At 63.2% G+C, this 55,910-nt stretch carries 54 protein-coding genes (2 of these 54 only partly in view); 21 read left to right on the plus strand and 33 right to left on the minus strand.

Translation table 11 applies throughout. The features are described from left to right. The 6 genes from lpxK to JOH52_RS01910 form a co-directional block, all read right to left on the minus strand. Window positions 1-99: the 5' portion of a tetraacyldisaccharide 4'-kinase gene (gene lpxK, locus JOH52_RS01885; protein WP_010968838.1), read on the minus strand. It extends 942 nt beyond the left edge of the window; the window shows 99 of its 1,041 coding nt (coding positions 1-99); it begins with the start codon at window positions 97-99; its stop codon lies off the left edge, out of view. Between the two features lie 142 nt (window positions 100-241). Further along, window positions 242-952: an HAD family hydrolase gene (locus JOH52_RS01890; protein WP_010968837.1), complete on the minus strand. Its 711-nt coding sequence runs from the start codon at window positions 950-952 to the stop codon at window positions 242-244. Between the two features lie 36 nt (window positions 953-988). Further along, window positions 989-2,302: a lipid IV(A) 3-deoxy-D-manno-octulosonic acid transferase gene (gene waaA / locus JOH52_RS01895; RefSeq protein ID WP_013844084.1), complete on the minus strand. Its 1,314-nt coding sequence runs from the start codon at window positions 2,300-2,302 to the stop codon at window positions 989-991. 37 nt (window positions 2,303-2,339) lie between these two features. Next, entirely contained in the window at window positions 2,340-2,576 is a 237-nt protein-coding gene (locus JOH52_RS01900) for a DUF4170 domain-containing protein (protein ID WP_003533684.1), read from the minus strand. Window positions 2,577-2,636: 60 nt separating this feature from the next. Continuing rightward, the gene (locus JOH52_RS01905) at window positions 2,637-3,455 is read right to left on the minus strand and encodes a 3'(2'),5'-bisphosphate nucleotidase CysQ (RefSeq protein WP_010968835.1); all 819 of its coding nucleotides are present in this window, start codon (window positions 3,453-3,455) and stop codon (window positions 2,637-2,639) included. Between the two features lie 108 nt (window positions 3,456-3,563). After that, window positions 3,564-4,910, minus strand: coding sequence for a TldD/PmbA family protein (locus tag JOH52_RS01910; protein ID WP_014529073.1), 1,347 nt, complete (start codon window positions 4,908-4,910; stop codon window positions 3,564-3,566). Between the two features lie 151 nt (window positions 4,911-5,061). Between JOH52_RS01910 and JOH52_RS01915 the strand changes: the two genes are divergently transcribed. From JOH52_RS01915 to JOH52_RS01925, 3 genes are all read left to right on the plus strand, one after another. Then, window positions 5,062-6,894: a monovalent cation:proton antiporter-2 (CPA2) family protein gene (locus JOH52_RS01915; protein ID WP_010968833.1), complete on the plus strand. Its 1,833-nt coding sequence runs from the start codon at window positions 5,062-5,064 to the stop codon at window positions 6,892-6,894. A 138-nt stretch (window positions 6,895-7,032) separates the two neighbouring features. Beyond that, complete coding sequence (locus tag JOH52_RS01920) at window positions 7,033-7,287, plus strand: type II toxin-antitoxin system VapB family antitoxin (RefSeq protein WP_003533689.1); 255 nt, start codon at window positions 7,033-7,035, stop codon at window positions 7,285-7,287. Then, the gene (locus tag JOH52_RS01925) at window positions 7,287-7,673 is read left to right on the plus strand and encodes a type II toxin-antitoxin system VapC family toxin (protein ID WP_003533691.1); all 387 of its coding nucleotides are present in this window, start codon (window positions 7,287-7,289) and stop codon (window positions 7,671-7,673) included. Before JOH52_RS01920 ends, JOH52_RS01925 begins: the two co-directional genes overlap by 1 nt. A 228-nt stretch (window positions 7,674-7,901) precedes the next feature. On the opposite strand, the gene JOH52_RS01930 is transcribed toward JOH52_RS01925, so the two are convergent. From JOH52_RS01930 to JOH52_RS01940, 3 genes are all read right to left on the minus strand, one after another. Further along, window positions 7,902-8,801 carry a patatin-like phospholipase family protein gene (locus JOH52_RS01930; protein ID WP_010968832.1) on the minus strand — a complete coding sequence of 300 codons (900 nt, stop codon included), beginning with the start codon at window positions 8,799-8,801 and terminating at the stop codon, window positions 7,902-7,904. Window positions 8,802-8,873: 72 nt separating this feature from the next. Beyond that, the gene (rsmD, locus tag JOH52_RS01935; protein ID WP_010968831.1) at window positions 8,874-9,434 is read right to left on the minus strand and encodes a 16S rRNA (guanine(966)-N(2))-methyltransferase RsmD; all 561 of its coding nucleotides are present in this window, start codon (window positions 9,432-9,434) and stop codon (window positions 8,874-8,876) included. Window positions 9,435-9,440: 6 nt separating this feature from the next. After that, window positions 9,441-11,162: a pseudouridine synthase gene (locus JOH52_RS01940; protein ID WP_010968830.1), complete on the minus strand. Its 1,722-nt coding sequence runs from the start codon at window positions 11,160-11,162 to the stop codon at window positions 9,441-9,443. A 74-nt stretch (window positions 11,163-11,236) separates the two neighbouring features. Between JOH52_RS01940 and JOH52_RS01945 the strand changes: the two genes are divergently transcribed. Further along, on the plus strand, window positions 11,237-11,686 hold the full coding sequence (locus JOH52_RS01945; RefSeq protein ID WP_003537305.1) for a nucleoside deaminase: 450 nt from the start codon (window positions 11,237-11,239) through the stop codon (window positions 11,684-11,686). A gap of 43 nt (window positions 11,687-11,729) precedes the next feature. Here JOH52_RS01945 and JOH52_RS01950 read toward each other — a convergent pair whose 3' ends face one another. The 6 genes from JOH52_RS01950 to JOH52_RS01975 form a co-directional block, all read right to left on the minus strand. Then, window positions 11,730-12,209: a GNAT family N-acetyltransferase gene (locus tag JOH52_RS01950; RefSeq protein ID WP_003537307.1), complete on the minus strand. Its 480-nt coding sequence runs from the start codon at window positions 12,207-12,209 to the stop codon at window positions 11,730-11,732. Between the two features lie 62 nt (window positions 12,210-12,271). Further along, window positions 12,272-12,892, minus strand: a complete 621-nt coding sequence (locus tag JOH52_RS01955) for a hypothetical protein (RefSeq protein ID WP_013844080.1) — start codon at window positions 12,890-12,892, stop codon at window positions 12,272-12,274. A 133-nt stretch (window positions 12,893-13,025) separates the two neighbouring features. Then, on the minus strand, window positions 13,026-15,935 hold the full coding sequence (gene ileS / locus JOH52_RS01960; RefSeq protein ID WP_010968828.1) for an isoleucine--tRNA ligase: 2,910 nt from the start codon (window positions 15,933-15,935) through the stop codon (window positions 13,026-13,028). A gap of 282 nt (window positions 15,936-16,217) precedes the next feature. Further along, the gene (locus JOH52_RS01965) at window positions 16,218-17,201 is read right to left on the minus strand and encodes a bifunctional riboflavin kinase/FAD synthetase (RefSeq protein WP_010968827.1); all 984 of its coding nucleotides are present in this window, start codon (window positions 17,199-17,201) and stop codon (window positions 16,218-16,220) included. Window positions 17,202-17,214: 13 nt separating this feature from the next. Then, complete coding sequence (locus JOH52_RS01970) at window positions 17,215-18,063, minus strand: TIGR01459 family HAD-type hydrolase (RefSeq protein ID WP_010968826.1); 849 nt, start codon at window positions 18,061-18,063, stop codon at window positions 17,215-17,217. Window positions 18,064-18,376: 313 nt separating this feature from the next. Continuing rightward, window positions 18,377-19,204, minus strand: a complete 828-nt coding sequence (locus tag JOH52_RS01975) for a chromate resistance protein ChrB domain-containing protein (RefSeq protein WP_010968825.1) — start codon at window positions 19,202-19,204, stop codon at window positions 18,377-18,379. Window positions 19,205-19,472: 268 nt separating this feature from the next. Here JOH52_RS01975 and groES point away from each other — a divergent pair, with 268 nt between their 5' ends. Then, a complete protein-coding gene (gene groES, locus JOH52_RS01980) occupies window positions 19,473-19,769 on the plus strand; it encodes a co-chaperone GroES (RefSeq protein ID WP_010968824.1) in 297 nt (98 codons plus the stop codon). 75 nt (window positions 19,770-19,844) lie between these two features. Continuing rightward, the gene (gene groL / locus JOH52_RS01985) at window positions 19,845-21,482 is read left to right on the plus strand and encodes a chaperonin GroEL (RefSeq protein WP_010968823.1); all 1,638 of its coding nucleotides are present in this window, start codon (window positions 19,845-19,847) and stop codon (window positions 21,480-21,482) included. A 500-nt stretch (window positions 21,483-21,982) separates the two neighbouring features. Here the strand turns inward: groL and JOH52_RS01990 are convergent, their stop codons facing one another. From JOH52_RS01990 to hisS, 5 genes are all read right to left on the minus strand, one after another. Continuing rightward, on the minus strand, window positions 21,983-23,200 hold the full coding sequence (locus JOH52_RS01990; RefSeq protein WP_010968822.1) for an NAD(P)/FAD-dependent oxidoreductase: 1,218 nt from the start codon (window positions 23,198-23,200) through the stop codon (window positions 21,983-21,985). Window positions 23,201-23,287: 87 nt separating this feature from the next. After that, window positions 23,288-23,995, minus strand: a complete 708-nt coding sequence (locus JOH52_RS01995; RefSeq protein ID WP_026029796.1) for a glutathione binding-like protein — start codon at window positions 23,993-23,995, stop codon at window positions 23,288-23,290. Between the two features lie 119 nt (window positions 23,996-24,114). Further along, window positions 24,115-24,810: an ATP phosphoribosyltransferase gene (hisG, locus tag JOH52_RS02000; protein WP_010968819.1), complete on the minus strand. Its 696-nt coding sequence runs from the start codon at window positions 24,808-24,810 to the stop codon at window positions 24,115-24,117. Further along, window positions 24,807-25,946 (minus strand): ATP phosphoribosyltransferase regulatory subunit, encoded by a 1,140-nt coding sequence (locus tag JOH52_RS02005; protein WP_010968818.1) that lies wholly within the window; start codon window positions 25,944-25,946, stop codon window positions 24,807-24,809. Before JOH52_RS02005 ends, hisG begins: the two co-directional genes overlap by 4 nt. A 5-nt stretch (window positions 25,947-25,951) precedes the next feature. Beyond that, window positions 25,952-27,466: a histidine--tRNA ligase gene (gene hisS / locus JOH52_RS02010; RefSeq protein WP_010968817.1), complete on the minus strand. Its 1,515-nt coding sequence runs from the start codon at window positions 27,464-27,466 to the stop codon at window positions 25,952-25,954. Between the two features lie 232 nt (window positions 27,467-27,698). Here hisS and JOH52_RS02015 point away from each other — a divergent pair, with 232 nt between their 5' ends. From JOH52_RS02015 to JOH52_RS02025, 3 genes are all read left to right on the plus strand, one after another. Next, on the plus strand, window positions 27,699-28,124 hold the full coding sequence (locus tag JOH52_RS02015; protein WP_010968816.1) for a hypothetical protein: 426 nt from the start codon (window positions 27,699-27,701) through the stop codon (window positions 28,122-28,124). 73 nt (window positions 28,125-28,197) lie between these two features. Further along, window positions 28,198-28,584 carry a CopM family metallochaperone gene (copM, locus tag JOH52_RS02020; protein WP_010968815.1) on the plus strand — a complete coding sequence of 129 codons (387 nt, stop codon included), beginning with the start codon at window positions 28,198-28,200 and terminating at the stop codon, window positions 28,582-28,584. A gap of 189 nt (window positions 28,585-28,773) precedes the next feature. After that, window positions 28,774-30,231: an NCS1 family nucleobase:cation symporter-1 gene (locus tag JOH52_RS02025; RefSeq protein WP_014529064.1), complete on the plus strand. Its 1,458-nt coding sequence runs from the start codon at window positions 28,774-28,776 to the stop codon at window positions 30,229-30,231. Window positions 30,232-30,305: 74 nt separating this feature from the next. On the opposite strand, the gene JOH52_RS02030 is transcribed toward JOH52_RS02025, so the two are convergent. After that, on the minus strand, window positions 30,306-30,941 hold the full coding sequence (locus JOH52_RS02030; RefSeq protein WP_010968813.1) for a DNA-3-methyladenine glycosylase I: 636 nt from the start codon (window positions 30,939-30,941) through the stop codon (window positions 30,306-30,308). 285 nt (window positions 30,942-31,226) lie between these two features. Here JOH52_RS02030 and JOH52_RS02035 point away from each other — a divergent pair, with 285 nt between their 5' ends. Together JOH52_RS02035 and JOH52_RS02040 are read left to right on the plus strand one after the other, a co-directional pair. After that, window positions 31,227-31,967, plus strand: a complete 741-nt coding sequence (locus JOH52_RS02035; protein ID WP_010968812.1) for a L,D-transpeptidase — start codon at window positions 31,227-31,229, stop codon at window positions 31,965-31,967. A gap of 190 nt (window positions 31,968-32,157) precedes the next feature. Next, complete coding sequence (locus tag JOH52_RS02040) at window positions 32,158-32,853, plus strand: L,D-transpeptidase (RefSeq protein ID WP_013844076.1); 696 nt, start codon at window positions 32,158-32,160, stop codon at window positions 32,851-32,853. A gap of 238 nt (window positions 32,854-33,091) precedes the next feature. Here JOH52_RS02040 and glcF read toward each other — a convergent pair whose 3' ends face one another. The 3 genes from glcF to JOH52_RS02055 all read right to left on the minus strand — a co-directional run bounded on the left by glcF (window position 33,092) and on the right by JOH52_RS02055 (window position 37,172). Next, on the minus strand, window positions 33,092-34,456 hold the full coding sequence (glcF, locus tag JOH52_RS02045; protein ID WP_013844075.1) for a glycolate oxidase subunit GlcF: 1,365 nt from the start codon (window positions 34,454-34,456) through the stop codon (window positions 33,092-33,094). Between the two features lie 62 nt (window positions 34,457-34,518). Beyond that, entirely contained in the window at window positions 34,519-35,736 is a 1,218-nt protein-coding gene (gene glcE, locus JOH52_RS02050) for a glycolate oxidase subunit GlcE (RefSeq protein ID WP_010968809.1), read from the minus strand. After that, entirely contained in the window at window positions 35,733-37,172 is a 1,440-nt protein-coding gene (locus JOH52_RS02055) for an FAD-linked oxidase C-terminal domain-containing protein (RefSeq protein WP_010968808.1), read from the minus strand. The genes glcE and JOH52_RS02055 overlap by 4 nt, the downstream gene beginning before the upstream one ends. Before the next feature lie 199 nt (window positions 37,173-37,371). Between JOH52_RS02055 and JOH52_RS02060 the strand changes: the two genes are divergently transcribed. Further along, the gene (locus tag JOH52_RS02060) at window positions 37,372-38,268 is read left to right on the plus strand and encodes a LysR family transcriptional regulator (protein WP_010968807.1); all 897 of its coding nucleotides are present in this window, start codon (window positions 37,372-37,374) and stop codon (window positions 38,266-38,268) included. 1 nt (window position 38,269) lies between these two features. On the opposite strand, the gene JOH52_RS02065 is transcribed toward JOH52_RS02060, so the two are convergent. Beyond that, window positions 38,270-39,538, minus strand: coding sequence for a DUF3422 family protein (locus tag JOH52_RS02065; protein ID WP_010968806.1), 1,269 nt, complete (start codon window positions 39,536-39,538; stop codon window positions 38,270-38,272). A 214-nt stretch (window positions 39,539-39,752) separates the two neighbouring features. Here JOH52_RS02065 and JOH52_RS02070 point away from each other — a divergent pair, with 214 nt between their 5' ends. From JOH52_RS02070 to JOH52_RS02095, 6 genes are all read left to right on the plus strand, one after another. Further along, entirely contained in the window at window positions 39,753-40,544 is a 792-nt protein-coding gene (locus JOH52_RS02070) for a FadR/GntR family transcriptional regulator (protein WP_187292983.1), read from the plus strand. 276 nt (window positions 40,545-40,820) lie between these two features. Then, window positions 40,821-41,327 (plus strand): NUDIX hydrolase, encoded by a 507-nt coding sequence (locus tag JOH52_RS02075; protein WP_010968805.1) that lies wholly within the window; start codon window positions 40,821-40,823, stop codon window positions 41,325-41,327. 181 nt (window positions 41,328-41,508) lie between these two features. Next, complete coding sequence (locus JOH52_RS02080) at window positions 41,509-43,014, plus strand: inorganic phosphate transporter (RefSeq protein WP_003527228.1); 1,506 nt, start codon at window positions 41,509-41,511, stop codon at window positions 43,012-43,014. Window positions 43,015-43,030: 16 nt separating this feature from the next. Continuing rightward, window positions 43,031-43,768, plus strand: coding sequence for a 16S rRNA (uracil(1498)-N(3))-methyltransferase (locus tag JOH52_RS02085; protein ID WP_013844071.1), 738 nt, complete (start codon window positions 43,031-43,033; stop codon window positions 43,766-43,768). A 137-nt stretch (window positions 43,769-43,905) separates the two neighbouring features. Continuing rightward, a complete protein-coding gene (locus JOH52_RS02090; protein WP_026030461.1) occupies window positions 43,906-45,279 on the plus strand; it encodes a glutamate--cysteine ligase in 1,374 nt (457 codons plus the stop codon). Window positions 45,280-45,415: 136 nt separating this feature from the next. Then, window positions 45,416-46,249 (plus strand): DUF937 domain-containing protein, encoded by an 834-nt coding sequence (locus tag JOH52_RS02095; RefSeq protein ID WP_010968801.1) that lies wholly within the window; start codon window positions 45,416-45,418, stop codon window positions 46,247-46,249. Between the two features lie 60 nt (window positions 46,250-46,309). On the opposite strand, the gene JOH52_RS02100 is transcribed toward JOH52_RS02095, so the two are convergent. The 3 genes from JOH52_RS02100 to JOH52_RS02110 form a co-directional block, all read right to left on the minus strand. Continuing rightward, window positions 46,310-46,705, minus strand: coding sequence for a helix-turn-helix domain-containing protein (locus tag JOH52_RS02100; protein WP_003527219.1), 396 nt, complete (start codon window positions 46,703-46,705; stop codon window positions 46,310-46,312). Then, window positions 46,705-47,001 (minus strand): type II toxin-antitoxin system HigB family toxin, encoded by a 297-nt coding sequence (locus JOH52_RS02105; RefSeq protein WP_010968800.1) that lies wholly within the window; start codon window positions 46,999-47,001, stop codon window positions 46,705-46,707. Before JOH52_RS02105 ends, JOH52_RS02100 begins: the two co-directional genes overlap by 1 nt. A 278-nt stretch (window positions 47,002-47,279) precedes the next feature. Continuing rightward, entirely contained in the window at window positions 47,280-47,576 is a 297-nt protein-coding gene (locus JOH52_RS02110) for a DUF1127 domain-containing protein (RefSeq protein ID WP_010968799.1), read from the minus strand. A gap of 210 nt (window positions 47,577-47,786) precedes the next feature. Between JOH52_RS02110 and JOH52_RS02115 the strand changes: the two genes are divergently transcribed. Then, window positions 47,787-48,737 (plus strand): LysR substrate-binding domain-containing protein, encoded by a 951-nt coding sequence (locus JOH52_RS02115; RefSeq protein WP_003527211.1) that lies wholly within the window; start codon window positions 47,787-47,789, stop codon window positions 48,735-48,737. Between the two features lie 83 nt (window positions 48,738-48,820). Here JOH52_RS02115 and katA read toward each other — a convergent pair whose 3' ends face one another. Next, window positions 48,821-50,305, minus strand: coding sequence for a catalase KatA (katA, locus tag JOH52_RS02120; protein ID WP_010968798.1), 1,485 nt, complete (start codon window positions 50,303-50,305; stop codon window positions 48,821-48,823). 175 nt (window positions 50,306-50,480) lie between these two features. On the opposite strand from katA, the gene oxyR reads away from it, so the two are divergent. After that, complete coding sequence (oxyR, locus tag JOH52_RS02125; protein WP_003527206.1) at window positions 50,481-51,434, plus strand: hydrogen peroxide-inducible genes activator OxyR; 954 nt, start codon at window positions 50,481-50,483, stop codon at window positions 51,432-51,434. Here the strand turns inward: oxyR and JOH52_RS02130 are convergent, their stop codons facing one another. The 4 genes from JOH52_RS02130 to JOH52_RS02145 form a co-directional block, all read right to left on the minus strand. Next, window positions 51,435-52,310, minus strand: coding sequence for a dienelactone hydrolase family protein (locus tag JOH52_RS02130; protein ID WP_003527204.1), 876 nt, complete (start codon window positions 52,308-52,310; stop codon window positions 51,435-51,437). A 114-nt stretch (window positions 52,311-52,424) separates the two neighbouring features. Continuing rightward, on the minus strand, window positions 52,425-52,841 hold the full coding sequence (locus JOH52_RS02135) for an MAPEG family protein (RefSeq protein ID WP_003527202.1): 417 nt from the start codon (window positions 52,839-52,841) through the stop codon (window positions 52,425-52,427). Between the two features lie 60 nt (window positions 52,842-52,901). Beyond that, complete coding sequence (gene guaB / locus JOH52_RS02140; RefSeq protein WP_010968796.1) at window positions 52,902-54,404, minus strand: IMP dehydrogenase; 1,503 nt, start codon at window positions 54,402-54,404, stop codon at window positions 52,902-52,904. Window positions 54,405-54,594: 190 nt separating this feature from the next. Then, window positions 54,595-55,575, minus strand: a complete 981-nt coding sequence (locus tag JOH52_RS02145; protein ID WP_013844067.1) for an MBL fold metallo-hydrolase — start codon at window positions 55,573-55,575, stop codon at window positions 54,595-54,597. A gap of 252 nt (window positions 55,576-55,827) precedes the next feature. Between JOH52_RS02145 and JOH52_RS02150 the strand changes: the two genes are divergently transcribed. Next, on the plus strand, window positions 55,828-55,910 hold the beginning of the coding sequence (locus JOH52_RS02150) for a DHA2 family efflux MFS transporter permease subunit (protein WP_003527196.1). 1,330 nt of this gene lie beyond the right edge of the window; 83 of the gene's 1,413 nt are visible here — the first part of the coding sequence; its start codon is at window positions 55,828-55,830; its stop codon lies off the right edge, out of view.

Consider the following 55,910-nt stretch of genomic DNA (forward strand, 5'->3'; position numbering starts at 1 on the left):
CATCCCGGCGATCCGGCCGTACACCCAGGAAAAGGGCCAAAGAGCGTAGGCGCGCCAGTCGGCCTTGGTCCACCAGAACGGGGGCGCTTCTGAAACCATCTTTACTCGTAAATATCCGTGCGGCCGCTCCTGGCACCTCGTGGGCAGGAAGGGCAAATCCAGAACTTTCCGCCGCCGGCATCGGCCGTGAGCGGTGTGACCGGCGACAAAGAACGTCAGAACGGAGAAAAAGGCAAGCCGATCAGTTGGTGAGCACCGCTTCCAGCTCGGTAATATCGGCGAGGCAGTGGTCGCAAGCCGCGGCAAGCGACTGGCGCGATCCCGTGCCGGTCAAGACGGCAACCGTCATGCCGACGCCGGCACTGCGGCCCATATGCATGTCGTGATTGTTGTCGCCGACCACGGCCACTTGGTCGGGTGCAAGCCCCGTTGCGGCACAAAACCCGAGCACCATGCCGGGCTCCGGCTTTGTCCCAAAGCCGCTGTCGTAGCCGGCGACGTAATGCAGGTAGTCCTCGAAGCCGAAGCGCTTGGCGGTCTCCCGGATCGACCGCTCGTTGTCGCTCGAGGCGACGCCGAGCCGGTAACCTTTCGCGTGCAATCCGGCAAAAAAGGACGCGAGATCGGTCACGGGCACGGCATAATGCGCGGATTGTGCAAAGAGCCCGTCGAACACCGCCGTCAATTCTTCCACGGTAAACGGCGCGCCGGCGCCGACCATGCCGGTGGCAATCTCCACCGTATTGCCGGCCGCAAGCAGGCTGTCGGGAACGACATGTCCGCTGTCCGGATCCATCCCGCCCGCCTGAAGGAGGACACGCGCGAGGCTCTCGTTGCCCTTGGCGGCGATCCGCGCCAGCTCGTAATTCACCGGCACCCAGCTCTTCACATAATCGAGAAGGGTGCCGTCCTTGTCGAACAATATGCCGGCGATCGGTTTCGTTGCGGGCATGATCCCTTCCAGAATCGAGGCTTCAGGCTTCGGTTTTCAGGCTTCAGGGCGCGGCTCCAGCCGCGCCTTCACCACCAGCGGGTTGATGTAAGGATCGAGCCCCTTCATCGTCGCCGTCAGCGCGCCCCGCATCTGTTGCACGGTTTCGAGTCCGGCATTGATCATCGAGCGACGCATGTCGTCGTTGGCGAGCAGGTAGTTGACGCCCTTGGCGAGCATCTCCGTATCGCGCACGATCTTGGCGCTGCCGTTCTTGGCGAGCATCTGGTAGGTCTCGCGGAAATTCTGAACGTTTCCGCCGGAAAGCACCGCGCAGCCGAGCATTGCCGGCTCGAGCGGGTTCTGGCCGCCCTCGGCGAATAGCGAACGTCCGACGAAAGCGACTTCCGTCAGCCTCAGATAGAGCCCCATCTCGCCGATCGTATCCCCGAGTAGAATGTCGACTTCAGGTGTGACCGGATCGCCGCGCGTGCGGCGCGCGACCTTCAACCCCTTCGCGACCAGGGCAGCCTCGATCGCGTCGCAACGCTCCGGATGGCGAGGAACGATGATCGTCAGCAGCCCGGTTCTCTCCTTCAGCGCCTGGTGGACCGTCCCGGCCGCATTCTCCTCACCCTCGAAGGTCGAGATCGCAGCCCAGGTCTTTCGCGCACCGATCTGCTGGCGGTATTCGCGCAGGTCCCGGGGATCGTGCGGCGGCGCCTCGTTGTCCACCTTGAGGTTGCCGGAGACGGTGACCGGGAGCGCACCGAGCGTGCGGAAACGCTCCGCGTCGACATCGGATTGAGCGATGACGAGCGCGAGATTTTCGAAGAGAGCATCGGCAAGCGACGGCCGGCGCCTCCATCGGGCGAAGGTGCGGTCGGAAAGGCGGCCATTGACCAGAACCTGCGGAATATGGCGCCGGCCGAGCTCGATGATCGTCATCGGCCAGATTTCCGATTCTGCGATGATCGCCAGATCCGGCTGCCAATATTCCAGGAAACGGCTCACCGCCGGCTTGAAATCGAGCGGCACATACTGGTGCACGACGGCCGAGCCCAATCGCTCTGCGGCGACCCGCGCCGAGGTCGTCGTACCGGTGGTCAGCACCACGGCGATGCCGCGGCGGCGGATCTCCTTGATCAGCGGAGTGACTGCATTCGTCTCTCCGACACTGGCGGCGTGAAACCAGACGAGAGGGCCCTGGGGACGCGGCGCACTGGCATAGCCATAGCGTTCGCGCCGGCGTGCCGGGTCCTCCTTGCCCTTCGCCGCGCGGAGCGCAAGATAGGACCAGAAGAAGGGATAGACGGCCGTTCCGAGCCAGCGATAGCCGGAAAGTGCCAGCCTTGCGCGCAGGCTGCTCATGAACGCTTGCCCTCCGCCGCGTCCGACGCCGACGGCATTACTTCGCTTCCGGATCGAGCAGGCGATGCATGTGGACGATGAAGTAGCGCATATGCGCATTGTCGACGGTCATCTGGGCCTTGGCTTTCCAGGCGACATGCGCGCTCTCGTAGTCCGGGAAGATGCCGACGATATCCAGATTTTCGAGGTCGCGAAACTGCACGCCGGTTAGCGTCGCCAGTTCGCCGCCGAAGACGAGGTGCAGCCGTTGTTTTTTCTCGGAGTCGTGAGCCATCGAAGTTCCATCTGTGTTCTTATTGGTGTTGGGGTGGTTTGCGGCATTCGCCCCTAAAGGTCAATGGGGCTCAAGCGGCCTGGAGGCGGCGAGCAATGCCGGCAGCGCGGTTCCCGAGGCGGCCCCCAGAACGCCGTGGGTGACAGTCGGGCGGTTGTAGGACAGGGGCTCGCCATCGAGACCGCAAAGCGCCCCGCCGGCGCGCGAAAGGATGAGGTCGGCGGCCGCTAAATCCCAATCGTGCGAATTCCGCTTGACGATCGTACCGTCGATGCGGCCATCCGCGATCATCGCAAGACGATAGGCGAGCGACGGTACGTGCGAGACGCGCATCATCGTGTTGCGATAGGGTAATGCCAGCCTGCCCATGACATCCTCGGCCGCCGCCACCTTCAGCACCGCGCCGGATTCCGCCTCCCGCACGGCAATCGCCTTGCCGTTCTTCCGCGCTTCGCCATCGCGGGTCGCCTGGAATATCTCGTTGAGGGAGGGCGCATAGAGAACGCCGGCCACAGGCTGGCCACGGTGGACGATGGCGACGCTGACGCACCAGAGATCCTTGCCGGCGATGAAGGCCCGGGTGCCGTCGATGGGATCGACGACAAAGACGGTCTCGCGGACGAGGCGGCTTTCGTCGTCGTCGGTCTCCTCCGAAAGCCAGCCATAGTCCGGCCGTGCACCGAGCAGCCGCCCCTTGAGGATGTCGTTGGCGGCGAGGTCGGCCTCGCTCACCGGGGAACGGCCCTCATTTTTCCAGCGGACGTCCAGCGTCTTGCGGAAATAGCCGAGCGCAGTGTCGCCCGCCGCGACTGCAGCAGTAAGAATGAGTTCGAGGTCCTCGTCCCAGGCCGGGAGGATCGAAAGGGCTGTTTCTGACATGCAAATCCTTACACGCGGCGCTGTAGCACTTTGATCTGCTGCATGTTTTTGTCCTTTAATCGGATACGATTAAAGGAAACATGCAGTAGTGCAACGCGCCGCCCACATTCATGTTCCGGCGATGGTCATCCCTTCGACCGCAAGCGTCGGCGCGGCGATGCCGAACTTCCTGTCGATGTCGTCGGCCGGCGTCAGCGCCATGAACATCTGCTTGAGGTTGGAGGCGATCGTGACCTCGGAAACGGGATAGAGGATTTCGCCGTTTTCGATCCAGAAGCCGGAGGCGCCGCGACTATACTCGCCCGTCACCATGTTGACACCCTGGCCGATGAGCTCGGTGACATAGAAGCCGGTGCCGACGCCGCGGATCAGGTCATCGCGCGAGATGGAGCCGGGGTCGAGGGCGAGATTGGTCGAAGCCGGGCTGACCGCCGGCCCGCCGCGAACGCCGCGCCCGTTGGTTTCGAGGCCGAGCTCCCTGGCTGCGGACGTGGACAGGAACCAATGGCGCAGCACGCCATCCTCGACCATCGACAGTTTCGAGCCGCTGACCCCCTCCCCGTCGAAAGGACGCGAGGAGGCGCCGCGGACGATCAACGGATCGTCGGTAACGGCAATGCCCGATTTCATGATCTGCTTGCCCATCATGTCGCGCAGGAAGCTCGTCTTGCGGGCAACCGACGCGCCGTTGATGGCTCCCGCCAGATGACCGGCGAAGCCGCGTGCGACGCGCGGATCGAAAACCACCGTCACGTTCTTCTGCGTCGCGACGCGGCGGGGATTGACGCGGGCCGCCGCCCGTTCGCCGGCGACGCGGCCGATATCCTCGGCAGTGCGGAGCTCATCGAAATAGAGGCGGCTGTCGAAGTCATAGTCGCGCTCCATCTTGGTGCCTTCGCCCGCGATCGCGCTGACGGAGCAGCCGAAACGGGTGGCCATATAGGAGCCGGAAAAACCATGAGACGTGACGAGCACGAGCCCGCCCATGCCGGCCGATGCGCCGGCCCCGCTGGAATTGGTGACTCCGGCGACCGAAAGCGCGGCCCCTTCGGCGGCGAGCGCCGTCTCCGTGAGTGCTTCGGTCGATACGTCGCGACTGTCGAAAAGTTCGAGATCCGGATAGGACTTCGCCAGGCGATCGGGGTCGGCGAGCGATGCGTAAGGATCCTCCGGCGACGCCTTGGCCATCGCCACCGCACGCTCTGCCAGGACCTTCAAATCGAAGCCCGGATTGGCGGAGACGCTGGCAACGCGCCGCCCGACAAAGACCCTGAGCGAGAAATCGTCGCTCTCGGAAGCTTCCGTCGCCTCCACCTTGCCGAGCCGCACCGAAACGGAACGGGAGCGGCCACGCACCACCACGGCATCTGCGGCATCCGCGCCGGCGCGGCGGGCCTGATCGACAAGCTCGGCGGCGCGTTGCTCGAGGACGGCGGAATCGATCGTCTCAGACATGATTTTGGCCTTTCATTCCTGTCCCATTTATTGTGCACTGAAGCATGCATCAAGGGCATCATCGTGATTCCCGCCCCAGCAGCAAAATGATATCCGGCCGAACAAGCCCTCTCCCACGGGCTCCCCGGCCGTTATAGCGGAAGCACCGAGCATGGAAACGACAACGATAATCTATTCGCAGGCGCTCATGCTGCTTGCCGGCGCCGTGGTCGCAGCGCCGCTGTTCAAGCGTCTCGGGCTCGGCACCATCCTCGGCTATCTCGCCGCCGGCATCCTGATCGGTCCCGTCGCCCAGCAAATCACGGAAGGTGAAGAGATCCTGCATGTCTCGGAACTTGGCGTCGTCTTCCTGCTGTTCATCATCGGCCTCGAGCTGAAACCGTCGCGGCTGTGGCAGATGCGGCGCGACATTTTCGGTCTCGGTACGGCGCAGGTCGTGATCACCGGCGCCGTTCTTTCGTTCCTGATCGCGTTCAGCGGTCTTCTCGAAGGCGCCGGCAGCATCGTCGCCGGGTTCGGCCTGGCGCTTTCTTCCACGGCCTTCGCCATGCAGATCCTGGAGGAAAACAACGATACCAACACGCGCTACGGCCAACGCGCCTTCTCCATTCTCCTGCTCCAGGACCTGGCGATCGTGCCTCTGCTTGCCATCATTCCGCTGATGGCGGCGCAAGCGCCGGAGGACACGACCACGCCGCTCGAGGATTTCGCGATCGCGATCGCCGCCGTGGCCGCGCTTTTCGCCGCCGGTCGTTATCTCCTCAATCCGCTCTTCCAGGTGATCGCGCGCACGGGAGCGCGCGACGTCATGATCGCAGCCGCGCTTCTCGTCGTCATGGGCGCGGCGACCATGATGCAGCTCGCCGGCCTTTCCATGGCGATGGGCGCCTTCCTTGCCGGCGTATTGCTGGCGGAATCGTCCTATCGTCACGAGCTGGAGGCCGACATCGAGCCTTTCCGCGGTATCCTCCAGGCGCTTTTCTTCATGGCGGTCGGCCTGTCGCTCGAGCTCCAGGTGGTGGCGGAGAACCTGCTGAGCATCATCATCGCGGTGCCCGTGCTGATGCTGGTGAAGAGTCTGGTCCTTTATGGGCTGTGCCGGGCGACCGGCTCACGCCATAACGACGCCGTCCGCATCGGCCTGCTTCTGCCGCAGGGGGGCGAATTCGGCTTCGTGCTCTTTACCGCAGCCGCTGCGGCCGGCGTCTTCTCGCAAGCCACCTCCTCGCTGCTCGTCGCCATCGTCACGCTCTCCATGGCGTTGACGCCGGTGGCAGCGATGCTCTCCAGGCGGCTGATGCATAAGCAGGACGAACTGGCCGAGGAAATCGAAGAGGATTTCGAGGGTGCCGGCGCCGGCGCCGACGTGCTGATGATCGGTTTTTCCCGCTTCGCCCAGATCGCTTCGCAGATCCTGCTCGCCGGCGGCCGCGACGTAACGATCATCGACCATTCCGCGGCGCGCGTGCGTCAGGCGGCCACATTCGGCTTCCGCATCTATTTCGGCGACGGAACACGCCTCGACGTCCTGAGGGCCGCCGGGATAGAGAAGGCGAAGATCGTCGCAGTGTGCACGCAGAAAAAGGAGGTCACGGACAAGATCATCGATCTCGTCCATGCCGAATACCCGAATGCCCGCATCTTCGCGCGCTCCTACGACCGCCTGCACACGCTGGAACTGCGCGCGCGGGGGGTCGACTACGAACTGCGCGAGACGTTCGAGTCGGGTCTGCTTTTCGGCCGCAAGACGCTCGAGGCGCTCGGCGTGAACGGCGATGAAGCCATTGGCATCATGGACGATATCCGCCGCCGCGACGAGGCAAGGCTGGTGCTCCAGGAAGCGGAGGGCATCACCGCCGGCCGCGACATGCTGCATTCAAGGCCCGTCCGGCCGGAACCGCTGGTAAAGCCGAAGCGTGAAGTCACGCAGCCTGACGACGCTCTGGCGGATCTTGCCGACGAGACGCTGGAAAAGGCGGAGTGATTTCAGGGCCGACATGACCCCCAGGAAGTCCGCGTCACCACCCATTGACCGGCCCTGCTGCCGCATATGGACGTGCGTTCTGGATATCAATGCGCCATTCTGGTAGAATATAGATCGACAGGAACCAGGAAGCATCTGATGGCGCTGAGCATCAAGGACACTGAAACCGAGCAGCTTGCCCGCACACTTGCCCGGCGGACAGGGGAATCCATCACGCTTGCCACCAAGCGTGCCCTCGAAGAACGATTGCGCCGAACCGACACCGCTGCCCGGCGCGCGGCTCTTCTGGAGGATCTGGAAGCCATTCAACGCCGCTGGAATGCCATGCCCGTCCTCGACAGTCGCAGCTCCGATGACATTATCGGTTATGACGAGGATGGACTCCCCTCATAATGGTCATCGACACATCCGCCATTGCCGCGATTGCCTTCAATGAACAGGAGGCCGGAAGTTTCCGCGAAAAAATCGCGGACGACCCGGTTCGGCTCATCTCCGCGGCAACCGCTCTGGAAGCGGCCATGGTAATCGAAACCCGGTTAGGCGAAGCTGCCGGAGCGGAACTTGATCTTTGGCTTTACAAGGCAAACGTGGAGATTGTTGCGGTAACCGCCGAGCATATGGACCAGGCCCGCCGTGCCTGGCGCCGTTTCGGCAAAGGCCGTCATCCGGCCGGTTTGAATTTCGGTGATTGTTTTTCCTATGCCCTGGCCTTTCTGACAAATGAACCGCTTCTCTTCAAGGGAAGCGATTTCTCGCAAACCGATATCCCGGCGGCATAACGCTCGCGCAGCTGGTCCCGCAGGAAGCGGAGGGCATCACCGCCGGCCAACAGTTCATTGGCCCCTCACCCTAGCCCTCTCCCCGTTCTGACGGAAAGAGAGGACGTGCCTGATGATACGACGACGGTCATCGTGGCGAAGGCAGTGCTGCGAGTCCCTTCGCCCCGCCTGCGGGGAGAAGGTGCCGGCAGGCGGATGAGGGGCAGCTGTGGAAGCTCGTGCCCGGCCTTATATCCCTTTCCTCCACCGATCGATGCGCTCTGCCAGCGCGCGCTTCACCTCGTCCTTGGTCCCGCTGGTGGCGGCAAGCAGTTCCTGGGCGCGCAGGAAATCGAGCACGCGGAACCGTCCGACATCGGGACGCAGGAGAATATCCGGTGCGCCGGCCTGCATCTTCATGGTGATGATCGACTGCATCATCAACTGGGTCGCGCCGAACAGGCTGTCGATACGGCTCGGGATCGTCTCGCCGTCACCGTCCGGCCCGCCGACGACATCGACGGCGACGACGATATCTGCCAGTCCGCGCAGGTGATCGAAGGGGATCGGATTATAGATGCCGCCGTCGATCATCACGCGGCCGTCGATCTTCACCGGCATGAAGACCGCCGGCAGGGCGCAGGAGGCAGCGAGCGCCTTGTAGAGGTCGCCGCTTTCGCATACCCGCTCCGTCTGCCCGTAATAGTCCGTGACGATGATTTTAAGGGGGAGTGCCAGATCGGAGAAGCGGAGAGGCACCGCCTCGGGCAGGAAGGCCTTCAGCACGCGCTCTATATTGAACTGGCCGACGCGGAAACCGCTCGCCACAGCCTCGGCAAGACTGGTCGGCCTCAGTCGCCATAGGCGGTTGAGCACCTCCCCACGCCGGCCGACGGTCGAAAGCACGTGTTCGCGGATTTCCTTCCCGCTCATGCCAGCGGCCACGCCCGCGCCCATGAGGGCGCCGATCGACGAACCGGCCACGACTGCGGGGCGGAGCCCCATCTCATCGAGCGCCTCGATGACATGGATGTGGGCAAGTCCCCGCGCACCGCCTCCGCCGAGCGCAAGCGCGATGGTCGGCTCTCCCTCGCTACCCGCGGCTTTGCGTATCGTGGATAGGTTCTGCTCCATCGCCACCTCCGTCATCGGCCATCCTGCACGACGGGCAGGCCGAGATCACGCGGAATCTGAGCCGCTCCGGCCGACTTTGCGCCGATCTCAGACGCCTCGGAAGCGCAAAAAATGCATCAGCGTGTCGCCGAAGGCGCGTTCATCGACCGATTCGAAACTTTCGGAAAACTGCGGCCGGACGTCCGCGCGCTCCTCCAGGATTGCAAGGGCACCCGGAACGAGCCAACCGCCGCGGGCGGCCGCGCTCAGAGCGCGTTCGCCGAGGCCCTTGCCATAGGGCGGATCTGCGAACACCAGATGAAACGGCTCCATCGTCCCGACCGGCCCGAGATCTGTCGCGTCGCGGCGAAAGATCTTGGCCCGGCCCTGAAGGCCGAGCGCCTCGATATTGATGCGCAGCAGCCCGCGTCCCTCGACCCCTTGCTCGACGAAGAGAACCTGCCGGCAACCGCGCGATAGCGCCTCGAGCCCGATGGCCCCCGTGCCCGCGAAAAGATCGAGAACGCGCGTTCCGTCAAGCGCCTCCGGATAGGCGTGGCTCAGGATGTTGAACAGGCTCTCGCGCGCGCGGTCCGTGGTCGGGCGGATATCGTCCGATTTCGGCGCGGCCAGCGTGCGGCCGCGGAATTCTCCACCGACGATGCGCACGGCCGCCTACTTCCCCCTGCCCTGCGGCCCCTTGCCCGGCGGCTTACCGCCGCCCGGACGATTGCCGGGCTTGCCGCCACCCGGACGACCGCCGGGCTTGCCTTCAGCGGGTCTGCTGCCGGCGGGCTTTCCGGCACGCGGGCCGGACGAACGATGGGCGGCCGGCTTTCCCGAAGCCGGCTTTGCAGCAACCGGTTTTCCGCCGGCACTCGCGCGTGGCCGGTCGCCGGCAAAGCTCTTCTTGCCGTCGCCACGCGGCGGCCGAGCGCTCTCCTTGCGTCCTTCGGACGAGGTGCGGTCGTCGGCCGGGCGGACCGCTCGCTCGCCATTGGGCCGGCGCGGCGGACGGTCGCCATGGTCGCGGGATTTCCGCTCCGCGCTTTCGAGCGGGCGACGCCTCTCGAAGCCGCCGGCGCCCGCGGCGTCCTTGCGACCGGCGGATTTACCCGCCTTGCCCTGGCGTTCCGCATCGAAACCGCCCGCTTTCGCCGCAGCGTCCTTCGGGCGGTCGCGGCGTTTACCTTCCGCAGGCGCGCGCCGCGCCCCCTTCGGCGACAGGTCGTCCTCCGCTGCCTTCGGCTTTTTCTCGACGGTCGGACGCGCACCCGGCGCCATCCAGACGTTGGAAGAGCGGTTACGCCGGACTGGCGGGCGCGCCGGACGCTCCTCCGGCTTCCCGCGGCTGCGGCCGCGTTCGCTCGGGCGACCATCGTCGCGGCGGGTATCGAGGCGGGCAAGAGCACGCTCGCGCTTGTCCTCGGCCTTCTCGCGCTTGCTGCCCCATTCCGCCTTGCCGTGATCGGCGGGCTCCGCTTCGGGCTCGGCAGCAGCCGGCTGGTCGTTATAGATCGGCGCGTCGAAATTCGCCTTGGAGTCGGCTATCAGCCGTGGCCCTAGCTGTTCGCGCAGCGTGCGGCCGCGTATTTCCTGAACCTGGCCGATCGGCAGCTCGCCGAGCTGGAACGGACCGTAGGAGATGCGGATCAGCCGGTTGACGTCGAGGCCGAGCGCGCCGAGGACATTCTTGATCTCACGGTTCTTGCCTTCCCGCAGGCCCATGGTGATCCAGACGTTCGAACCTTGCACCCGATCCAGCGTCGCCTCGATCGCTCCGTAAAGGACGCCGTCTACCGCGATGCCTTCCTTCAGACGGTCGAGCGCCTCCTGATCGATTTCCCCGTGCGCCCGCACGCGGTAGCGGCGCAGCCAGCCGGTCGACGGCAGCTCGAGCACGCGCGCAAGCCCGCCGTCGTTCGTCAGGAGCAGCAGGCCCTCGGTATTGATGTCGAGGCGACCGACCGACAGAACGCGCGGCAGTTCTTCGGGCAGGTTCTCGAAGACCGTCGGACGGCCTTCCGGATCGGCATTGGTCGTCACGAGGCCGCCCGGCTTGTGATAGAGCCAGAGACGCGTCCGTTCGATGCCGCGGATCGGATGGCCGTCGACCTCGATCCTGTCGGCGAGCGTCGCATTGACGACCGGCGTGTCGAGCACGACGCCATTAAGGCTCACCCGCCCTTCCATGATCATCCTCTCGACGTCGCGACGCGATGCGACGCCTGCGCGTGACAGGATCTTCGAAATGCGCTGCGGCTCGTCCGCACCGGCGGGCGCCGCCGGACCACTGCCGGCTGCCCGTGCCGCTGGCTTCTCGCTGCCGGAATGAGGTTTCTTGTCGCGACCCTTGGCCTTGCCGCCGGGCCTCGTGGGCTTGTCTTTGGATGTCATTTGTGTTGCCTGCCTTTTGCGGCTGTCCTATCAGGTCGTAGGCCGTGGGTTAAGAGGAAATTGTCGAACGAACAATGGCAGAAACGGCGCGCTTCATGCAGGCGGCCCTTCAGGAGGCCCGAAAAGCGGCGGCACGCGGCGAAGTGCCGATCGGCGCCGTCGTCGTGCTCGACGGCAAGATGATCGCCGCTGCAGGAAACCGCACCCGCGAACTCAACGACATCACCGCCCATGCGGAGATCGAGGCCATCCGCCACGCCGCGGCGGCCGTCGGCGACGAGCGTCTTTCGGGAGCCGACCTCTATGTCACTCTCGAGCCCTGCACCATGTGTGCGGCCGCGATCTCCTTCGCTCGCATCCGCCGCCTCTATTATGGCGCGGAGGATCCGAAAGGCGGCGCGGTCGACAACGGCGTCAGGTTCTATGCTTCTCCCACCTGCCACCACGTGCCGGATGTCTATTCCGGTCTTGCCGAGCGGGAGGCCGCCGACATTCTGCGCGAATTCTTCGCCGGCCGGCGTTAAAAGCACTTCGGGGTAGCGTTTTCCCCGGGGAGCGCGTGAAGTGTCAGTCCGCTGCGAACGCTTCCAGCCCCTTGCCGGCGAGCCGGTAACGCGTCCATTCCGACATGGGCTCCGCCCCGACGGCCTCATAGACGCGGATGGCGGGCTCGTTCCAGTCAAGCACGCTCCATTCGAAGCGGCCGCAGCCTTCCGCGACTGCCGTCCGCGCCAGGTGCTTCAGGAGCGCCTTGCCGGCGCCCGAGCCCCTAAACTCCGGCGAGACGTAAAGATCCTCCAGATAAAGCCCCTTGCGCGCCTGCCAGGTGGAATAGCTGTAGAACCAGATGGCAAAGCCCGCGGGCTTGCCGTCCGCTTCGCAGATCACGGCGCGCGCGACGGCATCGGCTCCGAAGAGCGACTCGTGCACGCGCTCGACGGTCGCCTCGACCTCGTGCGGCGCCTTTTCATAAGTTGCGAGTTCCGTAATGAAACGGAGGATCGTCGCAGCGTCACCGGGAACGGCATCGCGAATGCTGATAGCCATGGCTTAGGACCAATTCCAAAACTTGGATGCGAGCGGAACCGCGCGCACTTTCTCATTCCGCTCTAAAACGGCCAGTACCACTTGCTTCCGGAGTTCTTGATCTGCGCCTCCTTCTTGCGGCGGCGCTCCTTGTCCTTCTCCGGTTCCCCGAGATCGACTTCGGAGCCCTCCGGCAGTCGACGGTATTCGAGCGGCGGGTCGCTCAGGAAGCGGCGCTTGTCCGAGTAGGCGCCCTGCTCGATCTTACGCGCCTGGCGATAGGCCTCCTGCTGCTCCTTGGCGGAAAGGCGGCGGCCGTTGGCATTCGCTTTTGCCAGCGGCGAGACGTAGTTGGGATCGTTCTTGTTGGCGTCCGCCTCGTCGCGCAGACGCGCGCGCGTCTCTTCGGGAGACTCGACCCAGGCCGGGTTGGCCTCGCGGCTTGCAAGCGACTGCTGCGGCTCGACAAGAGCGGTCTGCTGCTGTTGCGGCGGCAGCACCAAACCGGGGCGCGGCTGATACTTGACCGGATCCTTCTTCGCGGGAGCGAGGCTGACCGCGCTGCCGAGATCGTCGAGCAAATGCTCGCCAGCCGTCTTGTCCGTGCCATAGGTCGGGCCGCCGATGCAGCCGGAAAGCACCAGGCCTCCCGCCAGGATGGCGGCAATGCCGGCGGCCAATCGCAACTCTCGCGTCATTCCCATGAGATTCCTTCCAGCCGGCCGCGTCTCGCATGATGCGGCCATTCAGCGCCCCATGGCGGAAAAATCCGCCAAATTTCGGGCAGGTTTTACCGGATGAAGAGCCTGAGTGCAATTCACCCGGTAAACCGATCGATTACGGCTTGAAGCCGAGCTCCCGCAGGGCAGCCGCGTCGCGCGCGGAGACGTCCGGATAGAGCGGATCGGAGCCGACATCGGTGGTGATTCGCCAGGAGCGGGCGCATTTGCGGCCCTCGGCGAGTTTCGGTACGACGCTGACTTTGGCGACGTCCGGCAGCCTGAACGCATCCTCCGGGCCATCGCCGCCGTCGACTTCGATTGCCGAGGTGATGCAGATCTCGGCGAAGTCCTGGCCGTTGAGCGCCTGGAGCAGATCCGGATCGGCGACATGGACGGCCGGCGCCGCCTCCAGCGAAGAGCCGATGCGCTTTTCCTTGCGCTCGATCTCGAGCGCGCCGGTCACCACCTTGCGGACTTCGCGGATCTTCCGCCATTTCTCGGCGAGCGCGTCGTTGCGCCATTCCGCCGGGACCGTTGGGAACTGTTCGAGATGCACGGAGACGGCTTGCGGGTTGCGCGAAAGCCAGGCCTCCTCCGCGGTGAAGGGCAGCATGGGTGCAAGCCAAGTCACCAGGCAATCGAAAAGGGTACGGATGACCTGCAGGGCCGCGCGGCGGCGCAGCGACGAAGGTGCGTCGCAGTAAAGCGCATCCTTGCGGATATCGAAATAGAAAGCCGAGAGTTCGACATTCGAGAAATCGATGAGCGCCCGGGCAATCCTCTTGAAGTCGAAGGCGTCGTAACCTTCGCGCACCAGCCGGTCGAGTTCGGCAAGGCGATGCAGCATCAGCCGTTCGAGCTCCGGCATGTCGGAAAGCGCTACGACCTCGCCCTTGTCGTGGGCGAGCGTGCCGAGCATCCAGCGGATCGTGTTGCGCAGCTTGCGGTATGCGTCGATGTTCGTCTGGATGATGGTCTTGCCGAGGCGCTGGTCTTCCCAATAGTCCGTCGTCATGACCCAGAGGCGCAGGATGTCGGCGCCGGCATCCTTCATCACCTCCTGGGGCGTGACGGTATTGCCCTTCGACTTCGACATCTTCTCGCCCTTCTCATCCATGGTGAAGCCATGGGTGATGACGGCGTTGTAGGGGGCGCGGCCGCGCGTCGCGCAGCTTTCGAGCAGCGAGGAATGGAACCAGCCGCGGTGCTGGTCGGACCCTTCGAGATAGACGTCGGCCGGCCATTTCAGGTCCGGACGGTCCTCGAGCGTGAAGGTGTGGGTCGACCCGGAATCGAACCATACGTCCAGGATGTCCGTGACCTGGTGCCAGCGGGCATGATCGTGGTCGTTGCCGAGGAAGCGCTCTTTCGCGCCTTCTGCGAACCACGCGTCCGCTCCTTCCTTCTCGAAGGCTACGAGGATGCGGGCATTGACCTCGTCGTCCACGAGGATTTCGCCCTCATCGTCGGCGAAGATCGCGATCGGCACACCCCAGGCGCGCTGGCGCGAAAGCACCCAGTCGGGGCGCTGCTCGATCATCGCCCGGAGACGGTTCTGGCCGGCGCCGGGCACGAAACGGGTTTCGTCGATCGCGTTCAACGCGCGCGATCGCAGCGTCGTGCCGTCGCCGAAATCCTTGTCCATGGTGACGAACCATTGCGGCGTGTTGCGGAAGATGACCGGCTTCTTCGACCGCCAGGAATGCGGATAGGAATGCTTCAACCGGCCGCGCGCGAAGAGCGCGTGGCGGCCGATCAGAGCCTTGATGACGCGCTCATTGGCGTCACCCTTCTTGCCCTTGTCGTCGATGACGCGGCCGGCGCCGCCTTCCGCATCCGGACCGAAACCGGGGGCGTCGGCGGTGAAATAGCCGGCATCGTCGACCGGGAACGGGATGGTGGACGAGATGCCGCGTTCCTCGAGGAGACGGACATTGTCCATCCAGGCCTCGAAGTCTTCGCGACCATGGCTCGGCGCCGTGTGGACGAAGCCGGTGCCGGCATCGTCGGTGACGTGCTCGCCATCGAGGAGCGGCACGCTGAAAGCGTAGCCTCCGCCCAGGCCATGGAGCGGATGGGCGCAGGTGATCGCCGCCAGTTCGCCCGCTTCGATATCGCGCACGAAATTGAACGTGACCTTCGCCTTGGCCGCCGACTCGTCCGCGAGCCGCTTGGCGAAGATCAGCTTCTCGCCCGGCTGCGGGCCGTAGTCGTTCTCGGCGGTCGCGACCTCATAGAGCCCATAGGCGTATCGCGACGAATAGGCGATCGCGCGGTTGCCGGGGATCGTCCAGGGGGTTGTCGTCCAGATGACGACAAAGGCGCCGGCAAGCGCTTCGGGCCCCTCGGTCACCGGGAACTTCACCCAGATCATGTCGCTTTCGACGTCGGCATATTCGACCTCGGCCTCGGCAAGTGCAGTCCGCTCGACGACGGACCACATGACCGGCTTCGAGCCGCGATAGAGCTGACCGGATCTGGCGATCTTCATCAGCTCGCCGGCGATGCGCGCTTCCGCGTGGAAGTTCATCGTGGTGTAGGGGTTTTCGAAGTCGCCCTCGATGCCGAGGCGCTTGAACTCCTCGGTCTGGATCCCGATCCAGCCGCTGGCGAATTCACGGCATTCCTTACGGAACTCGTTGACCGGTACCTCGTCCTTGTTCTTGCCTTTCTCCCGGTACTTCTCCTCGATCTTCCATTCGATCGGAAGACCGTGGCAGTCCCAGCCCGGCACGTAATTGGCGTCGAAACCGCGCATCTGGAACGAGCGGTTGATCACATCCTTGAGGATCTTGTTCAGCGCGTGGCCGATATGGATGTTGCCGTTGGCATAGGGCGGGCCGTCGTGCAGGACGAACTTCTCGCGTCCGGCAGCGGACGCGCGGAGCTTTTTGTAAAGCTCCATCTTCTGCCAGCGGGCGACGGTCTCCGGCTCCTTCTGCGGCAGGCCGGCCCGCATCGGAAAGTCCGTTTGCGGCAGGTAGAGAGTGGAAGAATAGTCGATCTTTTCAGCGGTCTCGGTCATGGTTTTCGCATTCGTCTTTTCCGCGCGGGGCAGTCACGCAGGCGGAAGGGTTCGGTAATCTCGAAGATGAATGGGGGCGTTGAAACGCCGAAATCCCGGACCTTCCGGCGCAGACTAGAGCGCGCGGAAAGCCGGGCCAATAATTCGCTGATCGATGATCACTCGATGGAACCGGGTCATGTGGCCGGTTCTTTAAGGCGTTTTCCGCCTTTTGAAAAGGTCCGCCGGCCGCACATGCCCGAATTCTTTGACGCATCGGGTGGCACAGGGCCCTGGCGCCGCTCAGGCGAAATTGAGCCTGCGGTCGATCCCGCTCAGGGGCTGGACGCCCGCAAGCAGCGCGCGCGCCTCGCTCTCGTCCTTGCGCATCTGGACCATCAATGGCTCCAGACCGTCGAACTTGAGTTCGTCGCGCAATCGGCCGAAGAAGGATACGGCGCAGATCTCGCCGTAGAGATCCGCGGAGAAATCGAAAACGAAGGTCTCCAGCAGGGCTTCGCCGTCGCTGTCGACGGTCGGGCGACGGCCGAAGCTTGCGACACCGTCATGGAGCGACCCGTCCGCCCTGCGGAAACGCACCGCATAGATGCCGCTTTTAAGCTCCGCCTCTGGCGGCAGGCGCATGTTCGCGGTCGGATAGCCGAGCGTGCGGCCGAGCTTCTTGCCGTCGATGACTTCGGCTTCGACCGTATAGCGATAGCCAAGCAGCCCGGCCGCGTGCGGAACGTCGCCGTCGGCGAGCAGGGAGCGAATGAAACTCGAGGAAATCACGGCGGCGTTTTCGTCGCGGAAGGCATCCACGAGCGTCACGCCGAATCCCTCGCGCTCCCCGGCCGCCATCAGGAAGGCCGGCCCGCCTTCCCGCCCCTTGCCGAAATGGAAATCGAAACCGGTGACGACATGGGAGGCGTGCAGCCATTCGCGAAGGATGCTATGAATGAAGTCGGAGGCCGAAAGCTCCGAAAAGCTCCGGTCGAAGGGATATTCGATGACGGCCCCAAAGCCCATTCCCTCGAGGATGCGGGCTTTCAGCGGTGCCGGGGTGAGGCGGAATACCGGCGTGTCGGGCCGGAACACGGTACGCGGATGCGGCTCGAAGGTGAGCACGAGCGCCGGAACGGCCCGCTTCACGGCCTCCTCCAGCGCGCGGTTCAGCACCGACTGATGGCCGCGGTGCACGCCGTCGAAATTGCCGATCGCGACCACACCGCCGCGAAGATGTTCGGGCAGCGGATCGCGGGTCTCGTTGCGGTGAAAAACGGTCATGCCGATCGTCCCGTCATGCCAGCCGCGGCATCCACCATTTCGGCTGGGCCCCATTCTGCCTCAGAAAGGCCATGAGCCTGGCTTCGTCGGTCCGGCTTTCGTGCATGTATTCCTGCGCATGGATGCCCGCGCTGATGTAGAGCAGGTCGAAGCCGGCATCCTGTGCGCCCTTGACGTCGGTCGGCATCCCGTCGCCGATGGCGATGACGCGCGAAAGATCGAAGGCACCCCTGGCGGCCTTGGCCTCCGCGAGAGCGGCGCGATAGATCGCGATATAGGGCTTGCCGGCAATGCGGGCCTCGCCGCCGAGCTCTTCATAGAGTTTGGCGATGGCACCGGCACAGGGGATGAGCCTATGTCCGCGCTCCACGACGAGATCGGGGTTGGCGCAGATGAACGGTATTTTCCGCTTGGCGAGCCCCGTCAGCGTCGCGCGGTAGTGCTCGGGCGTCTCGGTCTCGTCATCGTAGAAGCCGGCGCAGACGATCGTCTCGGCCTCGTCGGCGGATACGATCTCGGTGCCGAGCCCTTCAAGCAGCGGCAGATCCCGGTCCGCCCCGATAAAGAAGATGCGATTGTCGGCCGCCGCGATCAGCGCCTGCGTCACGTCCCCGGAAGTGACGATACGGTCATAGGCTTCGTCGGGGACGCCGAGGCCGCGGATCTGCACCGTGACGCCCGGATGCGGCCGGGGTGAATTGGTGATGAGAACGACGGTGAGCCCCTGGGCGCGCGCCTCGGCCAGCGCTTCGCAGGCGGATGCAAAGGCTTGAATGCCGTTGTGAAGCACACCCCAGACGTCGCAAAGGACAACGTCGTAGCGACCGGCGATTTCCCGAAAACTGTTGATCCTGACGGCCATGCTGGCTTCCTGCAAACTCGGCTTTCCGGCTGACATCGCAAGGAAGGGGCAAGAATACAAGCCTTACGCCGAGAAAAACGCGGCACTTCCCAAGGATTTTAAAGCAATTCCGGGAAGCGGCGCGTTGAAGCTCCGGTCGGTTTTGTCGGCGCGCATGGCGATGCGCTTGAATTCCTCGAGTGCCGACTGCGCGGCCTATTGCATGTTTCCTTTGGCAGGAAACGGATCCTGCAGTCTCGCCTCTTCCAGGGATGTGGTAATCAAACAAGCCGCGGCGGGAAGGCGGGCGCGGCTTCCACGGCTGTCCCTCCGTTCATGGCCTTTTCCCCTTTCCGCCATGCGATACCCAGTCGTGCTTTTCCTGCGTCGCATCACGCGCCCAGCGATAGAGCGCATCATAGATCGTCATCCCCGCCTCGAGCTGTTCGAGATCATCGGCATACATGCGCGATAGGCCGAGTGAAACGGCAAGCAGCCCCGCCGCCTCCGGTTCCAGTTCGCGCCTGTCCGTGTCGGCGCCGCGGACGATACGGGCGACGTGCTCCAGCGCGGGGAACGAGAGACCGAATTCCTTGACCATCGTGTCGAAGGTGCATTCCTCGCCGCGATGGCTCCAGAAGACGCCCTCGATGTCGAACGGCGTCGCACCGAAGCGCTCGCCGACCGCCTCGACCTCCGCCGGCGTGACATAAAGAAACCGGGCACGCGGGTCGACGAAGCGCCGGATCAGCCAGGGGCAGGCTATGCGGTCGATCTTCGGCCGCGATCGGGTCACCCAGACGGATCCCCCCGCAGGGTCTGAATTCGGAAGGCTTGCGACCGGAACGAGCGGCAGTCCCGCGGCCCGCCACGCTTCGATACCGCCGTCGAGTATCTCCGCAGCCGCGCCTGCATGACGCAGCCATGCGGCGGCACCCTCGCTGAGTTTGCCGCCGTGCTTGCAGAGCACGACAACCCAGCCGCCGCGGTATTCCTCGGCCCATTGCGGCACGTGAACATGGCCGCGATGGAAGGAGCCCGGCACGAGATGATGATCGGCTGCGAAGTCGTCGTCATCGCGCACATCGATGACGACGGGCGCCTTGGGAGTACCAACGAGACGAGCGAGTTTTTCGGATGAGATGGAGTTGAACGATGCCATGATACGACGTCCTTTAGATCGTTAGCGGACGCGAAATTCCGGCATGGCGCCTCGTGAGGCATTCGCTTACCCCATGGCACTCATCAAACAAAAGTGCGGCCGGTCTGTCAACGATCATGGCCGGCAAAAAATCTCGGAGCCTATCCTTGACTCATTTCACGGCCAGCCTTATCTCGGCTGGCGCTAGCACTCGCTTGATATGAGTGCTAACACCCATCTGGCGGGTCCATCCGTGACCCGCAGTGTCATTTGATCGAGGGATTAGACAATGGCAAGCACCAATTTCCGTCCGCTGCACGACCGCGTTGTCGTCCGCCGCGTCGAGTCTGAAGAAAAGACCAAGGGCGGCATCATCATTCCGGACACCGCTAAGGAAAAGCCGCAGGAAGGCGAAATCGTGGCTGTCGGTTCGGGTGCCCGTGACGAAAGCGGCAAGGTTGTTCCGCTCGACGTGAAGGCTGGCGACCGCATCCTGTTCGGCAAGTGGTCCGGCACCGAAGTCAAGATCAACGGCGAAGACCTTCTGATCATGAAGGAAGCCGACATCATGGGTGTCATCGGCTGATCGCCGGCAACCCTTCAAACTTCCGCAATTTGAAACCGGACCAGTTCCGGAATTTCGAAACCAGGAGCTTTCAAAATGGCAGCTAAAGAAGTCAAGTTCGGCCGCAGCGCGCGCGAAAAGATGCTGCGCGGCGTCGACATCCTCGCCGATGCAGTCAAGGTGACGCTCGGCCCGAAGGGCCGCAACGTCGTTATCGACAAGTCGTTCGGCGCGCCGCGCATCACCAAGGACGGCGTTTCGGTCGCCAAGGAGATCGAACTCGAAGACAAGTTCGAGAACATGGGCGCCCAGATGGTCCGCGAAGTCGCTTCGAAGACCAACGACATTGCCGGTGACGGCACGACGACTGCAACCGTTCTCGCCCAGGCGATCGTTCGCGAAGGCGCGAAGGCCGTTGCCGCCGGCATGAACCCGATGGACCTGAAGCGCGGTATCGACCTGGCTGTCGCCGAAGTCGTCAAGGACCTGCTCGCCAAGGCCAAGAAGATCAACACCTCGGACGAAGTCGCCCAGGTCGGCACGATCTCGGCAAACGGCGAAAAGCAGATCGGTCTCGACATTGCGGAAGCGATGCAGAAGGTCGGCAACGAAGGCGTCATCACGGTTGAAGAAGCCAAGACCGCCGAGACCGAGCTCGAAGTCGTCGAAGGCATGCAGTTCGACCGCGGCTACCTGTCGCCCTATTTCGTCACCAACCCGGAAAAGATGGTCGCCGACCTCGAAGACGCTTTCATTCTCCTGCACGAGAAGAAGCTCTCCAACCTCCAGGCGATGCTCCCGGTTCTCGAAGCCGTCGTGCAGACCGGCAAGCCGCTCCTCATCATCGCTGAAGACGTCGAAGGCGAAGCACTCGCAACGCTCGTCGTCAACAAGCTGCGTGGCGGCCTGAAGATCGCTGCCGTCAAGGCCCCGGGCTTCGGCGACCGCCGCAAGGCCATGCTCGAAGACATCGCCATCCTGACAGGCGGCACGGTGATCTCGGAAGACCTCGGCATCAAACTCGAAAGCGTCACGCTCGACATGCTCGGCCGCGCTAAGAAGGTTTCGATCACCAAGGAAAACACGACGATCGTCGACGGCGCCGGCCAGAAGTCCGACATCGAAGGCCGCGTCGCTCAGATCAAGGCCCAGATCGAAGAAACCACCTCCGACTACGACCGTGAGAAGCTGCAGGAGCGCCTTGCCAAGCTCGCCGGCGGCGTCGCTGTCATCCGCGTCGGCGGTGCGACGGAAGTCGAAGTGAAGGAAAAGAAGGACCGCATCGACGACGCCCTCAACGCGACGCGGGCTGCCGTTCAGGAAGGCATCGTACCGGGCGGCGGCGTTGCCCTGCTGCGTTCTTCCGTCAAGATCACCGTCAAGGGTGAGAACGACGATCAGGACGCCGGCGTCAACATCGTTCGCCGCGCTCTGCAGTCTCCGGCCCGTCAGATCGTTGAAAACGCTGGCGACGAAGCCTCCATCGTTGTCGGCAAGATCCTCGAGAAGAACACCGACGACTTCGGCTACAACGCTCAGACCGGCGAGTATGGCGACATGATCGCCATGGGCATCATCGACCCGGTCAAGGTCGTTCGCACCGCGCTTCAGGACGCAGCCTCGGTTGCTTCGCTGCTCATCACCACCGAAGCCATGATCGCCGAACTGCCGAAGAAGGACGCTCCGGCAATGCCTGGCGGCATGGGCGGAATGGGTGGAATGGACATGATGTGATAAGGCGACAGCCTTAGCACGATCCATCCGGATCTGAAGGGCGGCTCTCGAGCCGCCCTTTTTGTTTAACGCCGCCGGCCACGAAGCAGAGATCGCGAAGGCCGCCAGCGGTTTCCATGTTCGGCGCTTACCGCTTCCATTTGGTTTCCGTAGGTCTTATTGCTCCGGCCCCCGCCACAATCCGCGGAAATATAAGTTGGCTGCCACGTCTGGCCCTCGGGAGGGGCCGTTGCCGCGGAGAAATCCGGCTGGCTCTCGCTTCCAGTTATGCAGTCTGCCGACGGCATCGTTCGGGATAGGTGAAGGTCAAGCCGCTTGTCGTCTCCCCCACAAGGGGGAGAATATTTGCGGCGGGCTCTCGCTTCCGCTTCTGCGTTCTGCCCGTGGCATCGTTTGGGCATGTGAAGTCAAAACCGCTTATCTGCCCCAAGGCAATGGTCCCGCGAGAGGATCAGATGGTATATGCCCTAGTTGCAGCGCAGACGGCGGCATCGCGGCTACTATACAAGCAATGCCTTCAGATCGACCTGCGGATCCGCGAGCAGCAAACGGTCCGGCGTGGCCCCCGCCTCGAGAAGCTTCTTCCCCGTCACATAGGCCTTGGCGTCGTTGATCGCATCGACCGCGATCAGTTTGCCCTGGCGGAAATACCAGACCGAGACGCTGCCCTGACGCTGGCCCTGGCGGACGAGCGTTTCGTCGTGGCCGAGGCCGAAGCCGGCGATCTGCAGTTTGACGTCGTACTGGTCGGACCAGAACCATGGCTTCGGATCGTAGGGATCGGTGCCGCCCGCAAGAACCGCGGCAACCGCTTCCGCCTGATCGACGGCATTCTGCACGGATTCGAGGCGGATTCGCATGCCGTCCCACGGCAGGACGGCGCAGTCGCCCATGGCGACGATCGTTGGATCGGAGGTCCGGCCATGGCTGTCGACGACAATGCCATTTGCGGTTTCGATGCCGGCTTCGTGCGCCAGCGCATCATTCGCCGCCACGCCGATGCCGACGATCACGATGTCGACGGGAATGACGGAGCCGTCGGAGAGTTCCGCCGCCGTCACGCGGCCGTTGTCGCCGATCAGACGATGGAGCCCGGTGCGCTCACGTATGTCGACGCCGTGAGAGCGGTGGATTTCGCGGACGATCGCCGAGGTGGCGGCGGAGGCGACGCGCTGAAGGATCCGATCGGCCATTTCGATGACCGTGACCTCAAGCCCCGAAGTCCGGGCAACCGCCGCAGCCTCGAGGCCGATATAACCGCCACCGACGACCAGCACCCGCCGGCCGGGCTGCATCTCCTCTGCCAGCCGATCGGCATCCCGGAAATCGCGCACGACGAAAACGCCCGCGAGATCGCCGCCCACCGCAGCCGGCAGCCGGCGCGGCGTGGCGCCGGTCGCGAAGGCAAGCGTCTCATAGGTGAGCATCGAGCCGTCGCTCAGCGCTACCTGCTTTGCGAGACGATCGACCCGCGTCACCGTCGTGGAAAGGCGAATGTCGATCTCGTGCTCCGCATACCAGGCCTCCGGCCGGTAAAGCAGGCGATCGAGGGTCATTTCGCGCAACAGGTATTTCTTGGAGAGCGGCGGCCGCTGGTAGGGCAGGCTCGCTTCGGCGGCGACGACGGTGATCGGACGCATGTCCTTGAGGGCGCGAAGCTTGGCGACCAAAGCGAATGCGGCTTGACCGCCACCGACAACAACAAGTCTTCCCGACACCTGCTCCACCTCAATCGTCTCTGCTCATCGCTATCCTCCCGGCCGGCGTCCGGTCAATCTCCGGCCGGAAGGCTCCGCGCTCTTGATCTACTCCTTGCGCGGGATCTCCATGCCCTTCTGGGCCGCAGGGCGTGCCAGGCCGCGATCCACCCAGTCCATGACATTCGGGAAGCTCTTATAGTCGAGCACCTCGGCGCCACCATAGAACTTCCGCGCCCCTTCCACCCAGGGATAGGTCGCGATGTCGGCGATGGTGTATTCCTCCCCCATCAGCCATTGACGGCCCTCGAGCCGCGCTTCGAGGACGCCGAGAAGACGCTTCGCTTCGTCGCGATAGCGTTGAACGGGATAGGGGTTGTTGGCGACCTTGTCGGCGGCAAATTTGAAGAAATGGCCGAACTGCCCGAACATCGGTCCGATGCCGCCCATCTGGAACATGACCCAGCACAGCGTCTCGTAGCGGCGGGCCGCGTCCGCCGGAAGGAGTTTGCCGGTCTTTTCCGCAAGATAGATCAGGATCGCGCCGGATTCGAACAAGCCGATCGGCTTTCCGTCCGGTCCGTTCGGATCGATGATCGCCGGAATGCGGCCGTTCGGATTGAGCGACAGGAATTCGGGCGACTTCTGCTCGTTGGTATCGAAGGAAATGCGGTGCGCCTCATAGGCCAGGCCCAGTTCTTCGAGGGCAATCGAGACCTTCACGCCATTCGGCGTCGGGAGCGAATAGAGCTGGATGATATCGGGATTTTTCGCCGGCCAGCGTGCCGTGATCGGAAACGAGGAAAGATCAGCCATGACGGATGCCTCTAGGTGGGAAATCGAAAGGGTGTCTGCCGCCCCAACATAGGGAGCGCCGGTTGCATTTGTCAGGGTGGAAGGCAAATTGCCGGCCTTCACCTTCGCCGTCCTCGCGCTCAGAGCACCGCCCGCACGGCAGCAACGATCCGGTCGATCACGGGATTACCCTCGTGGGTGGCCTTGCGCGCCCGCACCAGGCAGGCCTCGGAGCGCAGGATCACACCGTCCGAAAGGATCTTCAGATGGTTGGCCTTGAGCGTCGATCCCGTCGAGGTGATGTCGACGATGATGTCGGCTGAGCCGGATGCCGGCGCGCCTTCGGTCGCTCCCAGGCTCTCGACGATGCGGTAGAGCTGGATGCCGTGGCTGCCCGAGAAGAATTGCTGCGTCAGCCGCCAGTATTTGGTGGCGATCGCCAGCCGCCGGCCGTGGCGCGCGCGGAAGTCCGCGGCGACATCGCCGAGGTCGGCCATGGTGTCGACGTCATACCAGATCTCGGGAACCGCGACGACCACATCGGCGTGACCGAAGCCGAGCCGGGCGGCGAAGTCCACACGGGCATCGGCGTCCGCCAGGCCTTCGCGCACGAGGTCCTCGCCCGTGACGCCGAAATCGACCGCGCCGCTGCCGATCTCACGGGCGATTTCCGAGGCCGACAAATAGGCGATCTCGACGTCGTCCCATCCTTCAACGCGGCCCCGATAGGACCGGTCGCTGCCGACCGCCGCAATCTTCATCCCGGCGCGTTCGAAGATCGCCGAGGCCTCATCTTTCATTCGCCCCTTGGAGGGCAGCGCAATGGTGACGGTCATTCCGCCCTCCCCGCAGCGATCGCCTGTTCTATCCGGTCGAGCCAGAGCGAAAAGCCGACGGCCGGAATATGCTCGCGGGCGCCGAGCAAGGTCAGGAGGCGGTCGAACCGGCCGCCGCCGGCGAGCACCGCCGGCGTGCCTTCGACCCCGATTTCGAAGACGAGCCCGGTGTAGTAATCAAGCGGCCGTCCGAAGGCGGCGCGGTAGCGCATCAGACCGGGATCGGCGCCGGCCCTTGCAAGCGCGGCCACGCGCGCATCGAAGAGCGCCAGCGCATCATCGATCTTCAGGCGCGCCTTGCCGGCGAAGCGGTGGAGCGCCGCCGGAGCATCGGCGAGCGGCAGATCGAGAGCCAGGAAGGCGCGCATGACGCCGAGCGCTTCCTTGTCCAGTCGGATGGCGGCGAGTTCGACCTTTTCCTTCAGGCGCCGCGCTATGTCGCGGGGCGAGCGGCCCGCATTGGTCGAATAGCCGGTCGCCTTCATCGTCTCGCCGATATGGGCGACGAGCCGTTCTTCGTCCTCGAGCATGCCGAGCGCCGCGACGCGCTCGACGTCGTGACCGAAGACGCCGGGCGACTTCGGATCGGCGAGCGCCGCCAGGAGCCGTTCCAACTGCTTTTGATCGCCGAAGGCATGGATGAGGCGCTTCTGCCAGCCCCCGGGCAGGCCGCAGGCTGCAATCACCGCTTCGAACACCGACTGGTCGCCGAGCGTCACTTTCAGCCGCTCGCCCGGCAATCGGTTGGCGAGGACGAACATCGCGTCGCCGACCACGCGGGCGTCAGCAGCGGCCGTATCCGGATCGCCAAGGTCTTCGATGCCCGCCTGATAGAATTCGCTCGATCCTTCGCGGCGCTGCCGGAACACCTCGCCCAGATAGGCGTAGCGCTGCGGCGTGCCGGTTGCGGTCTCGATATGCCGGAGGCAGACGGGAATGGTGAACTCGGGGCGCAGGCAAAGGCTCTCGCCGGTCTCGCTCTCGGTCATGAAGATGCGCCGGCGCAGATCTTCGCCGGCCATATCGAGGAAAGGCTCCGCCGGCTGGATGACCGGCGTATCGACGCGCAGCGTGTTCCGGCGCTCGAAGTCCGCAAGGAGGTCGCCGGCAAAGGCGGGAAGATTGATCAGAGGCATTGCGGTCAGCCCGCCCTTTTCCGGTCCTCGGCCTGTTCCGCCAGAATTTGGCGTACCTTCGCGACGAGTTCGCCTTCCGGAACGGAAACCTGCGCGACACGCGCCTCGCGCCAGGCGACATTATCCTCGATCTCGCCCGAGAGCCGCTTGCCTTCGATCAGGTCCTTGATCTGCACGACGCCGGAGGCGCGCTCGTCACCCCCCTGGATCACGGCGATCGGCGATCCCCGACGGTCGGCATATTTGAGCTGATCGCCGAAGTTCTTCTTGTTGCCCTGGTACATTTCGGCGCGGATCCCGGCATGGCGAAGATCCTGCACGAAGCGCTGGTAGCGCCCCATGCTTTCGATATCGCGATCCATCACGCAAACGACAACCGGAGCGGTGACCTGTTCGGCGCCCAGCTTGCCGAGATTCTTGAGTGCGGTCATCAGCCGCGAAACGCCGATCGAGAAGCCGGTCGCCGGCACCGGCTGTCCCATGAAGCGCGACACGAGGCCGTCGTAGCGGCCGCCGCCGCCGACGGAGCCGAAGACGACCTTCTCGCCCTTTTCATTGGTGACGGCGAACTGCAACTCCGCTTCGAAGACCGGGCCGGTATAATATTCGAGGCCGCGCACCACCGACGGGTCGATCTTGATGCGGTCCGCCTCGTAGCCGGCGCTGAGTACGAGACCGCGGATCGTGTTCAACTCGTTGACGCCCTCGGCGCCGCGAGCCGTTCCGGCGACGAGCGCCGCCAGTTCGTCCGCGCTCCTGGCATAGTCGGTGATCCCAACGAAGAACAGGATCTTGCCGATCTGCTCCTCGTTGAGCCCGGCGCCCTTGGTGAAGTCGCCGCTCTCGTCCTTGCGCCCTTCGCCCAGCAACAGCCGCACGCCTTCCGGACCGAACTTGTCGAGCTTGTCGATGGCGCGCAGCACCGTCAGCCGCGTATTCGTCTGCTCGACTCCGCCGAGACCGATCGCCTCCAGGACGCCGTCGAGGACCTTGCGGTTGTTGACGCGGATCACGTAATCGCCGCGGGCAATGCCGAGCGCCTCCATCGTGTCGGCCATCATCATGCACATTTCGGCATCGGCCTGCACGCCGGCGGCACCGACCGTGTCGGCATCGAACTGCATGAACTGGCGGAAGCGGCCCGGGCCCGGCTTCTCGTTGCGGAAAACGTAACCGGCGCGATAGGTACGATAGGGAAGCTGGATTTCATTGAAATTCTCGGCCACGTGACGTGCGAGAGGCGCGGTCAGATCGTAGCGCAGGCTCAGCCACTGGTCGTCGTCGTCGGTCAGCGAAAAGACGCCTTCATTCGGCCGGTCGCTGTCGGGCAGGAACTTGCCGAGCGCGTCGGTATATTCGAAGAGCGGCGTTTCCACCGGATCGAAGCCGTAGCGTTCATAGACCTCGCGGATTTTCGCGATCATCTCGTCGACGGCGCGAATGTCCGCGGCCGACCGGTCGACGAAGCCGCGCGGCAGGCGTGCCCTGAGCTTCTGCGTTTTCTTCTGTTTTTCATTCATTGAAAGCATTCCGGACTTCAAGCTTGGTCGGTGCCTTCCCTACCGGATCATGGCAGGGGCGGCAAGGGCGGCGACAAGCCGCGAGACCGCGCGCGTGCGGGCTTCCGGAACATTGCGGCGTTGCATGCGTTCCTGCGCCAAAGCTGCGATCACAATGCCGTGATTGTATATCTTACCGTTTACGCGTATAAGTTACGCAGCAGATCGAGCGCGAGTTTGGGGACTGAGCGATATGCTGAACTTCATGACACCGGGATCCGGAGCCATAAAGCCTTTGAGTCCGGAGACGCACAGAGCCTGGACCCGCCGCGTCTCGCAGGCGGGCTGCCTGGTGGAGCCGTGGCGCTGCGACCTTTCCAGCGGCGCCTTCATGATAGGTTCCAAAACCGCCGCCCTCCTCGGACTGCGGCGCAATCCCTGCGGCATCATCGACCTTGTCAGGGCCTATGACAGAGGCGACCGGTCCACGATCCTGAATATTCTGGAACAGGCGACGGAAAGCTCCTCGTCCTTCTGCTTCTCGACCACCGTCCGCGGCGCAACGGGACATCCTTCCCCGCTTTATTGCATCGGCAATTCGACACTTACGGACGAGGGCGCAGAGGGTTCGCTCGAAGGCGTGTTCGCGCTACCCGAGACTGAAAAACCGAACGCGTAACGGCGCGTGCCAATTTCCATCATCTTTGCATTCTGTCCCCCCGTCAGCGGCGGACTCGATGAAAGGAAACGATATGGTCCCCAAACGATTCATGGCTGCCCTGTTTCTCGCCGCCACATTCGCTGCTGCTCCCGCGCTCGCGCAGGAGACCGACCACGGCAGCATGCATCACGGTTCGGCAGAAAGCGGCGCGGCGGGTGACGCGTCCCCGTCGAGCAAGGCCTTCGCCGAGGCGAACGCCAAGATGCACAAGGACATGGACATCGCCTTCAGCGGCAATGCCGATCTCGATTTCGTACGCGCCATGATCGCTCACCACCAGGGAGCGATCGACATGGCGAAGGTCGAGCTCGAACACGGCAAGGACGAAGCAATCCGCAAACTCGCCGATGACATCATCAAGGCACAGGAAGCAGAGATCAGGATGATGAAGGAATGGCTGGCCCACAATGGCGGCTAGAGCACCGTTAGGGACGTGCGCAGCCTTTTCTGTTCAAAGAAGACCGGGACGAACGTTTAACGTGACGAACGGAAAGATTTTCGCGTTTGGACCCGGTGCCACTCGGCTCCGAGGCGGCACCGATATTGACAGTGGGCCGCAAGCTCCTCTTCCATAGGCACAGGTGCCATGACGTCAAGAGGGGAAACGATGACGATACCACCCGGTGCATCTCCACAATTGTACAACGAAGACCTCGCGCCCGCCAAAGAACGCAACTGGGGCGCATTCTCCATTTTCAACGTCTGGACATCGGACGTGCACAGCCTTTGGGGATATTATCTCGCCGCCAGCCTGTTTCTCTTCTGCGGAAGCTTCATGAACTTCCTCCTGGCCATCGGCATCGGCTCGCTCATCATCTTCTTCCTGATGCAGCTTGTCGGCGTTGCCGGCGTGCGCACCGGTGTGCCATTCCCGGTCCTGGCCCGGGCGTCCTTCGGTATCTGGGGCGCGAACTTCCCGGCAATCGTCCGCGCCATCGTCGCGTGCTTCTGGTACGGTGCGCAGACGGCGGCAGCCTCGGGCGCCATCGTCGCGCTGCTTGTCCGCAATGAAAGCCTGCTTCAGTTCCACCAGTCGAGCCACATGCTCGGTCATTCCACCCTCGAACTCGTCTGCTACGTCGTCGTTTGGGGTCTTCAACTGCTGATCATCCAGAACGGCATGGAAACGGTTAGAAAATTTCAGGACTGGGCCGGTCCAGCAGTCTGGGTGATGATGCTGCTGCTTGCGATCTATCTCGTCGTCAAGGCTGGCGGCTTCTCGTTCAGCCACACGATCCCGATGGACGTGTTGCTTGAAAAGACCAAGAACGCCGGCGTGCCGGGGGTACCGGGGTCGTTCGCCGCGCTTGGCGCGGTGGCCGCGATCTGGGTCACCTATTTCTCCGCGCTCTATCTCAATTTCTGCGACTTCTCGCGCTACTGCCCGAGCGAACGGTCGCTGAAGGTCGGCAATCTCTGGGGCCTGCCGGTCAACCTCATCCTGTTCTCGCTGGTTGCCGGCGTCACCACCATCGCCGCCTTCAATGTCTATGGCGAGGTGCTGCTGCACCCCGACCAGATTTCGGCCAAGTTCGACAGCTGGTTCCTGGCGCTGCTCGCCGCGCTGACCTTCGCGGTGGCGACTCTCGGCATCAACGTCGTCGCCAACTTCGTCTCGCCCGCCTTCGACTTCGCCAACGTCTTTCCCAAGCACATCGACTTCAAGAAGGGTGGCTATATCGCGGCGCTGATCGCCCTCGCGCTCTATCCCTTCGCGCCTTGGGAAGGGGGGGCTGCGCACTTCGTCAACATGATCGGTAATACGATGGGCCCGATCTTCGGCGTCATGATGGTCGACTACTACCTCATCCGAAAGGGCCGCGTGGATGTGGAGGCGCTCTACCGCGAAGACGGCGAGTTCCGCTTCGAGAACGGCTGGCACGTCAACGCGCTGATCGCCGCCGGCATCGGGATCGTCTTCTCCTCGATCCTGCCGGGGCTTACATCCGTCATGCCGGCCTGGTGGGGTGTCTACGGCTGGTTCTTCGGCGTCGCCATAGCCGGTGCGATATACTACGCGCTCCGCTCCTTCAAATCGGCCAGGCCATACCCGGCCCAACCCTGATGGTTTAATCGCTGTCAGAGAACATCGCCCTCTCCATCGAACGGGGAGGGCGATGTCCTTACCGGATGCGGCAATCAGGCCGCCGGACGTGCGAAGCGCCGGCGCAGGTCCTCTATCGGCGCGCGGCAGAAGCAGCCCTCGATATGGTCGTTGACGAGGCCCATCGCCTGCATGAAGGCATAGACGGTCGTCGGGCCGACAAAGGTCCAGCCGCGCTTCTTCAGATCCTTCGAAATCCGCACCGAGGCCGGCGTCGTCGGATTGGCGATGAGGGTCTCGAAATCGACGATCTGCGGACGCTCGCTTCCATCGGGCTCATGCGACCAGAAATAGGAGGCCAGTGAACCGAATTCCGCGCGCAGTTCCTTCGCGCGGCGCGCATTGTTGATGGTCGATACGATCTTGCCGCGATGGCGGACGATGCCGGCATCGGCGAGGCAACGCTCGACGTCCTCCTCGCCGAACTCGGCGACCTTGTCGAAGTCGAAGCCCGCAAATGCGGCGCGAAACGCATCACGCTTTCTCAGGATCGTCAGCCAGGAGAGGCCCGACTGAAAGCCTTCGAGGCAGATCTTTTCGAACAACCTGTGATCGTCGGCGACCGGCCGGCCCCATTCTTCGTCGTGATAGCGGCGGTAATCCTCCAGATTGCCGTGCCAAGCACAGCGATCAAGACCGTCGTCCCCCGTAATCAAGCCCCTGGCTGCCATTTCGCCTCTCTCCATCGTTTCTCTTTTGTTCCGTTTACCATTTGCAAACCACATCGATAAAGAGGCGAATAACCCTACCCAAAGCTTTATTGCCGCGGCCGCCCTTCAGCGCGGCGCCGTTTACCGTTCGGTTGCGGACAGGTGAGAGCATCGCGCAATTGCCGGAGCACTGGAACGCGCATGCGATTTCCCGAGCTCCGCCCCATTGAATTGAACGAAAGGCCTGGGCGGGACAACTCACCCGGGCTCCTCCAGATTGTTCCGGCCAAGTAGCGAGTCCGTCCGATGCTCAAGAAATCCCTTTGTCTTGCCGCATGCTTATTCTCGATCCTTTCCGGGGTTGCAGGCGCGCAGGACCGTTATCAAAACCGTCCGCCCGTCATCGTCAGCCCGGATCTGACCGCCCCCTGGGTGATGCAGCTGACGGGCGAGCGCGTGGTCTATCGCCAGCAGGTACCCAAGACCACCCGAAAGCGGCTTGAGCGGCGCGAGCTCAGCCGCCGCCCCGCCAACGCAGCCGTTCAGCCAGCCTCGATCGCGCGCAGGCAGAAGCCTGCAAAGTCGCAAATCGATCCGCAGTTCCTCCCGCAGATGATCGCTTACGAGACGAAGGAGAAGCCCGGGACCATCGTCATCGACACCAACAACCGCTTTCTCTATCTCGTCACCGGCAACGGCGAGGCGCGGCGCTACGGCGTCGGCGTCGGCAAGCCGGGCTTCGAATGGGCCGGAGAGCACAGGATCACGCGCAAGGCCGAGTGGCCCAACTGGACGCCCCCGCAGGAAATGATCGCGCGCGAGGCAGCCCGGGGTCACTATCTGCCAGCCCGGATGGACGGCGGCCCGGAGAATCCGCTCGGCGCTCGCGCCATGTATCTAGGCTCGACGCTCTATCGCATCCACGGCACCAATGCACCGTGGACGATCGGCTACGGCGTTTCCTCCGGCTGTATCCGCATGCGCAACGAGGATGTGGTCGATCTTTATGAGAGGGTGAAGGTCGGCACAAAAGTCATCGTGATATAGCGACTATGGATGCACAATACTTCTTCCGCGTTTTCTCTCTTCAACTCCCAAAAACGTGGTTTTGAAGCAACAGATGTTCCCTCAGATACAAGTCTTACCGAAATCGCCGCACTATAGAATGTATCGCGGGCGTCCACTTGCGGTTAAATCGCGTGGCTTGCTTGCAACGAGGGTTCAGAGGGAATCGTAAATGAGACGTCATGTCACGGGGATGGCCGCGCTTGCAGTCGCGGCCGCTGCTCTTCTTATTTCCGCAAACGCTTCGGCATTCAGCCCGGCCGATATTGCCGGCGCGGGCGTAAAGCGTTCCGACATCATTCAGGTCGCCAAGCAGAAGAAGCCACCTCAGAGATATTGGCGCACCAAGGTGCGCTTCCGCACGGACGAGGCCCCCGGCACCATCATCGTCGATACCAACAGCAAGTATCTTTATTACATCGATGGCCCCAACCGGGCGACGCGCTATGGCATCGGCGTCGGCCGCGACGGTTTCGGCTGGTCCGGTGTCGTCAAGGTTGGCCGAAAGGCCGAGTGGCCGAGCTGGACGCCGCCGGCCGAGATGCGTGTGCGAGAAAGAGCGAAGGGTCGGATCCTGCCCATCACCCAGCCCGGAGGCATCGACAATCCACTCGGCGCCCGCGCGCTCTATCTCTACAAGGGCGGCCGCGACACGATCTTCCGTATCCACGGGACCAACCAGCCCTGGACCATCGGTCAGAACATGTCCTCGGGCTGCATCCGGATGATGAACGAGGATGTCGAACACCTCTATGAGCGTGCCGGCATCGGCACGAAAGTCGTCGTCATCGGCCCCGGCAGCAAGCCCGGCGACACCTATTTCGACGATCGCGGCGTCGACATTTTCCGCACGATTTTCGGCGGTTGACGGCCGGAAGGGAGGGCCGCACCGGCAGGATTCCTTCGACGTCCGGTTTACGCCGCGTGTGGCCCCTCATCCCGCTGCCGCGACCTTCTCCCCGTCTGACGGGGAGAAGGAACAAGCGGCTGCGCTAGCAATTCTCCCGCACCGATGAGGAGGTAGAGCGCGCAGCGAGTCCCTTCGCCCCGCTTGCGGGGAGAAGGTGCCGGCAGGCGGATGAGGGGGCCTGCTCACCCCCTGACTGTCACAACCCCGCCGGCTTCGGGCCGCCATAGGCCCAGTCGAGCAGCTCCACCGTGTGCAGGATCGGTATCTCCGTGCCGCTGGCGATCTGCGTGATGCAGCCGATATTGCCGGTAGCGATCACTTCAGGCTTGGTCGCCTCTATATTTCTGACCTTCCGCGCCTTCAGCTTCGCCGAGATCTCAGGCTGCAGGATGTTGTAGGTTCCGGCCGAACCGCAACAGAGATGCCCCTCCGCCGGCTCGCGAACCGAAAAGCCCGCCCGTTTCAGGAGCTGCTTCGGTGCCGAGGTGATTTTCTGTCCATGCTGCATCGAGCAGGCGGAGTGGTAGGCAACGGTGAGATTCCGTGCCCCCTGCTCCGGCAGGTCGAGGGTCGCGAGATATTCGGTGACGTCCTTGGCCAGCGCGGAAACCCTCGCAGCCTTTTCCGCATATGCCGGATCTAGTCGCAGCATATGACCGTAATCCTTGATCGTCGTGCCGCAGCCGGATGCGGTAATGATGATGGCGTCGAGCCCATCCTCCTCCGCCGCCTTCAGCCAGACATCGATGTTGTGCCGGCCAGCCTGCAGTGCCTGCTCGTCCCGTCCCATGTGATGGACGAGCGCCCCGCAACAGCCCTCTCCCGCCGAAACGACCACCTCGACCCCCTGGCCCGTGAGCAGACGGATGGTCGCATCGTTGATTTCCGGCCGCAGCACCGGCTGCGCGCAGCCGGTCAGAAGCGCAACGCGGGCGCGCGGCGTGCCCTTTGCCGCGTAGACAGCCGGTTTTGCCCCACGCGCTGCCGGCAGCGCGCTCGGCGCCAGATCGAGCATGACGCCGAAGGTCCTGAGGAAGGGAACCCTCTTCAGCAATCCGGCGAGCGGGCGCGCAAGACCGGCAGCCCCGAGCGCCAGCCGGAACCGTGACGGATAAGGAAGAGTGGCGGCAATGACGGAGCGGGCGAGCCGGTCCTTGAACGGCCGCTTATAGGTCTTCTCGATATGGGCACGGGCGTGGTCGACGAGATGCATGTAGTCGACGCCCGAAGGACAGGTGGTGAGGCATGAAAGACACGAGAGACAGCGGTCGATATGGGTGACGGTCTCGCTGTCTGCCGCACGGCCGTTTTCGAGCATGTCCTTGATCAGGTAGATTCGCCCGCGCGGACTGTCGAGTTCGTCGCCGAGGACCACATAGGTCGGACAGGTGGCCGTGCAGAAACCGCAATGCACGCATTTGCGCAGGATCGTTTCGGATTCGGCGACATGCGGGTCGGCGAGCTGCTCAGGGGAGAAGTTGGTCTGCAACCGAGTACTCCATGTGGCGCCTTGCGGCCTTTGGATCACTTTGATCTCCGTCGGGCTGGCCGGAAATCGCATGATCGATTCTCTTCGTCTTAGGCCGATCTTTTAGACCGCACGATGGCGAAAGGCCCCTTCGCCTAGTTCCGGACCAACGCTGCTGCGCGCCCCGGATTGAATATGCCCGACGGGTCGAATTGGGCGCGGATGCGTTCCGACAATCGTGCCACGGCCGGGGGCTGCGGTTCAAAGGCCGGAATGCGGCCGCGCGCCTCCTCGCCGGCACGCAGAAGCGCCGCATGTCCGCCACCGACCGCGCCGATATAACGGCGGAGCAGCTCCGCCTCCGGGTCTGCCTCCATGCGCAGCCACACCAGACCGCCCTGCCAGTCGTAGAAGGCATCGACGCCGGTCTGCAGGCGCAATGCGGCGACGAGCTGATGGCCCGCGGAAGGGGCGACCGATATGCGCCACAAAGGCCGTCTGGTGCCATCGGCATAGGGCTTTACGTCGCGGATTTCCGCCCACAGGGTTCTTGTCTGCGCCTCGTCGAGCTGCGATATCCGCCCGAAGCGCGATAGTTTTTCGCCAAGCTTCTCCGCCCGAATGGCAACGGATGCCGCGAGGCCTTCGAGGCGCAGCACCGTTGCGGCGCCATCCGGCAATGCACCGTCGAGAAAGCGGCTTCGCACGCTCTCCGGCAGATGCGACGCACCCGAAACCTCCACCGGCTGCGCCATGGCCTCGGCCATCACCGCGGCGGCTTCCGCATCGTTCAGCCCGGAGACGACGACGGTCGCCGCCGCCGGCGGCAGTGGCAGCACCTTGAAGGTGACTTCGGTCAGAATGCCGAGCGTGCCGTAGGACCCCGCCATGAGCTTGACGAGATCGAGCCCCGTCACGTTCTTCATCACCCGGCCGCCGGCCTTTATGGGTTCTCCCCGGCCGTTGACGAAACGCACCCCGAGCAGGCTGTCGCGAGCGGCACCGGCGACGTAGCGGCGAGGCCCAGAGACATTGGCGGCGAAGACCCCGCCGATCGTCGGTTCGCCCGTCGTTGCGAAAATCGGCCGGTGGTCCATCGGTTCGAAGGAGAGCATCTGGCCCTTGGCGTGCAGTGCCGCCTCGACTTCGGCAACCGGCGTTCCGGCAAGCGCACTCATGGTCATCTCGGCCGGGTCATAGGTGACGATGCCGGAAAGGCGCCTGGTCGAGAGCGTCCTGTCCGCACGCACGGGATTGCCGAGACCTGCGCGCGTGCCGCCGCCGACCACGGCGAGCGTGACGCGTTCGGCCGCCGCGGAACGCACGACGGACGCGATCCCCTCCTCGCTTGCCGGTTCGAAATGGACGATCATGCCGCGGGCCGTCCTTCGAGCGGAAAAACCTTCGACGGGTTCATAAGCCATTGCGGATCGAAGGCGGCGCGCGCCGCCATCTGCTGGCCGAGATCGGCCCTGCTGTACTGGTGCAGCATCAGATCGCGTTTCTCGATGCCGACGCCGTGTTCCCCGGTCAGGCAGCCGCCCGCCTCGACGCAAAGCTTCAGTATGTCGTTGCCGGCAGCTTCCGCGCGGGCAGCTTCCTCCGGATCGTTGATGTTGTAGAGGATCAGCGGATGCATGTTGCCATCGCCGGCATGGAAGACATTCGCTACCCGCAGGCCGTAGCCGGCGACGATCTCCCCGGTCCGGCGCAAGACATGGGAGAGCTGGCTCAGCGGCACCGTTCCGTCCATGCAGATATAGTCGGCAATCCGGCCGGTTGCGCCGAAGGCCGACTTACGCCCCTTCCAGATCAGTGCCGCTTCCAGAGCCGATTGCGATTCCCTGATCGTCATCACGCCGTGGCGGCGGGCGATCTCGATGATGCCGGCGAGCGTCGCATCCATCTCAGCCTCGGAGCCTTCCACTTCGACGATCAGCAATGCTTCGACGTCGAGCGGATAGCCGGCCTGGGCAAAGGCCTCGCAGATCTCGATCGCCGGCCTGTCCATGAATTCGATTGCGACGGGGATGATGCCCGATCCAATGATATCGGCGACGCAGCTGCCGGCGGACTCGGAAGAGGCAAATCCGAAGAGCACGGGCCGCGCACCTTCGGGCTTCGCAATCAGCCGCACCGTCGCTTCCGTGACGATGCCGAGCTGCCCCTCCGAACCGCAGACGAGCCCAAGCAGGTCGTATCCCGGCGCGTCGAGCGCCTTGCCGCCGAGTTCGATCACGGTGCCGTCGAAAAGCACCATCTTGACGCCCAGAAGGTTGTTGGTCGTAACCCCGTACTTCAGACAGTGCGCGCCGCCGGAATTCATCCCGATGTTCCCGCCTATGGTGCAGGCGAGCTGCGAACTCGGATCCGGGGCATAGAAGAAGCCGTCGGCCGAAACCGCATCGGAAATATTGAGATTGGTCACGCCCGCCTGAACCGTCGCCGTGCGGTTGAACAGGTCGATATCCAGGGTGCGCGACATCTTCGACAGACCGACGACGATCGCGTCCTCCTGAGGAATGGCGCCGCCGGAGAGCGAGGTGCCGGCGCCCCGCGGCACGATCGGAATGCCGTAGCGGCTGCAATATTTGAGCACCGCGGCCACGTGCTCCGTCGTCTCGGGAAGAACGACCGCGAGCGGCATCCGCCGATAGGCGATAAACGCATCCGTCTCGAAGGGCTTGAGGCCGCGCTCGTCGCTGATGAGGCCGCCTTCCGGCAACAGATCGGCAAGATCGGCGACGATTTCCCGCCGACGATCGAGGACGGCCTGCCTTGGCTTCAGAAAGCCGATCGTCTCCGGCATGAGCGCCTCCCATTCACAGCAAAGTGGTATTTTTTGCTTACCACTAATGCATGTCGCCCAAAAGTGTGCAGCGGATCTGAGACAAGGACATACACAAACAATGACCTCAGTGCGTCCCGCTCAAACCTTTTATAGAGGTGGACGGACACCCGGCAAATGTTAATGATCTTTTCGCCTTTGGAAACAATGATCAGGATTGATGACGAATCTAGGCGATCTCGAAATTTTCGCGCGGGTGGTGTCGACCGGCAGTATGTCGGCGGCGGGACGCGCGCTCGGCTTTTCCGCAGCCGTGATTTCCAAACGCATCAAGCGGCTCGAAGACAGGCTGGGCGCGCGGCTCCTGCAGCGCACGACGCGGCAGATTTCGCTGACGGAGGCCGGCCAGGGTTTCTATGACCGGGTTCTCGGCATTCTCGCCGGCCTCGAGGAGGCGGAGGCTTATGCCTCCGGCCGCTCCTCCCAGGTCCAGGGGACGCTGCGCATTTCCGCGCCGACCTCCTTCGGCCGCATGCACATCGCGCCGCATCTGACCGGTTTCATGAAGGACCATCCCGACCTGAAGCTGCACATCGTGCTGACCGACGATTTCACCGACATCGTCGCAGAAGGCTTCGACCTCGCCATCCGAATAGGCGAACTCAGCGATTCGAGCCTCGTCGCCCGCAAGCTCGCGCCGGTGCGCCGGCTTCTCTGCGCAGCGCCGAGCTATGTCGCCCGTCATGGAGCGCCGACGGAGATCGGCGAACTCGCGAAGCACATCTGCCTTCCGGCACACAACAACGACAACTGGAAGCTGGAGGGGCCCGACGGCAGCCTCTCCTATCGGCCGGAGGGACCGCTCGTCACCAACTCGTCGGAAATCATCCGCGAAGCGGTGATTGCCGGCGCCGGCATCGCGCTGCGCTCCACCTGGGATATCGGCAGGGAACTTCGGGAGGGGCGACTGGTTCAGGTGCTGCCGCAATGGGAAGGATCGCACAAGCTGACGCTTTCGGCGGTCTATCCGAGCCGGCAATTCCTGCCGGCCAAGGTGCGGCAGTTCATCGACTATCTCGCCGCACTCTACGGGCCGGTGCCCTACTGGGAGCAATAGTCTATCCGTGCTCGTCGTGATGCCGGCGAATGCGCCGCACCACCAGCCAGACCCCGGCGACCGCGAAGGGAACGGCGAGGCCCGTCAGGAGACCTGGATCGACGGGTATTTCATGACTGACGGCCTTGGCGAGGTAGCCGAAGAGCCCGACGACATAATAGGAGATCGCCGCCACCGACAGTCCTTCGACGGTCTGCTGCAGGCGCAATTGCAGCTTGGCGCGGCGATCCATCGAATTCAACAGGGCGCTGTTCTGCCGTTCCAGTTCGACGTCGATCCAGCTTCTCAGGAGAGCCGTAGCGCGGGCGAGCTTGCGCGAAAGGTTCGCCTGCCGCTCCTCGACCGACTGACAGGTGCGCATTGCCGGCGCCAGCCTGCGCTCGAGGAAGGTGCCGATCGTCTCGTAACCGGGCACCGGCGTCTCGGAAAGCGTGCGGATGCGTTCCTGGACAATGCCGTAATAGGCGCGGCTGGCGCCGAAGCGATAAAGGCTGAGGGCGGCACCCGCTTCGAGATCGGCGGCAAGGCGGGTGATCTCCGCCAGCATCTCGTCAGCCTCCTCGCGGACGTTTTCCTTCATGCGCTGCGTCACCGCCGTCAGGCCGTCCTCGGTGCGGCGGATCTCCGGCGACAGCGACTGGGCAAGCGGCAGGCCGAGGATGGCGAGCGTGCGGTAGGTCTCGATGTCGAGCAGGCGCTGCACCAGGGCGCCTGTTCCCGCCTCCGTCATGCCGCGATCGATAACGAGCACCTGGGTCAGCCCGTCGCCGTTCTGGCGAAAGTCGGTCACGAGCACCGCCTGGCCATTCTTGGTTTCGCTGTAACAGAGGCTCGTGGGATCGAAGGCGCCGATGGCCTCGCGGGTGTCCGGCGTATCGGGACGGATTTCCAGACGAATTCCGGAAATCAGCGAGCCCGGGGGCGAAAAACCGTCGCCGAACGGATGGATCGGCACCTCACCGCCGAAGCTTTCCGGCGCGGGCGCGTCCCAGAAATAGGTGGAGAATTCCGTGTGCCGCTCCCAGCGCAGCGTTCCCTGCCCCCAGGGGATCGCGTGGTGATTGGCGTCGCGACCGGGCGGGGCGATGCCGCGCGAGCGCGACAACTCGGACATCACGGCGTGATCGACGATCGACCCGCCCTCCGTCATGAAGGCGAGTTGAAAGATGACGCGCGGAGTCGTCACCAGCGCATAGGGCCGTGAATGAACCTCGCCGAGCGCCTGGGCGCGCAACGGCGCCACCGGAAATGCAAAACTGCCCTTTGGCATGAAGCGCTTCTTCCCCCTCACGCGTTCATCATCACCTTCTTATCAACGGATAAGGTAAAAAGAACAGGGCGCTTTGACGCAGTTCGATCTTTGTCAACACCCGCAGAGTGGACAATCAATTTGACCACTTGATAGGCCCTGTTAGATTGCCGAATGGAAGCGGAGGCCGGCGAAACCTGTGCACAATGCCCTTGGCGCTCCGGGAGACGTGGCCGTGACCGAAAACCAGGACGACCTCTATGCCCGCATCAGCCATAGCCGGACGGCCGACGAGGTCGTGCAGCAGATCGAGCTTCTGATCCTCGAGGGCGTGTTGCGCGACGGCGATCGCTTGCCGGGCGAGCGAGAACTCTCCAGGCGCTTCGACGTGTCGCGGCCGATCCTGCGTGAGGCGCTCAAGGAGTTGGAGGCGCGCGGTCTCGTCGAGAGCCGGCATGGCGGCGGCACGTTCGTCGCCGACGTGGTCGGCCAGATTTTTTCCAAACCCCTGATCGAGCTCATCGGACGCCACCACAAGGCGACGCAGGACTATCTCGAATACCGGCGCGAACTCGAAGGCTTGACGGCGGAACTGGCGGCGACCCGCGCAACCGACTTCGACCGCGACATTCTTACCCGCGTCATCGAGCGCATGCGCTCCGCGCACAAGAGCGGCAATTTCGCCGAAGAGCTCGAAGCCGATATCGAACTGCACAATGCTATCGGCGAAAGCGCTCACAATATCATCCTGCTTCACACCCTCAGGGCCTGTTACAGGCTGCTGACCCAAGGCATCTTCTTCCACCGCAATTCCGTCTTCGGCGCGCCCGGCGCGCGCGACCAGCTTCTCGCGCAGCATGAGGCGATCTATGCGGCGATCATGGTCGGCGATCCACAAACCGCTAAGACAGCCGCGCAGAGCCACATCGATTTCGTCGCCACGGCAGCGCGCGAGGCCGAGCGCAGCGGAGAGTGGGTGCGCATTGCCCGTCTGCGCCTGCAGCAGCGCGATCGCTCCGGTTCCTGACCCGTCGCGCGCGACAAGCGCTAAAGTACGGATGGCGAGTGCCCCTTGGTAAAATTCCCGCCGATTTCCTACATATGGTCGTATGGGGCAGTGGTTCTGTCGGAACCGCGACTCCGCGCTTTGCGTTAGTTGGCTAATATATGGGTCCCGAAAAGGAAGAGCATGAATCCGAAAGAATGCGGCGTGTTTTGACGAACGCATTTACAGCGGCATGCGACGGTTCATACTCGGGTCGCGCAGCGGCAACCACTGATTCGTTGAGGAGTATCGGGAATCTTGAACTTTCTGCACCGGCTCGCTTCTGATGTGCAACTCATGCTGCGTCGCCCGGCGCGTATGCAGTATGCGGCGCTGTGCTATCGGCTTGCCAGGAAGACGAATGCGCTGGAAATCCTGGTGATCACCAGCCGCGACACCGGCCGGTGGGTCATCCCCAAGGGGTGGCCGATGCAGGGAAAGCAGGCGCACGAGGTCGCCGAGCGCGAGGCCTATGAGGAGGCCGGGGTGAAGGGCAAGGTGCAAAGGGCCGCCATCGGCGCCTACGTTTATCAGAAGCGGAAGGATCACGGCCTCGAGATCTCCTGCAAGGTGCAGGTGCATGCGCTCGAAGTTGAGGATTTTTGCAAGAACTTCCCGGAGAAAGGCAGCAGGCGGCTGGAGTGGGTCGACTATCGTGAGGCGGCAAAGCGCGTTGCAGAGCCTTCGCTGAAAGAGCTTATCCTCGATTTCGGCAGACGCGTCGACCCCGACCCGGAGCAGCGGCCGAAGGCCTCCAGCAACTGACGGCGAGGCGGAAGCCCACGGCATCTGCACCGGCGACTGGTCGAACACGCAAGGTCGCCGCAGGATGCGATGTGCCGGATCGGGTAACGCCCCGGCCCACCCTTCGTCCCCCCTCTTCAATTCCTCTTGAATACGCCCGTTTGTGCCGCTACTGGCGAATATTACAGTTGGAGAACAGCCATTGGCCAAGCCGCGACCGCGCCTCGAAAAGCTGACGCTCGACAAGGATCTCGACAAGTTCAGCCTTGCCGAGGAAGCGTCGCATCACGTCATGCGCAGGTTGGCTGCTCCCGGGCTTGCCGCTCTCTTCCTGATACTCAGCATGGGCTTCGCGGCGAGCTATTTCACGGGCGCCTCCGGTGCGGCCGTGGTGGTGGCGGCTGCGGCGGTCGCGGGCTACATGGCGATGAACATCGGCGCCAACGACGTCACCAACAACGTCGGAGCGGCGGTCGGCGCAAAAGCGATATCGATGCCCGTGGCGCTGGGGATTGCGGCGGTGTTCGAGATCGCGGGAGCGCTGATCGCCGGCCGTAAGGTCACGCTGACCATCGAGGCCGGGATCATCGACGGCACGCAGCTGGTCGGCGCCGAAGGGCTGGTCTGGGTGATGCTGTCGGCGCTTATCTCATCGGCGATCTGGATCAATATCGCGACCTATTCGCGTGCGCCCGTTTCGACGACGCATTCGCTCATCGGCGGCATTATCGGCGCAGGTGTCGCCGCCGCCGGGCTTTCCAGCGTCAAGTGGTGGGCGATCGCCGGCATCACGGCGAGCTGGACGATTTCGCCCGTGCTCGGCGGGGTCATTGCCGCACTCTTCCTCGCCTTTCTCAAGGAGTTCGTCATCTACCGCGATGACAAGATCTCGGCCGCCCGGCGCTGGATGCCTGTCGTCCTCGGTGTCACCGCCGGTTCGTTCACGGCCTATGTCGCGGTCTTTGCCATCGATCATCTGGCTTTTGTCCCGCTTCCGACCGGCCTGTCGATAGGCGGGCTGGCCGGGATCGCTTGCTACATAGTGTCGAAGCCGTGGATCCACCGCCAGTCGGAAGGTCTCGAAAACCGCAACCAGTCGCTTCGCAAGCTGTTCCGCCTGCCGCTCATCTTCTCGGCCGCCCTGCTGTCCTTCGCCCATGGCGCAAACGACGTATCGAACGCGATCGGCCCGCTGTCGGCGATCGTCTCGGCCGTCGACGGCGTGATCTCGAGCGCGGATTCGGAGGCCCCCTTCTGGGTACTCCTCATCGGCGCACTCGGCATCTCGGTGGGTCTTCTGCTCTACGGTCCGCTGCTGATCCGTGTCGTCGGCGAGGAGATCACGCGCCTCAATCCGATGCGCGCCTTCTGCGTGGCGCTTGCGACCGCCGTGACGGTTCTGCTTGCCTCGGCTCTCGGCCTGCCGATCAGTTCCACCCACACGGCGGTGGGCGCCGTATTCGGCGTCGGCTTCTTTCGCGAGTGGTACACGCGTCACTCGCAACGGCGGCTCGAATATGTCCGGCGCAAGACGGGCCAGACCGAATTCATGGAAAAGGGCGAGACGAATTTTGCGGAAGTGCGTCGCCGGCGCCTGGTGCGGCGCTCCCACTTCCTGACGATCGTCGCCGCCTGGGTCATCACGGTTCCCGTGTCGGCGCTGCTCTCGGCCTTCCTCTATCTCGTCCTCTCCGGCCTGTTTCTCTAGAAGGTACCCGATTCCGATGCGCGCCAATTTCCGCATGCAGCGACTGTTCATCGAGAACCCGCTCCACGCCGGAGCGAAACACGAAGCCACAAGGGAGCAGTTCAACTATCTCATCAACGTCCTGCGCCTCGGTGAAGGCTCATCGCTTCTGGTCTTCAACGGCCGGGACGGCGAATGGCGGGCGGAGATAGCCATGCCGTCGCGCAAGCAGGCGGTTCTCGTCGCGGTCGAGCAGACGCGCCCTCAGCCCGCCCCTTGCGATCTCGTCTACCTGTTTGCGCCTCTCAAGGTAGGGCGGCTCGACTATCTCGTGCAGAAGGCGGTGGAGATGGGTGCCGGCGTTCTGCAGCCGGTCATGACGCAGCATGTCCAGGGCAAGATCGGCAGCCTCGAACGCGTCCGCGCCAATGTCATCGAAGCGGCCGAGCAATGCGGCGTGCTCGGCATTCCGGCAGTCGAGGAACCGCGCAAGCTCGAGGACCTCCTCATCGACTGGCCGCGCGACCGGCGCATCGTCTTCTGCGACGAGGGAAACGACAGCCAGAATCCACTGCCCATCCTCGAGGGAATTGCCGAACGCCGGCTGGCGCTCCTGATCGGGCCGGAGGGCGGCTTTTCGGAGGCGGAGCGGGACCTGTTGCGGAGCCGTGACTTCGTGACGGCGATCCCTCTCGGGCCGCGCATCCTGCGCGCCGATACCGCGGCAGTGGCTGCGATGGCCGTCATTCAGGCGACACTCGGCGACTGGCGATGAGCCGTCCATCCGCTTGCCCCTAGTTTTTTTGAGGGCATCTTGAAAGAAATTGACTTGCGCCGCACTTGATTACGGTTCAAGCACTCCATCCGATCCTGCTGACCCCGCAGGAGCCGCCCCAGGCAAAGAAGACGAACATGGCCCGAGACACTACCGACCAGACGCCGGTTACCTCTGTCGCTGAACTGACCGCCTATCTGGCATCGGGATCGAAGCCGAAGGAAAAGTTCCGGATCGGCACCGAACATGAGAAGTTCGCCTTCTTCAAGGCGGACAACAGCCCGGTGCCCTATTTCGGCGATGCCAGCATCCAGGCGCTCCTGAACGGTATGGCCGAAAGGAACGGCTGGGAGCCGATCATGGACGAGGGGAACGTCATCGGCCTTGCCGAGCCCTCAGGCAATGGAGCGATCTCGCTCGAGCCGGGAGGGCAATTCGAGCTTTCCGGCGCGCCGCTCGAGAACCTCCATCAGACCTGCAAGGAATCCAACCAGCACCTGGCAGTGCTTCGAGAAATCGCCGAACCGCTCGGCATCCGTTTCCTCGGCATCGGCGGCAGTCCGAAATGGAGCTTCGCCGAGACGCCGCGCATGCCGAAGTCGCGCTACGCCATCATGACGCGCTACATGCCCAAGGTGGGCAGCAAGGGCCTCGACATGATGTATCGCACCAGCACGATCCAGGTTAACCTCGACTTCTCCTCGGAAGAGGACATGCGGCGGAAGATGCAGGTCTCCCTGAAGCTGCAGCCGCTCGCCACCGCCCTCTTTGCAAGCTCCCCCTTCACCGAAGGTAAGCCGAACGGGCTGCTTTCCTGGCGGGGAGACATCTGGCGCGATACCGACAACCAGCGCTCGGGCCTGTTGCCGACGGCCTTCAAGCCGGACTTCGGCTTCAGCGACTACATGGAATGGGCGCTCGACGTTCCCATGTATTTCGTCGTCCGCGGCGGGCATTATCATGACTGCACCCATGTCACCTTCCGCCAGTTCATGAACGGGGCGCTGAAGGGCGAAATCGCCGAGTGGCAGCCGACGATGGGCGACTGGACCAATCATCTGTCGACCCTCTTTCCCGACGTCCGTCTGAAGCGTTTCCTGGAAATGCGCGGGGCAGACGGTGGTCCGTGGCGGCGGATCTGCGCCCTGCCGGCGTTCTGGGTGGGCCTGCTCTACGATGACGAGGCCCTGTCGGCGGCCGAGGAATTGACCCGCGACTGGGGTTACGAAGAGGTCCTGGCACTCAGAGATGCCGTGCCCGCAAAAGCGCTCGCGGCCGAATTCCGGTCGAGGTCGCTCTTCGATGTCGCACGCGAGGTTCTCACCATTTCGCGCAACGGTCTCAAGCGCCGCAACCGGCTGAACGGCGACGGCATCGACGAAAGCCAGTTCCTGGCACCGCTTGACGAAGTGCTGGCGAAGAAGGCGACGCTCGCGGAAGACATGCTCTCGCTTTATCACGGCCGCTGGAACGAATCGGTCGAACCGGTTTTTGCCGACTACCAATACTGAGCGGACCCTTTATCCGGACGGAGCGCCGCGGACAGGCTCGTTCCGCCCCCGTCCGGCGCTTTCGAAAAAGCGGTTTCCAGCCCTCCAATTCCCGTTATAGTGCAAGGACATGCGTCTCGTCCGGGAAGGAACGCCAATGGCACCGCTTTTTGACATGTTCGCTCAGGCGCAGAACGGCCACGCCATCGAACTGATGGCGAAGCAATTCGGGCTCGCGCAGGAGCAGATGGCGAAAGCCACGGCCGCGCTGATGCCCGCATTCTCCACCGGCTTCAAGCACAATACCACGAACCCCTACGACTTCGGCGCGCTGCTGACGGCGCTCTCGACCGGCAATTACGCCCGGTATTTCGAAGACATCAGCCAGGCGTTCACACCCCAGGGCGTCGCCGATGGCAACGGCATTCTCGGCCAGCTTTTCGGCTCGAAGGAAATGTCGCGCGCGATCGCGGCGCAGGCGGCACAGATGACGGGGATCGGCCAGGAGATCTACAAGCAGATGCTCCCGGTGATGGCGAGCACGCTGATGGGGGGTCTCTTCAAGCAGACCACGGGGCAGATGAGCGGTGGGCTCGCCGACAATCCGATGATGACGCTGATGCAGCAATGGATGGAGGCGACGGGCTTCGCCAAGAAGCCCGAACCGCAGTCCGACCCCTTCGACAATCCTTTCGCCCAGGCGATGCAGGGCTTCTTCGGCGTGGGCAAGGCGGGAGAAATGGGCAGGGCCGGGGATAAGCCGAAAGCAGCCGACCTATTCGCCGACAATCCCTTCTTCAAGGCCTATCGGGAGATGATGGGAGGCGCCGGCACGACCGAGAAAGCACCGACCGATAACCCAGCTTTTGCCCAGTTTTCGCAGGCGATGAACAGCCTCTTCGACAGCGGCCTGGAGATGCAGAAGGAATATCAGAAAAGCATCGACGCGCTGTTCGAGAGCCACAAGGGCGGCTCGGGCGGCAAGGCGTAGCCGTCGGAATTTGCAGGCGGATGAGGGCGGTTGTTCGCTTTCTACGGCTCGTGCCAAGCGCTATGCGTAGGCACGCTCTGGCTCAACAAGATGATACGGTTCGACCAGGCAGTCGGTTGGGATGCCCCATTCTTTGTGAAGTCTGCGGATCATATCGACGGTAAGAGCGCGCCTTTTGCTCAAGATTTCGGAGGCCCTGGAACGGGAGCCGAAAAGTGCCGCCAAATCTGCCTGCGTACGGCCGAACATCTCCATGTGCGCCTTGATCAACTCAACGGGCTCAGGAGCTTCGATCGGGTGATGCTCGTTTTCGTAAGCCTCGATCAGGGTCGAGAGAATATCGAAACGGTCCGCTTCCTCGGTTCCGGTTTCAGGCGGCTGATCGAAGTATTTCGAGACCTCGTGGATGGCCCATGCAAGGTCATCATCGTTCCTTATGGCGCGAATATTGTCCATTACACTTTCTCCGGGTTGATCTTGTCGTATTCATCATGGGTGCCCATAAACTTGATCAGCACTCTTTTGAACGGGTACGCGACGTGAACGACAAGGCGATATTTATGGCCTGATATGTCGAAAATGATGCGATTGTCGCTCACAAAATCCACGTTGGCACCGAACATCGACTTCACATCGGACGGGCCCGCCCAGTTGGCGTTCCTAACCACCGCGTGCCACGTTTTGAGAGGCGTTTCTGCTTGAGGGTGCTTTTCCCAAAACGCTCTCAACGTGGACTTCGCTATGATTTGCATGGACCCTTGGATATTCCCAAATTGGGAACATGTCAATAATAGCTGTGAGGGAAAGCGGCGTCAGAGCCTACAGCGCCCCGCTCTCGCGCAAAAAAAGCCCGGTACATGTCTTGGCATGTACCGGGCAAGCAGCAGGGTCTATTGGCTCATACCCTGCGGGGAACTTTCAGGTGCCGTCGGCACTGTGCGAATTTCGCGGCATGATCCGCGCGAGGGCGAAGATTTCGCAGATCATGCCGCACTGGCGCATCCGAGGCGGCGGGACGCGCCATGAGGGGTCAATCGTGGCGCACTCCCCTGTAGAAGAGGTTCGCCCGATTGCGTGAGGCGCGCGTCAGGTAGCTGCCCGGGTTTTCGAAGAAGGCCGAGGTCAGCGCCTCGTGCAGGTCTTCGCGTTTCAAACCCATGTCCAGCAACTGACGATCGTCGAGATCCTGCAGGCGGGCGATCTGGCAGCGGTTTCGATAGAGGCGCCAGACGGCCGTCAGCACGCCGACGATGCCTGTCGTGCGGGCTGCAGGCGACTGCCTGCTCGCAACGAGGCCAAAACCGGAGGCGTGGTGGGTCGTGCGCATGACGGAACTCCTTTTCGCGGGCACGAAGAAACCCGTCCCCTGCGGGGAGGTCTTTCGCAGGGGCAGGCCGAAATACTTTTGGCGAACCGGCGACTATTTTGGCCGGAAAGATTGACGTGATTTGCGGATTATCATTCGCAAATCCTTATTGATCAGTCCAACGAATGTTTTTAATGATATTCATCAAACAATCTTATAGGTATTCCGGCCATGTCCGCACCGCTCGATATTGACCAGCTGCAAACCTTCGTAGCCATTGCAGATACGGGCAGCTTCACCAAGGCGGCCGACCGTGTCTTCAAGACCCAATCCGCCGTGTCGATGCAGATGCGACGCCTCGAAGAACGGATCGGCAAGCCGCTTTTCATGAAGGATGGCCGGGGCAACCGGCTGACCGTCGAGGGCGACAGGCTCCTCAACTTTGCCCGCCGGATGATCCGCCTCAACAATGAGGCGATCGCCTCCTTCGACGACAACCGGCTCGAGGGAACGTTGCGGATCGGCACACCGGACGACTACGCGGACCGCTACATGCCCGAAATCATCGTCCGCTTCGCCAAGACGCACCCAAACGTCGAGCTCTACATCATCTGCGAGCCTTCGGTGGACCTCGCGGAAAAAATGGCGAAGGGCGATCTCGACATCGCGCTCGTCACCCACAATCCGCGTGCGCGGGCTTCCGACGTCGTACGGACCGAACCGCTCTGCTGGGTAAGCTCCATCAATCATCCGCTGCCCGAGAATGCCCCGATCCCGCTTGCGGTCGGCCGGCGCGACTGTCAGTGGCGGCAGGCTGCCTGCGCGGCGCTCGACGCCACCGGCAAGGAATATCAGATCCTGTTCACGAGCTGGTCCTCGACCGTCGTTGCCGCCGCGGTGCTCGCCGGCATGGCGGTCTCCGTGCTTCCGGAGTCGGCACTGCGACCGGGCATGAAGGTGCTGACGCTGGCGGACGGCTTCCCGTCGCTGGCGCCGGTGCAGATCGGCATCATGAAGCGCCCCGGCCTTTCGCCGTCGCTGTCGAACGCGATCACCAATCATATTACCGCCTGCCTCGACAACATCACGCCCATCACCGTCAACGACGATCTCGAAGGCGATCTCAAGGGCTATCCGCGTTACCCGCGCCTCAGGCAGAGCCATATGCTGCCGGGCTGGTGAGCCGTCTTACACGGCTCCTCCAATGACGAAGGCCACGCCTTGCTGAGGCGTGGCCTTCGCGCTTGTCGGGAATGGGCCCCTGATTACTCGGCCGCCGTGCTGATCGTGTCCGCCTCGTAGCCGTGGGCGGTCTTCAGTGCCTGGCGGACGCCCGCTTCGTATTCCGGGTGGACACGGGCGAAATGAATGAGCTGCCGCTCGATGATCTCGCCCGGGACGCCGCCCATGGCGGCCGCGATGTTGGAGAAGAGGCGCGACTTCTGCCCTTCGTCGAAGAGGCCGAACAGCGCCCGCACCTGGACGTAGTCGTCATTGCCGACGCGGTGGTCGTAGCGGGACATGTCGCCGTCTATTCTGAGCGGCGGTTCCTTGGCCAGCGGCTGTTCGGCCGGGCCATTGAAGGAGTTGGGCTCGTAATAGGCGTCCGGATTGCCGGTGCGAATGCCGCCATAGGTGTTCATCTGACCATCGCGATGATAGTGGTGAACCGGGCAGCGCGGCTGGTTGACCGGGATGTGCTCGTAATGCGTGCCGAGGCGGTAGCGGTGGGCGTCCGCATAGGAGAAGATGCGGGCCTGCAGCACCTTGTCCGGCGAGAAGCCGATGCCGGGCACGATATTGGAGGGCGAGAAGGCTGCGTTCTCGATCTCGGCAAAATAGTTTTCCGGGTTGCGGTTCAGCTCCAGCACGCCGATCTCGACCGGCGGGTAGTCGGCATGCGGCCAGACCTTGGTCAGGTCGAACGGGTTGTAGGGCGTCTTCTCGACGTCGAGCTCCGGCATGATCTGCACCTGCACCGTCCAGCGCGGGAACTCGCCGTTCTCGATGGCGTAGAACAGTGACTCCTGATAGCCCTCGCGGGTCTTGCCGATGACCGCCTCGCCTTCCTCGTTGGTGAAGAACTTATGGCCCTGCTGGGTTTTGAAGTGGAACTTGACCCAATAGCGTTCGCCCGCGTCGTTCCAGAAGGAATAGGTGTGCGAGCCGTAGCCGTTCATATGCATCGGCGTCTGCGGGAGGCCGCGGTCGGACATCAGGATCGTCACCTGATGCAGGCTTTCCGGCGACAGGGACCAGTAGTCCCACATGGCAGTGGCGGAACGGAGATTGGTCTTCGGATGACGCTTCTGCGTGTGGATGAAGTCGGGGAACTTGTAGGGATCGCGAATGAAGAAGACCGGCGTATTGTTGCCGACGAGGTCCCAGTTGCCTTCATCGGTGTAGAATTTCAGCGCGAAACCGCGGACGTCGCGCTCGTGGTCGGCGGCGCCCTGTTCGCCGGCAACGGTCGAGAAGCGGGCCAGCATCGGCGTTTCCGCGCCGGGCTGGAGACACTTCGCCCTGGTGTATTGCGAGATGTCGCCGGTGATCTTCAGCGAGCCGAAAGCACCCCAGCCCTTGGCATGGACGACGCGTTCCGGAATGCGCTCGCGGTTCTGGTGCGCCAGCTTCTCGATGAGCTGATAATCCTGCAGCATGATGCCGCCACGCGGGCCTGCCGTCAGCGAATTCTGGTTGTCCGGCACCGGCGCCCCGGCGGTGGTGGTGATCGTCGGACGATCTGTCATCACATCCCTCCTGTTTCGATGTTTCGGCTTCCGATGCTCGCTGAAGAGCGTGACGGCTGAACGACAGCGGCCACGATCGCCACAGTGCATGGAATGCCTTGGCACTGGTTTCTCCCATCCCACGACGATAATCTCCAATTGTATTTCCTGCCATTTACGATAAGATTTTCCTATCATGTTGACACTCAGGCAGATGCGTTACTTCGATGCCCTCGCGGCCGCTCGCCACTTCGGCAAGGCGGCCGAACTCACCCATGTCAGCCAGCCGGCACTCTCTGCGCAGATCATGGAGATGGAAGAACATCTGGGCGTGAAGCTGGTGGAACGGAGCCGCGCCGGCGTTTTCCTGACCGTCAAGGGCGAGGAAGTGCTGGCACAGGTGCGTTCCATCCTCGCGGATGTCGGCAGATTGGAGGAGAGCGCCCGGACAAATACGGGCACTCTCGAAGGGCGGGTCCGCCTCGGGGTCATCCCGACGCTCGCGCCCTATCTCGTACCGAGGCTCATTCCCTACCTGCGCGAACGGTACCCGGCGATCGACATAGAGCTCAAGGAGTCGCTCACCGATCGGCTCATCGCCGATCTCGGCGACGGCCGGCTCGATGCGGTCGTGGCGGCGCTGCCGGTCGATGGGGACGGCATCGTTACCCGGGCGCTGTTTTCCGATCGCTTCTATATGGCCGTGGCGGAGAACGACCGGCAGGTGCTCATGTCGCCGATGACGGAAGAGCAGGTGGATATTTCGCAGTTGCTGTTGCTCGAAGAAGGCCATTGCCTGCGCGATCAGGCGCTGGCCGTCTGCAATACGGCCGGCAAACGGCAGCTCCTGAGTTTCGGCGCCACGTCGATGGCAACGCTTTTGCAGATGGTGGCAAACGGCATGGGAATGACGCTCATTCCCGAGATCGCGATACCGAGCGAAGCCGCACGCAACGCGATCCGGATCGTGCCCTTCGCCGCCCCGGAGCCCTCTCGCGAGATCGGGCTCATCTGGCGGCGCAGCAACCCGCGGCCGCGCGACATGGACGCACTTGCAAACGCCATATCCGCCTGCGCCCGGAAGGTCTCACGGGACGCCGCCGCGGCCGGAAGAGGCGCGGCGAAAGCTGCGCCTCTTCCGGCCGCATGATCAAACCAGCTTCGTCTTCAGGAATTCGACGGTCCGCTGCCAGGCGAGGTCGGCCGCCTCCTTGTTGTACCGCGCCGCCGAGGTATCGTTGTTGAAGGCGTGGTTCGCACCTTCATAGACGTGGATCGTCACGTCCTTGCCGTTTTCCGTCAGCGCCTTGCGGTAGGCCTCTATGCCGGCATTGATGCGCTCGTCGAGCCCGGCGTAATGCAGCAGCAGCGCCGCCTTGATCTTCGGCACGTCCTCGGCCTTCGCCTGGGCACCGTAATAGGCCACGCCGGCCTTGAGATCGGGTGCGTTCACGGCAAGCCTGTTGACGAGACCGCCGCCCCAGCAAAATCCGATCGCGCCGACATTGCCTGTGCTTTCCGCATGGCCTTTCAGAAAGCTCACGGTGGCGACGGCATTCGCATTCGTCTCGGTTGCGTCGAGTGCGCTGATCATCTCCCGCGCCTTGTCCTCGTCATCGGGTGTCCCACCGTCAGGCGACAGGAAATCGGGCGCAAGCGCCACGAAACCTTCGAGCGCCATGCGGCGCGCAACGTCTCTTATGTGCGGGTTCAGGCCACGATTCTCGTGAATGACGATGACGGCGGGAAGCTTGCCCGAGGCATCGGCGGGTCTGACGAGATATCCCTTCATTTCGCCGTCGGCGCCGGGATAGGTGATGTCCTCTCCCTTGATACGCTCGTCCGTCTCGGCGATCATTTCGGCTTTGGCACTGTTGGCAGCCAGCATCGGCGCGATTGCGGCGGCGGCCGCAGCCGTACCCGCGAGCGCCGTCAATCTCTCCATGAAACGGCGGCGATCCAAAGTGAGATGGGTATATTCGTCATAGGCATCGATCATCGCCTGGGTGATGACAGGCTTGTTCATGACGCTCTCCCTGGGGCTGTGGCAGATCAAATGTCGCTGTAGCAGGCGGCAGCAGACCACCCGGCGACAGGATAGGTCAGCGGCGCGGTCACGGACTTACAAAACTGCGTTACCTCAGCTCATCGCCATCCAGACGGAAAGCCATGTCCACATCGCGACGAGCACAAGGAAACCCGCCATGAACAGCGGCTGGCGATAGCGAAGCCGATTGCTGGTGACGTGGATGAAGGCGTGAGCATAACGCAGCGCCACGAAAAGCCAGGCGAGGCCAAGCGAAAGGAGATTGTCCGCCTCGGTGAGGTAGAGCAGCACGCAGCAGAGATGAAAGAGAACAGGCAGCTCGAACTGGTTCGCGATGCTGTTCCGCACGATAAGGCTCTCGCCCGGCTCGTCGCGGTTTTCCCGGAAGAGGGAAGCGTCGATCTTGCCCGTCCTGATGAGCGATGCCCGACGCGTGGAAAGGAGCGCATAGAGCGCAAAAACAAGCGCGACATGGGCCACCATCGGCCAGAATATTCCGAAGCCTGTCATCGGTGCTCTTCAGCGTCAGCAATGGACATGGCGGACGCCGGACGGCGTCCGCCGATGATATCAGGCGCCGCCCGGATAGTTCGGGCTCTCGCGGGTGATCGTCACGTCATGGGCATGGCTCTCGCGGAGGCCGGCGCCGGAGATGCGAACGAAGGTGGCGCGCTCCTGGTAATCCTTGATCGTGGCCCCGCCGACATAGCCCATGGAGGCGCGCAGGCCGCCGGCGAGCTGGTGCAGGACGCCGGAGACCGGCCCCTTGTAAGGCACCTGTCCCTCGATGCCTTCGGGCACGAGCTTCAGCGTGTCACGGACCTCTGCCTGGAAATAGCGGTCGGCCGATCCGCGCGCCATGGCGCCGACGGACCCCATGCCGCGATAGGCCTTGAAGGACCGGCCCTGGTAGAGGAAGACCTCTCCGGGGCTCTCCTCCGTTCCGGCGAGCAGCGAGCCGATCATCACGGCCGAAGCGCCGGCAGCGATCGCCTTGGCAACGTCGCCCGAAAATTTGATGCCGCCGTCGGCGATGATCGGGATGCCCGCGGCCTGCGCGGCATCGACGGCCGCCATGATCGCGGCGAGCTGGGGCACGCCGACCCCGGCGACGATGCGCGTCGTGCAGATCGAGCCGGGGCCGATGCCGACCTTGACCGCATCCGCCCCGGCGTCGATCAGCGCCTTGGTACCGTCCCCCGTCGCGACGTTGCCCGCCATGATGCGCACCGAGTTGGAAAGCTTCTTCACGCGTGCCACCGCATCGAGCACGCGCTGCGAATGGCCGTGGGCGGTATCGACGACGATCATGTCGACGCCGGCATCGATAAGCCGCTCGGCACGCTCGAAACCGTCGTCACCGACGCTGACGGCGGCGGCGGCGCGAAGCCGGCCCTGCGCATCCTTGGCGGCGTTCGGGTTGAGCTGGGACTTTTCGATGTCCTTGACCGTGATCAGGCCGACGCAGCGTCCTTCGGGATCGACCACGAGGAGCTTCTCGATGCGGTGCTTGTGCAGAAGGCGCTTTGCTTCCTGCTGATCGACGCTTTCCTTCACGGTGATGAGGTTTTCCCGCGTCATCAATTCGTAGATCTTCTGAGAAGGATCGGAAGCGAAGCGGACGTCGCGGTTGGTGAGGATGCCGACGAGGCGCCCCTGCGTCTGCCCGCCCAGGCCGCCGTTTTCCACGACCGGAATGCCGGAGATGCCGTGCGCCTTCATCAGGCCCAGAGCATCCGCAAGCGTCGCATCCGGGCCGATCGTGACCGGATTGACGACCATGCCGCTTTCGAACTTCTTGACCTGCCGGACTTCTTCCGCCTGTTCGGCGGGCGTCAGGTTGCGGTGGATGACGCCGATGCCGCCGGCTTGTGCCATGGCGATCGCGAGCCGCGCCTCGGTGACGGTATCCATGGCCGCCGAGAGGATCGGAAGATTGAGTTCGATGTCCTGTGCGATACGGGTGGCGATATTCGTCTGGCCCGGCATCACCTCGGAATGCCCTGGCTGGAGCAGGACGTCGTCGAAGGTCAAAGCCTCCAGACCGGTTGCCGTTTCGATGATGCGCGCCATGGCCAGTTCCTCTTCAAATAAACGAAAAATCCCCGGGGACGCTCAGCGACTTGTCCACCGGGTGACTTCAAGGCTTGTCTTGGAAGTTGGCGAGGGCTGGTAACACGGATACGCCGGAATGAAAATAGCCAAGGGGCCCAAATCTTATGGGCCCCGCCGAATTGTTGTCGCAGTGCAACAAGCCGTCTCTTCAAATATCGAACTGATAGCTCGCCGGTACGAAGCGATAGCCCTGATCCTGGCTCTCGACGAAGCCGACGGACGGAAACGGCATGTGATACCCGATGAAGGGCAGCCGGTCGGTTGCGATCATGTCGAAGACCTTTTTTCTGCTCGCACTCGCGGCCGGCTTGTCCATGTCGAAGCGGACCTCCCAGTCGGGCCGCTGCAGCGACAGGACATAGTGGTTCGCGGTGTCTGCGGTCAGGATCATGGCCTTGCCGTCGGACTCGAGCCGATAGATCATATGCCCCGGAGAATGACCGAACGCGGCCATGGCAGAGATGCCGGGCACGACGTCGCCGCCATCCGCGACGAAGGTGATCTTTTCCGCCAGCGGCACGACCTTCGCCAGCACCGCCTTGTGCCCGTTCTCGGCAGGCGTGCCGACGCGGGCGCCGTCCTTCCAGAAGTCGTACTCGACCTGTCCGGTCACATAGCGCGCATTGACAAAAGCGGGCTTTCCACCCTCCGTCAGGCCCCCGATATGGTCGCCGTGCATGTGAGTGATGACGACGACCGTCACCTGTTCCGGGGCATAACCGGCAGCCTTCAGGCCTTCCGCAAGCTTGCCCGTGCCCGCCTCGCGACCTCCTTCGCCAAGCCCAGTGTCGAAGAGAACGACCTCGGATCCGGTATCGACCAGGACCGGGGAAAAGCCGTTGACGAAGCCGCTGGTCGGCAGGAAATTCTGTTCCAGAAGCTTGGAGACCGACTCCGCAGGCTGATCGGTACCGAAGATCTCGTGCGGCTTGTCCGCGGCGCGCGTCCCGTCGCTGATCACCGTCACCTTGAAACTTCCGAGTTTCAATGTCCTGAAGTCCGCGCTCTTGCCCATGCCGTCCTTTTCCGCCGTTTCCTGAGCACCGGCAATACCTGCAAGCAGGCCTGGTGCCGCCAACGCGCCCGCGCCTGCCGCGAACAGCGTCCGCCGCTTCAATTGAAATGCCATCGTCATTCCCTCCTGTTGACCGGAGCTGCCCGCGCGCCGGTGATCACAGGCGAGAAGTAGTGCCTTGACAGAAATGGACAGGAGGGATCACACGCATTTGATCTTCAATCTCCGGTTTCGCCCCGACAAAGCCATCGGAACCCCTTACCCGCGACCCGCGCGCACGAGTTCTGATGATTTTGTCCTCAAATCGATTTCGAATTAAGAACCAATGCGGCTAACGCCCGCAGTGACAGCCCCAAGGCGCCTTTCATGAACCGCATCGTCCCGTTGATCCTCGCCGTCGCTCTCTTCATGGAGCAGATGGATTCAACCGTTATTTCGACATCGCTGCC

It is taken from the genome of Sinorhizobium meliloti, from assembly GCF_017876815.1.
Classification (GTDB): domain Bacteria; phylum Pseudomonadota; class Alphaproteobacteria; order Rhizobiales; family Rhizobiaceae; genus Sinorhizobium; species Sinorhizobium meliloti.

Bases quoted from the DNA above. Each gene is read 5' to 3' on its own strand.
- JOH52_RS01890 (WP_010968837.1), bottom strand. From the start codon at position 952: ATGCCCGCAACGAAACCGATCGCCGGCATATTGTTCGACAAGGACGGC.
- waaA (WP_013844084.1), bottom strand. From the start codon at position 2,302: ATGAGCAGCCTGCGCGCAAGGCTGGCACTTTCCGGCTATCGCTGGCTC.
- JOH52_RS01900 (WP_003533684.1), bottom strand. From the start codon at position 2,576: ATGGCTCACGACTCCGAGAAAAAACAACGGCTGCACCTCGTCTTCGGC.
- JOH52_RS01905 (WP_010968835.1), bottom strand. From the start codon at position 3,455: ATGTCAGAAACAGCCCTTTCGATCCTCCCGGCCTGGGACGAGGACCTC.
- JOH52_RS01910 (WP_014529073.1), bottom strand. From the start codon at position 4,910: ATGTCTGAGACGATCGATTCCGCCGTCCTCGAGCAACGCGCCGCCGAG.
- JOH52_RS01915 (WP_010968833.1), top strand. From the start codon at position 5,062: ATGGAAACGACAACGATAATCTATTCGCAGGCGCTCATGCTGCTTGCC.
- JOH52_RS01920 (WP_003533689.1), top strand. From the start codon at position 7,033: ATGGCGCTGAGCATCAAGGACACTGAAACCGAGCAGCTTGCCCGCACA.
- JOH52_RS01925 (WP_003533691.1), top strand. From the start codon at position 7,287: ATGGTCATCGACACATCCGCCATTGCCGCGATTGCCTTCAATGAACAG.
- JOH52_RS01930 (WP_010968832.1), bottom strand. From the start codon at position 8,801: ATGACGGAGGTGGCGATGGAGCAGAACCTATCCACGATACGCAAAGCC.
- JOH52_RS01940 (WP_010968830.1), bottom strand. From the start codon at position 11,162: ATGACATCCAAAGACAAGCCCACGAGGCCCGGCGGCAAGGCCAAGGGT.
- JOH52_RS01945 (WP_003537305.1), top strand. From the start codon at position 11,237: ATGGCAGAAACGGCGCGCTTCATGCAGGCGGCCCTTCAGGAGGCCCGA.
- JOH52_RS01950 (WP_003537307.1), bottom strand. From the start codon at position 12,209: ATGGCTATCAGCATTCGCGATGCCGTTCCCGGTGACGCTGCGACGATC.
- JOH52_RS01955 (WP_013844080.1), bottom strand. From the start codon at position 12,892: ATGGGAATGACGCGAGAGTTGCGATTGGCCGCCGGCATTGCCGCCATC.
- ileS (WP_010968828.1), bottom strand. From the start codon at position 15,935: ATGACCGAGACCGCTGAAAAGATCGACTATTCTTCCACTCTCTACCTG.
- JOH52_RS01965 (WP_010968827.1), bottom strand. From the start codon at position 17,201: ATGACCGTTTTTCACCGCAACGAGACCCGCGATCCGCTGCCCGAACAT.
- JOH52_RS01970 (WP_010968826.1), bottom strand. From the start codon at position 18,063: ATGGCCGTCAGGATCAACAGTTTTCGGGAAATCGCCGGTCGCTACGAC.
- JOH52_RS01975 (WP_010968825.1), bottom strand. From the start codon at position 19,204: ATGGCATCGTTCAACTCCATCTCATCCGAAAAACTCGCTCGTCTCGTT.
- groES (WP_010968824.1), top strand. From the start codon at position 19,473: ATGGCAAGCACCAATTTCCGTCCGCTGCACGACCGCGTTGTCGTCCGC.
- groL (WP_010968823.1), top strand. From the start codon at position 19,845: ATGGCAGCTAAAGAAGTCAAGTTCGGCCGCAGCGCGCGCGAAAAGATG.
- JOH52_RS01995 (WP_026029796.1), bottom strand. From the start codon at position 23,995: ATGGCTGATCTTTCCTCGTTTCCGATCACGGCACGCTGGCCGGCGAAA.
- hisG (WP_010968819.1), bottom strand. From the start codon at position 24,810: ATGACCGTCACCATTGCGCTGCCCTCCAAGGGGCGAATGAAAGATGAG.
- JOH52_RS02005 (WP_010968818.1), bottom strand. From the start codon at position 25,946: ATGCCTCTGATCAATCTTCCCGCCTTTGCCGGCGACCTCCTTGCGGAC.
- hisS (WP_010968817.1), bottom strand. From the start codon at position 27,466: ATGAATGAAAAACAGAAGAAAACGCAGAAGCTCAGGGCACGCCTGCCG.
- JOH52_RS02015 (WP_010968816.1), top strand. From the start codon at position 27,699: ATGCTGAACTTCATGACACCGGGATCCGGAGCCATAAAGCCTTTGAGT.
- copM (WP_010968815.1), top strand. From the start codon at position 28,198: ATGGTCCCCAAACGATTCATGGCTGCCCTGTTTCTCGCCGCCACATTC.
- JOH52_RS02025 (WP_014529064.1), top strand. From the start codon at position 28,774: ATGACGATACCACCCGGTGCATCTCCACAATTGTACAACGAAGACCTC.
- JOH52_RS02030 (WP_010968813.1), bottom strand. From the start codon at position 30,941: ATGGCAGCCAGGGGCTTGATTACGGGGGACGACGGTCTTGATCGCTGT.
- JOH52_RS02035 (WP_010968812.1), top strand. From the start codon at position 31,227: ATGCTCAAGAAATCCCTTTGTCTTGCCGCATGCTTATTCTCGATCCTT.
- JOH52_RS02040 (WP_013844076.1), top strand. From the start codon at position 32,158: ATGAGACGTCATGTCACGGGGATGGCCGCGCTTGCAGTCGCGGCCGCT.
- glcF (WP_013844075.1), bottom strand. From the start codon at position 34,456: ATGCGATTTCCGGCCAGCCCGACGGAGATCAAAGTGATCCAAAGGCCG.
- glcE (WP_010968809.1), bottom strand. From the start codon at position 35,736: ATGATCGTCCATTTCGAACCGGCAAGCGAGGAGGGGATCGCGTCCGTC.
- JOH52_RS02055 (WP_010968808.1), bottom strand. From the start codon at position 37,172: ATGCCGGAGACGATCGGCTTTCTGAAGCCAAGGCAGGCCGTCCTCGAT.
- JOH52_RS02060 (WP_010968807.1), top strand. From the start codon at position 37,372: ATGACGAATCTAGGCGATCTCGAAATTTTCGCGCGGGTGGTGTCGACC.
- JOH52_RS02065 (WP_010968806.1), bottom strand. From the start codon at position 39,538: ATGCCAAAGGGCAGTTTTGCATTTCCGGTGGCGCCGTTGCGCGCCCAG.
- JOH52_RS02085 (WP_013844071.1), top strand. From the start codon at position 43,031: ATGCGCGCCAATTTCCGCATGCAGCGACTGTTCATCGAGAACCCGCTC.
- JOH52_RS02090 (WP_026030461.1), top strand. From the start codon at position 43,906: ATGGCCCGAGACACTACCGACCAGACGCCGGTTACCTCTGTCGCTGAA.
- JOH52_RS02095 (WP_010968801.1), top strand. From the start codon at position 45,416: ATGGCACCGCTTTTTGACATGTTCGCTCAGGCGCAGAACGGCCACGCC.
- JOH52_RS02100 (WP_003527219.1), bottom strand. From the start codon at position 46,705: ATGGACAATATTCGCGCCATAAGGAACGATGATGACCTTGCATGGGCC.
- JOH52_RS02105 (WP_010968800.1), bottom strand. From the start codon at position 47,001: ATGCAAATCATAGCGAAGTCCACGTTGAGAGCGTTTTGGGAAAAGCAC.
- JOH52_RS02110 (WP_010968799.1), bottom strand. From the start codon at position 47,576: ATGCGCACGACCCACCACGCCTCCGGTTTTGGCCTCGTTGCGAGCAGG.
- JOH52_RS02115 (WP_003527211.1), top strand. From the start codon at position 47,787: ATGTCCGCACCGCTCGATATTGACCAGCTGCAAACCTTCGTAGCCATT.
- katA (WP_010968798.1), bottom strand. From the start codon at position 50,305: ATGACAGATCGTCCGACGATCACCACCACCGCCGGGGCGCCGGTGCCG.
- oxyR (WP_003527206.1), top strand. From the start codon at position 50,481: ATGTTGACACTCAGGCAGATGCGTTACTTCGATGCCCTCGCGGCCGCT.
- JOH52_RS02130 (WP_003527204.1), bottom strand. From the start codon at position 52,310: ATGAACAAGCCTGTCATCACCCAGGCGATGATCGATGCCTATGACGAA.
- JOH52_RS02135 (WP_003527202.1), bottom strand. From the start codon at position 52,841: ATGACAGGCTTCGGAATATTCTGGCCGATGGTGGCCCATGTCGCGCTT.
- guaB (WP_010968796.1), bottom strand. From the start codon at position 54,404: ATGGCGCGCATCATCGAAACGGCAACCGGTCTGGAGGCTTTGACCTTC.
- JOH52_RS02145 (WP_013844067.1), bottom strand. From the start codon at position 55,575: ATGGCATTTCAATTGAAGCGGCGGACGCTGTTCGCGGCAGGCGCGGGC.